The sequence below is a fragment of the Campylobacter concisus genome, assembly GCF_902460575.1.
In the GTDB taxonomy this organism is placed as follows: domain Bacteria; phylum Campylobacterota; class Campylobacteria; order Campylobacterales; family Campylobacteraceae; genus Campylobacter_A; species Campylobacter_A concisus_AW.
Map to the genome: position 1 here is coordinate 30,981 of NZ_CABPUY010000001.1, position 57,671 is coordinate 88,651.

General features: G+C 40.8%; 48 protein-coding genes and 1 tRNA gene (1 of these 49 only partly in view). 20 read left to right on the plus strand and 29 right to left on the minus strand.

What is annotated here, in order from left to right; genetic code table 11:
* The first annotated feature begins 97 nt into the window (after window positions 1-97).
* The 4 genes from sdhA (at window position 98) to F3G76_RS00165 (ending at window position 8,789) form a co-directional block, all read left to right on the plus strand.
* Window positions 98-1,936: an 8-methylmenaquinol:fumarate reductase flavoprotein subunit gene (gene sdhA / locus F3G76_RS00150; protein ID WP_149705578.1), complete on the plus strand. Its 1,839-nt coding sequence runs from the start codon at window positions 98-100 to the stop codon at window positions 1,934-1,936.
* Between the two features lie 9 nt (window positions 1,937-1,945).
* Entirely contained in the window at window positions 1,946-2,911 is a 966-nt protein-coding gene (gene sdhB / locus F3G76_RS00155) for an 8-methylmenaquinol:fumarate reductase iron-sulfur subunit (RefSeq protein ID WP_103574012.1), read from the plus strand.
* Window positions 2,912-2,913: 2 nt separating this feature from the next.
* Window positions 2,914-3,771 (plus strand): 8-methylmenaquinol:fumarate reductase membrane anchor subunit, encoded by an 858-nt coding sequence (sdhE, locus tag F3G76_RS00160; RefSeq protein ID WP_107930487.1) that lies wholly within the window; start codon window positions 2,914-2,916, stop codon window positions 3,769-3,771.
* 320 nt (window positions 3,772-4,091) lie between these two features.
* Window positions 4,092-8,789, plus strand: coding sequence for a hypothetical protein (locus tag F3G76_RS00165; protein WP_149705579.1), 4,698 nt, complete (start codon window positions 4,092-4,094; stop codon window positions 8,787-8,789).
* 100 nt (window positions 8,790-8,889) lie between these two features.
* Here F3G76_RS00165 and F3G76_RS00170 read toward each other — a convergent pair whose 3' ends face one another.
* From F3G76_RS00170 to murA, 15 genes are all read right to left on the minus strand, one after another.
* Window positions 8,890-9,504, minus strand: coding sequence for a thiamine phosphate synthase (locus F3G76_RS00170; protein WP_149705993.1), 615 nt, complete (start codon window positions 9,502-9,504; stop codon window positions 8,890-8,892).
* Window positions 9,497-10,651 (minus strand): 2-iminoacetate synthase ThiH, encoded by a 1,155-nt coding sequence (thiH, locus tag F3G76_RS00175; protein WP_149705580.1) that lies wholly within the window; start codon window positions 10,649-10,651, stop codon window positions 9,497-9,499. Before thiH ends, F3G76_RS00170 begins: the two co-directional genes overlap by 8 nt.
* The gene (locus tag F3G76_RS00180) at window positions 10,651-11,415 is read right to left on the minus strand and encodes a thiazole synthase (RefSeq protein ID WP_149705581.1); all 765 of its coding nucleotides are present in this window, start codon (window positions 11,413-11,415) and stop codon (window positions 10,651-10,653) included. Before F3G76_RS00180 ends, thiH begins: the two co-directional genes overlap by 1 nt.
* A complete protein-coding gene (gene thiF, locus F3G76_RS00185) occupies window positions 11,416-12,267 on the minus strand; it encodes a sulfur carrier protein ThiS adenylyltransferase ThiF (RefSeq protein ID WP_149705582.1) in 852 nt (283 codons plus the stop codon).
* A 7-nt stretch (window positions 12,268-12,274) separates the two neighbouring features.
* Window positions 12,275-12,478 (minus strand): sulfur carrier protein ThiS, encoded by a 204-nt coding sequence (thiS, locus tag F3G76_RS00190; RefSeq protein WP_149705583.1) that lies wholly within the window; start codon window positions 12,476-12,478, stop codon window positions 12,275-12,277.
* Window positions 12,478-13,656, minus strand: coding sequence for a pyridoxal phosphate-dependent aminotransferase (locus F3G76_RS00195; protein WP_149705584.1), 1,179 nt, complete (start codon window positions 13,654-13,656; stop codon window positions 12,478-12,480). The genes thiS and F3G76_RS00195 overlap by 1 nt, the downstream gene beginning before the upstream one ends.
* A gap of 11 nt (window positions 13,657-13,667) precedes the next feature.
* Complete coding sequence (gene speA, locus F3G76_RS00200) at window positions 13,668-15,503, minus strand: biosynthetic arginine decarboxylase (protein WP_002940876.1); 1,836 nt, start codon at window positions 15,501-15,503, stop codon at window positions 13,668-13,670.
* Window positions 15,500-16,726 (minus strand): histidine--tRNA ligase, encoded by a 1,227-nt coding sequence (hisS, locus tag F3G76_RS00205; RefSeq protein WP_149705585.1) that lies wholly within the window; start codon window positions 16,724-16,726, stop codon window positions 15,500-15,502. The genes speA and hisS overlap by 4 nt, the downstream gene beginning before the upstream one ends.
* A 29-nt stretch (window positions 16,727-16,755) precedes the next feature.
* Complete coding sequence (gene tmk / locus F3G76_RS00210) at window positions 16,756-17,343, minus strand: dTMP kinase (RefSeq protein ID WP_149705586.1); 588 nt, start codon at window positions 17,341-17,343, stop codon at window positions 16,756-16,758.
* 1 nt (window position 17,344) lies between these two features.
* Window positions 17,345-17,815 (minus strand): pantetheine-phosphate adenylyltransferase, encoded by a 471-nt coding sequence (coaD, locus tag F3G76_RS00215; RefSeq protein WP_012001782.1) that lies wholly within the window; start codon window positions 17,813-17,815, stop codon window positions 17,345-17,347.
* On the minus strand, window positions 17,812-18,363 hold the full coding sequence (locus F3G76_RS00220; RefSeq protein WP_149705587.1) for a UbiX family flavin prenyltransferase: 552 nt from the start codon (window positions 18,361-18,363) through the stop codon (window positions 17,812-17,814). Before F3G76_RS00220 ends, coaD begins: the two co-directional genes overlap by 4 nt.
* Window positions 18,360-19,166 carry a flagellar basal body P-ring formation chaperone FlgA gene (gene flgA, locus F3G76_RS00225; RefSeq protein ID WP_149705588.1) on the minus strand — a complete coding sequence of 269 codons (807 nt, stop codon included), beginning with the start codon at window positions 19,164-19,166 and terminating at the stop codon, window positions 18,360-18,362. Before flgA ends, F3G76_RS00220 begins: the two co-directional genes overlap by 4 nt.
* A 65-nt stretch (window positions 19,167-19,231) precedes the next feature.
* Window positions 19,232-19,306 (minus strand) — tRNA-Gly (locus F3G76_RS00230).
* A 50-nt stretch (window positions 19,307-19,356) separates the two neighbouring features.
* The gene (locus tag F3G76_RS00235) at window positions 19,357-20,517 is read right to left on the minus strand and encodes a molybdopterin molybdotransferase MoeA (protein WP_149705589.1); all 1,161 of its coding nucleotides are present in this window, start codon (window positions 20,515-20,517) and stop codon (window positions 19,357-19,359) included.
* Window positions 20,518-20,519: 2 nt separating this feature from the next.
* Window positions 20,520-21,785 (minus strand): UDP-N-acetylglucosamine 1-carboxyvinyltransferase, encoded by a 1,266-nt coding sequence (murA, locus tag F3G76_RS00240; protein ID WP_223227407.1) that lies wholly within the window; start codon window positions 21,783-21,785, stop codon window positions 20,520-20,522.
* Window positions 21,786-21,926: 141 nt separating this feature from the next.
* Between murA and F3G76_RS00245 the strand changes: the two genes are divergently transcribed.
* The 4 genes from F3G76_RS00245 to F3G76_RS00260 are packed head-to-tail and all read left to right on the plus strand — an operon-like array spanning window position 21,927 to window position 24,459.
* The gene (locus tag F3G76_RS00245) at window positions 21,927-22,607 is read left to right on the plus strand and encodes an NlpC/P60 family protein (RefSeq protein WP_002939441.1); all 681 of its coding nucleotides are present in this window, start codon (window positions 21,927-21,929) and stop codon (window positions 22,605-22,607) included.
* Entirely contained in the window at window positions 22,591-23,166 is a 576-nt protein-coding gene (locus tag F3G76_RS00250; protein ID WP_149705591.1) for a rhomboid family intramembrane serine protease, read from the plus strand. The genes F3G76_RS00245 and F3G76_RS00250 overlap by 17 nt, the downstream gene beginning before the upstream one ends.
* A complete protein-coding gene (locus tag F3G76_RS00255; protein WP_149705592.1) occupies window positions 23,153-23,965 on the plus strand; it encodes a ferritin-like domain-containing protein in 813 nt (270 codons plus the stop codon). Before F3G76_RS00250 ends, F3G76_RS00255 begins: the two co-directional genes overlap by 14 nt.
* Window positions 23,962-24,459, plus strand: a complete 498-nt coding sequence (locus F3G76_RS00260) for a SixA phosphatase family protein (protein WP_107930511.1) — start codon at window positions 23,962-23,964, stop codon at window positions 24,457-24,459. The genes F3G76_RS00255 and F3G76_RS00260 overlap by 4 nt, the downstream gene beginning before the upstream one ends.
* Window positions 24,460-24,937: 478 nt before the next feature.
* Here F3G76_RS00260 and F3G76_RS00265 read toward each other — a convergent pair whose 3' ends face one another.
* From F3G76_RS00265 to F3G76_RS00285, 5 genes are read right to left on the minus strand one after another with little or no spacing between them, the layout of a single operon-like run.
* A complete protein-coding gene (locus tag F3G76_RS00265) occupies window positions 24,938-25,426 on the minus strand; it encodes a flagellar protein (RefSeq protein WP_107930513.1) in 489 nt (162 codons plus the stop codon).
* 4 nt (window positions 25,427-25,430) lie between these two features.
* The gene (locus tag F3G76_RS00270; protein WP_149705593.1) at window positions 25,431-26,777 is read right to left on the minus strand and encodes a TolC family protein; all 1,347 of its coding nucleotides are present in this window, start codon (window positions 26,775-26,777) and stop codon (window positions 25,431-25,433) included.
* Window position 26,778: 1 nt separating this feature from the next.
* Window positions 26,779-28,707, minus strand: a complete 1,929-nt coding sequence (locus F3G76_RS00275; protein WP_149705594.1) for a MacB family efflux pump subunit — start codon at window positions 28,705-28,707, stop codon at window positions 26,779-26,781.
* Window positions 28,708-29,904 carry an efflux RND transporter periplasmic adaptor subunit gene (locus F3G76_RS00280; RefSeq protein ID WP_107944238.1) on the minus strand — a complete coding sequence of 399 codons (1,197 nt, stop codon included), beginning with the start codon at window positions 29,902-29,904 and terminating at the stop codon, window positions 28,708-28,710.
* A 53-nt stretch (window positions 29,905-29,957) separates the two neighbouring features.
* A complete protein-coding gene (locus F3G76_RS00285) occupies window positions 29,958-31,991 on the minus strand; it encodes an ATP-dependent helicase (RefSeq protein WP_149705595.1) in 2,034 nt (677 codons plus the stop codon).
* Window positions 31,992-32,056: 65 nt separating this feature from the next.
* Here F3G76_RS00285 and pbpC point away from each other — a divergent pair, with 65 nt between their 5' ends.
* The 5 genes from pbpC to F3G76_RS00310 all read left to right on the plus strand — a co-directional run bounded on the left by pbpC (window position 32,057) and on the right by F3G76_RS00310 (window position 43,860).
* On the plus strand, window positions 32,057-34,225 hold the full coding sequence (pbpC, locus tag F3G76_RS00290; RefSeq protein WP_149705596.1) for a penicillin-binding protein 1C: 2,169 nt from the start codon (window positions 32,057-32,059) through the stop codon (window positions 34,223-34,225).
* 1 nt (window position 34,226) lies between these two features.
* On the plus strand, window positions 34,227-39,350 hold the full coding sequence (locus tag F3G76_RS00295) for an alpha-2-macroglobulin family protein (RefSeq protein WP_149705597.1): 5,124 nt from the start codon (window positions 34,227-34,229) through the stop codon (window positions 39,348-39,350).
* 120 nt (window positions 39,351-39,470) lie between these two features.
* Window positions 39,471-42,230 carry a valine--tRNA ligase gene (locus F3G76_RS00300; RefSeq protein WP_149705598.1) on the plus strand — a complete coding sequence of 920 codons (2,760 nt, stop codon included), beginning with the start codon at window positions 39,471-39,473 and terminating at the stop codon, window positions 42,228-42,230.
* Window positions 42,230-43,186, plus strand: a complete 957-nt coding sequence (locus tag F3G76_RS00305; protein WP_149705599.1) for a methionine ABC transporter ATP-binding protein — start codon at window positions 42,230-42,232, stop codon at window positions 43,184-43,186. The genes F3G76_RS00300 and F3G76_RS00305 overlap by 1 nt, the downstream gene beginning before the upstream one ends.
* Window positions 43,186-43,860, plus strand: a complete 675-nt coding sequence (locus tag F3G76_RS00310; protein WP_149705600.1) for a methionine ABC transporter permease — start codon at window positions 43,186-43,188, stop codon at window positions 43,858-43,860. Before F3G76_RS00305 ends, F3G76_RS00310 begins: the two co-directional genes overlap by 1 nt.
* Here the strand turns inward: F3G76_RS00310 and F3G76_RS00315 are convergent.
* Complete coding sequence (locus F3G76_RS00315; protein WP_149705601.1) at window positions 43,849-44,808, minus strand: permease; 960 nt, start codon at window positions 44,806-44,808, stop codon at window positions 43,849-43,851. The two genes, F3G76_RS00310 and F3G76_RS00315, sit on opposite strands and share 12 nt — an antisense overlap.
* A gap of 102 nt (window positions 44,809-44,910) precedes the next feature.
* Between F3G76_RS00315 and F3G76_RS00320 the strand changes: the two genes are divergently transcribed.
* The 4 genes from F3G76_RS00320 to F3G76_RS00335 all read left to right on the plus strand — a co-directional run bounded on the left by F3G76_RS00320 (window position 44,911) and on the right by F3G76_RS00335 (window position 47,875).
* Window positions 44,911-45,246, plus strand: a complete 336-nt coding sequence (locus tag F3G76_RS00320) for an ArsR/SmtB family transcription factor (protein ID WP_103599125.1) — start codon at window positions 44,911-44,913, stop codon at window positions 45,244-45,246.
* Window positions 45,247-45,506: 260 nt separating this feature from the next.
* Window positions 45,507-46,289, plus strand: a complete 783-nt coding sequence (locus tag F3G76_RS00325; protein WP_149705602.1) for a MetQ/NlpA family ABC transporter substrate-binding protein — start codon at window positions 45,507-45,509, stop codon at window positions 46,287-46,289.
* A 76-nt stretch (window positions 46,290-46,365) separates the two neighbouring features.
* Entirely contained in the window at window positions 46,366-47,145 is a 780-nt protein-coding gene (locus tag F3G76_RS00330) for a MetQ/NlpA family ABC transporter substrate-binding protein (protein WP_149705603.1), read from the plus strand.
* 139 nt (window positions 47,146-47,284) lie between these two features.
* Window positions 47,285-47,875, plus strand: a complete 591-nt coding sequence (locus F3G76_RS00335; protein WP_149705604.1) for a DedA family protein — start codon at window positions 47,285-47,287, stop codon at window positions 47,873-47,875.
* Between the two features lie 70 nt (window positions 47,876-47,945).
* Here F3G76_RS00335 and murI read toward each other — a convergent pair whose 3' ends face one another.
* On the minus strand, window positions 47,946-48,734 hold the full coding sequence (gene murI, locus F3G76_RS00340; protein WP_149705605.1) for a glutamate racemase: 789 nt from the start codon (window positions 48,732-48,734) through the stop codon (window positions 47,946-47,948).
* A 92-nt stretch (window positions 48,735-48,826) separates the two neighbouring features.
* Here murI and F3G76_RS00345 point away from each other — a divergent pair, with 92 nt between their 5' ends.
* Complete coding sequence (locus F3G76_RS00345) at window positions 48,827-49,987, plus strand: FtsW/RodA/SpoVE family cell cycle protein (protein ID WP_009293817.1); 1,161 nt, start codon at window positions 48,827-48,829, stop codon at window positions 49,985-49,987.
* Entirely contained in the window at window positions 49,984-51,006 is a 1,023-nt protein-coding gene (gene murG / locus F3G76_RS00350) for an undecaprenyldiphospho-muramoylpentapeptide beta-N-acetylglucosaminyltransferase (RefSeq protein ID WP_149705606.1), read from the plus strand. Before F3G76_RS00345 ends, murG begins: the two co-directional genes overlap by 4 nt.
* Here murG and F3G76_RS00355 read toward each other — a convergent pair.
* The gene (locus tag F3G76_RS00355) at window positions 50,998-51,732 is read right to left on the minus strand and encodes an imidazole glycerol phosphate synthase (RefSeq protein ID WP_149705607.1); all 735 of its coding nucleotides are present in this window, start codon (window positions 51,730-51,732) and stop codon (window positions 50,998-51,000) included. The genes murG and F3G76_RS00355 overlap by 9 nt on opposite strands.
* A 115-nt stretch (window positions 51,733-51,847) precedes the next feature.
* Here F3G76_RS00355 and F3G76_RS00360 point away from each other — a divergent pair, with 115 nt between their 5' ends.
* A complete protein-coding gene (locus F3G76_RS00360; protein WP_149705608.1) occupies window positions 51,848-52,606 on the plus strand; it encodes a hypothetical protein in 759 nt (252 codons plus the stop codon).
* Here F3G76_RS00360 and F3G76_RS00365 read toward each other — a convergent pair whose 3' ends face one another.
* The 6 genes in view from F3G76_RS00365 to F3G76_RS00390 are tightly spaced (at most 33 nt apart) and all read right to left on the minus strand, a layout consistent with a single transcriptional unit that may run on beyond the window.
* Complete coding sequence (locus F3G76_RS00365; RefSeq protein WP_223227408.1) at window positions 52,607-53,857, minus strand: RNA polymerase factor sigma-54; 1,251 nt, start codon at window positions 53,855-53,857, stop codon at window positions 52,607-52,609.
* Window positions 53,858-53,860: 3 nt separating this feature from the next.
* Window positions 53,861-54,589, minus strand: coding sequence for an LPS export ABC transporter ATP-binding protein (lptB, locus tag F3G76_RS00370; RefSeq protein ID WP_149705610.1), 729 nt, complete (start codon window positions 54,587-54,589; stop codon window positions 53,861-53,863).
* Window positions 54,582-54,980 (minus strand): tRNA (adenosine(37)-N6)-threonylcarbamoyltransferase complex ATPase subunit type 1 TsaE, encoded by a 399-nt coding sequence (gene tsaE, locus F3G76_RS00375; protein WP_148823091.1) that lies wholly within the window; start codon window positions 54,978-54,980, stop codon window positions 54,582-54,584. The genes lptB and tsaE overlap by 8 nt, the downstream gene beginning before the upstream one ends.
* Complete coding sequence (locus F3G76_RS00380; RefSeq protein ID WP_103603933.1) at window positions 54,980-55,225, minus strand: RNA-binding S4 domain-containing protein; 246 nt, start codon at window positions 55,223-55,225, stop codon at window positions 54,980-54,982. Before F3G76_RS00380 ends, tsaE begins: the two co-directional genes overlap by 1 nt.
* Before the next feature lie 33 nt (window positions 55,226-55,258).
* Window positions 55,259-56,086, minus strand: coding sequence for an alpha/beta hydrolase (locus tag F3G76_RS00385; protein WP_148823090.1), 828 nt, complete (start codon window positions 56,084-56,086; stop codon window positions 55,259-55,261).
* Window positions 56,080-57,671 carry the 3' portion of a TonB-dependent receptor domain-containing protein gene (locus F3G76_RS00390; protein ID WP_188116261.1) on the minus strand. 514 nt of this gene lie beyond the right edge of the window, so only the last 1,592 of its 2,106 coding nucleotides appear in the window; its start codon lies beyond the right edge, outside the window; its stop codon occupies window positions 56,080-56,082. Before F3G76_RS00390 ends, F3G76_RS00385 begins: the two co-directional genes overlap by 7 nt.

A 57,671-nucleotide genomic window follows, 5' to 3' on the forward strand; every position in this document is an offset into this window, starting at 1 on the left:
TAATTTTTTTATTAATATAGTTGTTTTAAAAAATATTAAGAAATGAACTGGCGGTGCGTTTTAACGCTAATAAACTTATTAAAATAGGAAGTTATCAATGAGTGAAAAATTTACCAGAAGAGAATTTCTACAAAGCGCCTGTATCAGCGTAGGTGCGCTAGCTACAACAGCTGGTGCGACCAATGTTTTTGCTGGCGAGTTGCCAAAGGGCAATGAAAATGGCTTGCCATCTGTTGATGTGCTAATAATCGGCTCTGGCGGTGCTGGACTTCGTGCAGCAACAGCCGTTCGCAAGCAATATCCAAACTCAACCGTCGTTGTCGCTACAAAGATGATGCCATCACGTAATGCGACTTGTATGGCAGAGGGCGGCATAAACGGCGTTACTGACTTTAGTAACGGCGACAGCTTCAAGCTTCACGCCTATGACACCGTAAAAGGTGCGGCTTATCTTGCTGATCAAGATGCAGTTGTGAAATTTTGCGAGGCAGCAGGCGCAGTCATCCACGAGTTAGACTACAACGGCATGCTCTTTTCTCGTAAAGATAATGGCGATGTGGCATTTCGTTTCATGGGTGGCGCTAGTAAAAAACGCTGCAACTATGCAGCCGATAAAACCGGTCACGTTTTGATGCACACCTGTCTTGATGACGCTATCACAGCTGGCGTTAAATTTCTAATGGATCATGAGCTACTTGAGATCGGTCTTGAAGATGGTAAAGTAGAGGGCGTCGTGCTTCGCAACATCCAAGATGGTCAAATTTATCCAGTTCTTTGCAGGTCACTTGTCATCGCAACTGGCGGATACACTAGAATTTTCTATAACCGCACTTCAGTTCCATTTATAGCAACAGGCGATGGTATCGCTGCTGCGCTTAAAGTAGGTCTTGGTTTTGAAGACCCTGAGATGCTTCAGTTTCACCCAACCGGCGTTCAAAATGGTGGCACACTAATCACAGAAGCTGCTCGTGGTGAGGGTGGTTACTTGTTAAACAACAAGGGCGAGCGCTTTATGAAAAACTATCACGAAAAAATGGAACTAGCTCCTCGTGACGTCGTCGCTCGTGCTATCGAGACAGAAATTCGCGAAGGTAGAGGCTTTGGCGAGGGTATGAGCGCTTATGTACTTTGTGACGTTCGCCACCTTGGCAAAGATACTATTATGAAAAAGCTTCCAAAAATTCGCCACACAGCGATGCTTTTCCAAGACATCGACCTAGTCGAGCAACCAGTGCCTATCCGCCCAACAGCTCACTACTCAATGGGTGGCATAGAGGTAGCTAAATTCGATGATATGAGCACAAAAATCCCTGGAATTTACGTAGGTGGTGAGGCTTCATGCGTATCTATCCACGGCGCAAACCGCCTTGGTGGAAACAGCCTAACTGACGCAGTTGTAACTGGCGATCTAGCTGGCAAAGGTGCTGGTGCTTATGCTCAAAATGCAAAATTTGCAAGCGGCAAGAAGACTTCTGAGCTAGCAAAAATGTGGCAAGATAAATTTAAATCTATCGCAACAGGCGAGGGCGGCACAAACGATATGTACGCACTTCGTGAAGAGCTTGGCAAAAATAACTGGGATCTAATGGGTATCTTTAGAACTGGCGCAAAACTAGATCAGCTATCTAAAAATCTAGAAGCCATCCAAGCAAAATATGACACCATCAAAGTGCCAAATCAAAATCCAGTCATGAACACAGCATTTACCGACTACGTCGAGCTTGGCAACCTTATACTTCTTTCTCGTGCAGCATGTCTTGCAGCGCAAAATCGTCTTGAGAGCCGTGGCGCTCACACAAGAGAGGACTATCCAAAAAGAGATGATGTAAATTTCTTAAAACACAGCATAGTCACACTAAAAGACGGCAAGTTGGAGCTTGGCTACAAAGATGTTGTGACAGGCATATTTTCACTTGACGGCAAGAAGCCAGAGTAAGGAGCTAGGATGAAAATTATTATCGACCGTTTTGACGGAACTAAAAAATATGAATCAACTTATGAGCTAACAAATGAAGAGGTCAAAGGCAAAACTCTTTTAACAGTGCTTTTTGATATCAAACAAAAAAAGGATGCGACGCTAAATTTCACAGCATCTTGTCGCTCAGCGATATGCGGTGCGTGCGCTGTTAGAGTAAATGGTCACTCATATCTAGCTTGCGACACAAAGATGAATGAGCTTTTGGCTGAGTATGGCAACCCAGATACTATTAGAATTTCACCACTTGGAAATTTCAAGGTTATCTCAGACCTTATGGTGGATTGGGAGCCAAGTATAGAAAATTTACGCAAGATCAAACCAAGCATCACTGCTAAGCCAGAATTTAGCGCCGAAAAAGGCTGTAAGCAAAGCCAAAAAGAGTACGATAAAGTAGCACTTGAATGGGACTGCATACTTTGTGGTGCGTGTGCTAGCGAGTGTAATAAGCTTGAAGCAGATGCGAGTGATTATATGCAGCCGTTTGTATTTGTTCATGCTTATAGAGCCGCTTTTGACTCACGTAGCAAAGATCCTATGCCACACCTAAAACCAGCTATCGACAACGGACTTTGGATGTGTGTAAAGTGCCAAGAGTGTGCTGACCGCTGTCCAAAAGGCATAAGCGCATGCGGTGACATAACTGATCTTCGTATCATGGCTATACAAAAAGGCTTTAATGAGGGCATGGGACCAGATCACGCTGAGGCGTTCTTAACTGATCTAGTTGATGGCTCAGGCAGACTAAATGAGGTTAGACTTGCACTTCGTTCAGAAGGCGTTATCAAAAATATGGGCAAACTAGACATCGCTGCAAACTTAATGCTTGCTGGCAAGATGAATCCGCTTCATGTATTTGGCGAAGAAGACATAGAAGGTCATGACGATCTAGTAAAAATGATAAATGCGGCTCGCAAAGCTGCTAGTAAGGAGTAATTATGCAAAATGAATTCGCTTTTTTCCCAGGATGCGTACTCACTCAAGCAGCTAAAGAGGCTAAGATGTCGCTTGAGGCCATCGCTCCAGTACTTGGCTGGAAGCTTCACGAGATAAAGGGCTGGAGCTGCTGTGGTGCTCAACAAGCACAAGACGTAGATCCTATGGCTGCACTTGTAGCAAATGCTAGAAATATAGCGCTTGCAGAGCAGATGAATATGCCGATGCTTACGACATGCTCAACTTGTATGCTAACTCTAACAAGAGCAAAAAGCACGCTTGATAAGGGCGCAAAAGATCGTATAAATACATTTTTAGCTGAAGGCAATATGAAATATAACGGCTCAACCGAGATCACAAGCCTTCTTTGGGAGCTTTACCAAAATGTCGATACGCTAAAAGCAAAGGTTGTTAAGCCACTTAGCGGTCTAAAAGTAGCGCTATTTTACGGCTGCCACAGCCTAAGACCTGAAAAAGATCTACATAACAAAGAAAGCTCAGTAAATCCAAAGAGCTTTGAAACCGTTGTAAGCGCACTTGGTGCTACTATCGTGCCATTTGAGAAAAGACTTGACTGCTGCGGCTTCCACGCTAGCTATCCAGCTGGAAAATCAGTAAGAAAAATGTCAAGCCAGATCGTAAATAACGCTGATCAAAATGGTGCAGACGTAGTTGTAACTCCGTGCCCACTTTGCCAAATGCAACTTGACATCTATCAAGAGAGATATCAAGATGAGAACCACTCAGATGTTAGAAAACCTATCATCCACCTATCTCAGCTTGTAGGTCTTGCACTTGGTCTATCTGTTGAAGAACTAGGTCTTGATCTAAACATCATCGACGCTAGCAAGATAGCGTAAATTTTATCCCACGTCTTTTGGCGTGGGAGATTTCAAACATAAATTTTTCAAAATAAATAAAATTTGATAACAAAATAGTTTTAAAATTTACTTTGTGACATAGAAATTTACCTGCAGCTAAAATTTATTTAAATTTACTCTTTTATATAATCGTAAAAATAGCGCTCCATTAGATAATAGCAATAAATTTTTGATATAAAAAAGAGTGGCAAAATGACAATTTTTTATCTAAAATCACTTTATTTATTTTGTAATACTTTTGGCTATAATCACGTGAAAATTTAAATGGATGTATTAGTTTTAAATTTAAAGGAAGAAAGATGCAAAGCGTTGGTGTCGTCGCAAAGATAAGTGGAAAAGTTTTTGTAAAACGAAACGGAAAGTTGATCTTGCTAAAGCAGGGCGACGAGATATTTTTGGGCGATGAGATCATCACGCAAAGCAGCAACGACACTATCGTTATAAATTTTGACCACGCTGCACCTATCACGCTACTTGAACCACAAACTATCATCATCACAAAAGAGCTATCAAATGCAAAATTTGACACCCAAGGCAATGAAGCGCAGGTAGAAGAGGACAAGAGAAGGATTTTTGGCGAGAGCGAAGAGCCTAGTAACAAAAGCAGTGACGAAAGCGCTCAAGGCTCTAGCCACCACTCTCACGGCTCAAGTCATGGTAGCGACGCAGCAAGCATAAATGGATCAAATTTTGACACGCAAGGGCACATCTCAAACGTAGTTTGGTTTGACGGCGGTACGTTAGAGCTACCAGCTATCATCTCAAGCGAGCCAGCAATGCCGGTTAGCTCTATTAGCGGAGCAGCGCCAGTGGTGGCTTTGCAAAAAGAGAGCGCTCCAGCTATCCAAGCACCAAGTATCACACTTTTAAAAGACCTTGATGGCGATGGCTATATCAATATCGCAGAAGCAGGCGGCGATCCTAATCACACAAGCATGGCTGTTGCTTTTAACAACGACTTCAAGCCAGGCGACAAAGTGACGCTAGAAGTTGTAAATAACGGCGTAAAGACCACACTTTCTTACAAGGTAGATCCTGCAGGCACAAGCGTGATAAATGAAAACAATCCAAGCGAAATTTTGCCTATCGCGCCAAATGCAACAAATCCAGATCAAAAAGAATTTATCATCCCAAGCGTTGCTATAACGCCAAATGCCCCGTTTAATGTAAGCTCTAGCATCACACTAGCAAATGGCGCTAGCTCAGCTCCAGTAAAGGCAGCCGCAAGCGTTGATACCGTTACGCCAGCTCTTAGCTTTACAAAGGTGGTTTTAGGCAAAGACCTAAATGGCGATGGCGTGATAGACGCTAGCGAAAATGGCTTTAATCCAGCCAGCAGTACGCCAAGCGACGATGCAAAGATCGTTTTATCACCAAATATGAAAATAGGCGATAAGATAAAGCTCACTACCACTGATCCTGACGGCACTTTGCATGAAAAGACGCTTGTTAAAACATCTAGTGGCACACTTGTAGATAAAGATAGTGGCGAGAGCTATGCGCTTACGAGTGAGAGCGGCGGAAATGTCGGCTTTAACGTGGCAAGCGCTGTTAAAATTTCATCATCAACGCCAACAAATGTAAATATCCAAATGATAAGCAAGTCGGGCAACCCAGGTGCGACAGATACGATAACTATCGCAAATAATAACGATCCGATCGCCGTTTTTACCCTTGATGAGAACAAAGATGGCATTATAAATGCAGCCGAACTAGCTAAAAGTGGCGGCACGGCGTCGCTTATCGATATCTATGTGCCAAACAACGCCGCAGTTGGCGACAAGATCCGCATAAAGGTCGATGACCCAGCTAGCACACCAACAAGCGTTACAAAGACCTATACTATCGCACCTGACGGACTTACTGCCACGCTTGATGGCGGTAGCGAGACTATCTCTATCCAAAATGGCAAGATCACAGTCGCTGACCCTACAAGCTCAACTGATCCAAGCAGGAAAAAGCTAAGCACGACGATCATTGATGGCACAACTGGAGCTACAAAAGCTTTAAGTATGAGTGAAATTTCAAGCGATACGGTTGCGCCTATTAGGTCTCCGCACGTGCAGTTTGCAAAAGATAGCGATAAAGACGGCGTGCTAACTAGTAAAGAGAGCGGTTTTAGCCCTGATGGTGCGAAAACCTCTATAAAGATGAAAATTCCAAACGACGCAAGAGATGGCGATAAATTTGAGATAGATATCGCAGGAAGCGACGGCAAAACAGATAAGATAACCATTAAAATTTCTCAAAACGCATCCGGCGCATATAGTGCCACAAGAGATGATGGAGTAGCTATTAGTGTAAATAATGGCACCATAGAGACCACGACAAAACTTTATGGCGTTACGACAAATTTCACGACCACATTTACCGATAAAGCTGGTAACAAAGCAGACCCAGTCACAGACGAGATCACTGTAGATAACAGCATAAAGGTGCAGTTTGCAAGGGATAATGACGGCGACGGGCTAATTGATAGCATCACAACCCCTTCTGGCTCACCATCAACCCAAAGCGACCTTGATATCTACGTGCCTAGCAACGCAAAACCAGGAAGCAATGTAAGCGTTACTATCTCAACTCCGACCATACCAGCTGTAACTACAACTGTCAAATACACAATAAGCGACGATGGACTAACTGCCTTGCCAAATGACGGCTCAGCGCCACTTCCTATCGTGGATGGCAAATTTAGCATACCAAATGTCCCTATCTCGGTCGATCACTCTACGCCTGTTAGAGCCACTATCACGACACCAAACGAGGTCACTACAACAGATGGCGTTCGCGGTAGGCTCTTTGACTTTGGAATTTTAAGCTACATAGATGACGTCAAGCTTGCCACGCAGATAGATGGCGGAGCTATAAATATCGCTAAATACCTTAGGGTAGAGGACTACGAGAAGGTTATCCAGAAAAATAACTTTGATGATGAGACAAAAACCATAAAAGAGTACAACATCTCACTTACTAACGACGAACAGCCAAATATTGTATTTGGCGTGGACCGCGATCCTGGCACAATGCTTCGTTTGGCGCTTGAGGATGATCATGGTAATGCCAAAATTTTACCAAGTGGGCAAACATATATAGATCTAGTAGTCGGCGCAGATAAGCGTGTAAATATGGACTTTGAGGCCCTTGGTATAAAGCTAGATGAGAGATACTCAAACATAAGAGCGACCGTTTTAAAGAGCGATGGCACAAAAGATGATGACCTAATGGTTCATATAGACCTAGACGCCACCCCTGATGCGATCGGCACTCCAACGGCAACTTCGCATGTAACTAGCGTAGATATCTCAGGTAGTGTTGGCACCGATGCTAGCGGTAACAACACGCTAAATAAAAACACCATAAACAAAGTAGATCTTTACGATCTGCTAAATTCCGTCCATAAAAGCTCAGCTCTTGATGATACGCACAGCTACTCTGAAAATTTTGCCCTGCCAGCAAACAGCACTGGAGCAAATTTCATGATAAAAAATGCCGACACCGCAGGAAACGTCTCTGTTAGCACGGTAACTTTTATCGGCAACAGCGGCCTTGATGCTGATATGTGGTTTTATAACTATGTAGATCCGTCATGGACGGCTAGAGTTGGTGGCAACTCCGGTGTTTATACACAGCGAGGTGGAAAGTCTATCTATAAGGACTATATCAAAATTTACTATCCAAGCGCCTCTACTACATATGACGTTGTGCAGTTTGCCTCTGGGACGCACTACAAGACATTACGTGACCAAGGCAACATGCATGCAGAAGATCTAGCAAGAGTGGGTAGATATGGCAGTGATGCCTTATATGACGCATCTAACCCATACGCACCAAAGAAATTTAGAAACGGTGTAGATACGACTGCTGGTACAGGAGAAAATATAAGCTTTGCAAACGGCACATTAAAAGGAAAGCCTGGCAACTACACGCTTGGAGAGTCAAACCCTGTTGGCTCTGATCTTGTCATGAAAATGGATGGTTGGATATATGTAAATGCTCCTGGAACATACTCAGTAAGAGCAGCCGACCTACACAACTACGCAGAGCTTACCATAAATGGCAATACGCTAAAATTTGGAAGTGCAACAACATTTATACAACCATCCACAGAAGTATCATATGGCAAAAATGGTCAATGGTATAGCACTGATTATACTTTTAATAAGGCAGGTTTTTATAAATTTGATTTAGAGTATATGGACGGAACTGGCGAGATGAATTTATCTTTATACATAATGCCAAAAGCTAGTGCGCCAAATGGTCCTTATCCACTAGATGCTTTAGTGGGTTCAGAGCATAGCGGTACTCGCCTCTTTAGCAACAACTACGTTGAAGCGCTCATTCAAAATGATTTTATAAAAAAGATAGGCACTACAAATTCTTACGAGATAAACACTAGCAAATATAGCGAGGCAAATTTTGGCGACCCTGTATATCTAAAGCAAGAAGGTGACGTAAAGGGCGGTAACCTAGATGATGCTTTTGTTTATAGTAAGGGCAGGGCGATAGACGGCAAGGGCGGAGTAGATACGCTTATAGTGGTTGATGATGTGGATTTTTCAAATTTAGACAATGTTAAAAAGATAAATAACTTTGAAAAAGTACAACTTGGCAGTGCAGATCAGGCTGTTTCTATAAAATTTAGCCCAAATGGCATATTTGACATCGTAGATAGTAGAAATACAAGAGATGCGAGCAATAGCGCAGCCAGCGAGAGCGTAAATACCGTGCTAAAGGTTATAGGCGATAGTAAAGACCTGGTGCAGCTTACGCATGATTTTGTAAAAGCTACAAAAGCAGATATCACCACGCTAAATAATAAACATAGCGTTGTTGGCGACACTTATAACAAAGTAGATGTCACAAGCGATGGAGACGCGGTAAATCAAGTCTACAAAGCGACCTTTAATCGCCAAGAAACTATCAATGGAAGACTGATACCATCAACACACACTGTTTTTATCGAGATCCAAGACGGCGTGCAAGTTGATCTGTTGTAAAACTCATATTAGTTCTCGCAAGAGGAGCAAGAATAGTCTATAAATTTAATTTTATGTAGTTTTATATATAAAATAATATGTAAAATTTTATGCAACAAAGCTAAATTTGCTCGTTTTTGCTCTCTGCTATCTTTTTTATAAGCTCTATATCGCCGCTCATCGCTAGGCCCATAAAGCAAACGCCACTTGCACCAGCTTTTATGGCCTCTTTGTAGTTCCCACTATCTAGTCCGCCAAGTGCGTAAATTTCTCTATCAAAACTTTTTAGCTCGCTTATAAAATTTAGCCCTTTTGGCTCTAAGCCCGCCTTGCAAGAGGTGGCAAATATATGAGAAGCTACGAGTACGTCGGCGATTGTAGCTGAAATTTTAGCCTGCTCTAGGTCGTGAGCTGGGGCGTAAATTTTAGCTGTTTTTCTAAATTCATCTAAAAAAACGGCGTGATTTTTAAAAAAATCAAGCTGTGCCGAAGTGAGCCAAAAGTCGCTATTTAGCTTGCAAGCTACGTCAAAAAATTGATTAATGATAAATTTCTTGCGATAGTTTTCGCAAATTTGAGCCACAACCCTAGCAAGGTCGTAAAATTGAGCCTCGTCTAGCCCCTTTGCACGAAGTAAAATTTCATCCACGCCAGCCTTACAAAGTAGCTGAATCCTTTTTAAAAAGTCATCGCCCTCATAGCTTTCAAAGTCAGCCACGCAGAGAATTTTAAACATAGACATACTCGCTCATCAAGGGCTCTAAGCCGTTTGCTTTTATCATTGCTTTTATCTCATCCACGCTTCTGTCGTCGCTTATCTCAAATTGCTCGTCGCCCTTTTTCTCTTCGCCGTGAGCGCCGATGCTTACTTTTACGCCAGCGCTTATCTTATTTGTGGCGATTTTTACGGCGTTATCGCGAAATTTTGCTTTTTCTCTGGTTGAAATCGTTATGCTAGCTGTTGGCATGAAAATTCTATAAGCACAGATCACTTGTAAAAGCTCGCGCTCGCCCACGTCACGTGGGTTGATGCGGTCGTTGTTGATGATAGGGCGAAGTCTTGGGCATGAAAATGCGATCTCGGCGTGCGGATATTTTTTTTGAACTAGGCTCGCGTGCAGTGCGGTCGCAAAGGCATCAAGTCTAAAGTCATCTATGCCAAGAAGTGCCGCAAAGCCAACCCCTCTCATGCCCCCAAGAAGCGCTCGCTCCTGCGCATTTAGGCGGTATGGGAATATCCTTTTGTTGCCTCCAAGGTGGATTTTTTCGTATTTTGTGGGATTATAGGTCTCTTGAAAGACGGTCACGTAGTCTGCGCCACTTTTGTGAAGCAGGGCGTAGCCGTCTGAATTTAATGGGTAAATTTCAACCCCAACGACTTTAAAAAATTTCTTTGCTAAAGCGCAGGCGTTTGCGATGTAGGCCACACTTGAGTTGGTCTCGCTCTCGCCAGTTAGTATTAAAATTTCTTCCAAGCCGCTCTTTGAAATTTCTCTTAACTCTCTTGTGATCTCCTCGTCACTTAGCTTTGCCCTTTTTATATTGTTTTTAGCGTTAAAACCGCAATAAACGCAGAGGTTATCGCAGTAGTTTGCTATGTAAAGCGGGGTAAAAAGCGTGATGTTTGAGCCAAAATTTGCCCTTGTTTTTGCTTGAGCGAGTTTGGCTATTGGCTCTAAAAATGGCGCTGCAGCAGGCGAGAGTAGAGCTTTTAAATTTTCAAGCGAGCAGTGCTTTGCATTAAGAGCTGCTTTTACGTCAGCCTCGGTGTAAATTTCAGGCTTGTAATTCGCGCGCTCTTTTAAAATCTCATCCATGATGTCGCTGCCAATGTCCTGCATGTGAGGTAGCAGCTGCATGTGGTCGGTTCTTGTAAATTTCATCAGTCTAAAAATCCAGTGAGCGGTGATGAGGCATTTGCGCTTTTGCTCTTTGCGCCAAGGCCTGCTAGATAGGCGTTGCGGCCAGCGATGATAGCCTCTTTGAAGGCTCTTGCCATGAGTGGGATATTTTTAGATGAGGCAATAGCTGTATTTGCCATGATAGCAGCCGCTCCCATCTCCATCGCTTCGCACGCTTGTGATGGCCTGCCGATGCCAGCATCAACTATGATCTGCGTATCAAGCTCGTTTATCAAAATTTCAATAATATCTTTAAAAACTAGCCCTTGGTTTGAGCCAATGGGCGCAGCTAGAGGCATTATACAGCTTGCTCCTGCGCTTAGCATCGCTCTTGCGGCGTTTAGATCAGGAAACATATATGGCATCGGCACAAAGCCGTCATTTGCCAAGGCTTCGCACGCTTTTATCGTCTCAGCGTTGTCTGGAAAGAGAAATTTAGAGTCAGTTATGATCTCTATCTTAACAAGCTCGCCGCACCCAAGCTCACGTGCGAGCTGAGCGATACGAACGGCCTCTTTGGCGTTTCTAGCGCCACTTGTGTTTGGCAAGAGAGTCACGCCTTTTGGGATAAAGTCAAGTATATTTCGCTCTTTGCTCTCGTTTATGCGCCTAAGAGCAAGGGTTAAAATTTCTGCGCCAGCCTCGTTTATGGCTGAGTCGATGAGCTCGTGTGAGTACTTGCCAGAACCAAGGATAAAGCGGCTTTGAAACTCCTTGCCGCCAAGGATCAAGCTATCACTTTGCACTTACGCCTCCAAGCCCATAAGTAGCCTAATAGCTAAATTTGCCTCATGATTTGCGCAGATCGCAACGCGCGGTGCCATGAGCCCTTGACCGATCTTCGCCTCGTTTGTGAGGTCGCCACAAAGATAGACATTTTTGGCAAATTTTATGGTTTTTATGAGATTTGAGCTAAAGTATCCTGCCATGCCAGAAGCGCCGATGATCTTTTTCTCTTTTAAGCTTGCTCCAGCTTCATTTAGTATCATCGCCTTGCCAGCGACGTTATCAAAGGCTTCGCATAAAATTTCGCACTCGCCAAAGACGCTAGCCACGTTTTTTTCATCTAAAAATATATCGTGAGCCTCGACCTCGACAAAGGGATTGACGTCATTTATCAGCTCTTTAAGTGCCTGCGTCTTTTTCAAGCCGATGTGGCGGACGAAATACTGCTGGCGGTTTAGATTGCTTGGCTCAACGACGTCAAAGTCGGCAAGCACTAGCTTTTTTATGCCAACTCTTGCAAGGCTTAGCGCGATATTTGAGCCAAGTCCGCCAAGTCCAGCCACGCCGATTACTGCTTTACTTAGGGCTAAATTTAGCTCAGGGCTGTTTCGTGAGGCGATCATAGAGCGTAAAACTTCACGCTCAGGCATCACGCCACGCCTTATAAATACGACATTTGAGCCATCTTTTAGCTCGCTATCTTCTTTTATAGCAAAGCCATCAACGATAAAAATGTCCGGCTTTGTCGCGTTAAATTTCTCTAAAAATTTATAAATTTCACTCTCTTTATCGCCAAGTGCAAGCTCTTTTAGCTCGCTAAGGCTTTTTACTGGCACTTTAAATTTTGTGCCATTTAGTATTATCTCTATCATTTTCTCCTCATCCACCGCCAACTAAAGTGACGATCTCATAGGCTTTGGCCTCGCTCATAAAGCTATCACGCCAAAGCTTTTTTGGCAAAATTTCTCCGTCTCGCTCAAGGGCTATAAATTTAAGCTCATAGCCATTTTGAGCTAAAAAATCATAAATGCTCATATCGTTTTCAAGCTCGAAAATTTTGCCATTTAGTATAAATTTGATCATTAAATTTTGTAGCTTTTTACAAAATTTGCGATCCTATCGATCGCTTTTTTTATGCTCTCGATGTCTGTCGCAAAAGAAATTCTAAAATATCCCTCCATACCAAAGCCCACACCTGGCACGGTTGCTACATTTGCCTCTTCAAGCATCTTTTTGCAAAATCTAAGTGAGTCGCCATCTACCTCTTTGCATTTTACAAATAGATAAAACGCGCCATCAGGCTTAACTACGCTTAGCCCAGGGATAGCATTTATCATCTCAACTGCCACGTCGCGTCTTTTTTCATACTCTTTTCTCATGTTTTCGATGTCTTCGTCGGTTTCTCCAAGAAGCGATGGGATAGCACCTATTTGCACGATCGAGCTAATGTTGCTTGTGCTTTGGCTTTGAAGCTTTTTGATGCCAGCAATTAGCCAGTCCATCGAGCTTGCTATGTAGCCAAATCTCCAGCCAGGCATCGCGCCACACTTGCTTAGGCCATTTATCGTGACCGTTCTTTTAAAAAGATCCTCGCTTACGGAGGCTACTGCGTGAAATTCTTTGCCGTAGATCACCTTTTCATAAATTTCATCGCTTGTGATGATGATGTCAGTGCCCTTTAAAACCTCGCCAAATGCCGCGATCTCCTCTTTTGTATATACGGCTCCAGTTGGATTTGTTGGGTGATTTAGTGAAAAGACTTTTGTTTTTGGTGTGATCGCTTTTTTTAGCTGATCGGCTGTGACTTTGAAATTTGTGCTTTCGTCTGCTTCGATAAAGACAGGCACGCCGCCACAAAATTTAACGATCTCAGGGTAGCTCACCCAGTATGGAGAGGGGATGATGACTTCATCACCTGGGTTTATAAGCGCTTGAAATACATTAAAAAGTGAGTGTTTTGCGCCGATGTTTGTGACGATTTGATTTGCTTTGTAGTCAAGTCCGTTATCTCTTTTTAGCTTTACTCTAATGGCGTCTATAACCTCAGGCAGGCCCGGCACTGGCGTGTATTTGCCGCTTTTGCTATCGTTATCAAGTGCGTTTTTTACAGCATCTCTTATCTTTTTTGGAGTCATAAAGTCAGGCTCACCAGCTGAAAGTGAGATCACATCGATGCCAGCAGCCTTCATCTCTTTGGCCTTTGTGCTGATCGCGATTGTGATTGATTCGCTTAATGTTTGCATTCTGTTTGCTAGTTGCATTTTCGTCCTTTTTAGTTGATTGTCTTTAAGTAGCTATTATCATTTAAAAATAGATAAAGTTCGCCCAAAATTTGCTTCTTTTGTGTTTCGTTTATCAGAGTTGATTTCTCTAAGCGTTCATTTAGAGTGTCTTGGATCTCGTAGATATCGTAGTCCATGTCCTCCATGATATCAAGGATCGACTGGCTCTCTAGTAAATTTGTAACCTTGTAGCCATCGCTTGTTATCTCCACGGTAGCTTCTGTCGGATGAGTGAAGAGATTGTGCTTCATGCCGATCACCTCTTGATATGCGCCAACTAGGAAAAATCCCAAGAAATAATCCTCCTTCTCCACATCCACGTCGTGCAAAAGTAGCGGATTTTTCTCATCATCATAGCTTATCTCGCCGTCACTATCGCAGGTGATATCCCAGATCGAAGCTGGCAGGGTAGGGCGCTCATCGAGCCTGTCAAGCGGCATGATAGGGAAATTTTGCTTTAGTCCCCAAAAGTCTGGCAAGCTTTGAAAGATCGAGAAATTTAGCAGGTATCTCTCTTGAACCTCTTTTTGAATTTTAGTTAGATCGCTTGAGTTGCTCTTGTTGCCAAGCATTACGACAGCCTTTTTGCTAATGAGCCTTAAAAGCACCTCTGCGTTTGATCTATCTTGCAAATCGACATAGCCTAGGTCAAAAAGCGTGAGGATGCTCTCGGTGTGGTGGATAGCGTCGTGCAGGTACTCTAGGGCGTTTGAAGGCTTGATTGACTTGTAAAGATCAACTAGCTCGGTTATTAAATTTGGATTGTTTTTCTTTAAATTTAGCTTCTCTTCGGTGTATTCTTGAGAAAATAGCTCAAGCACAGGAGCGACCAAAAGTGCGTGAGAAGCGGCGATGTAGCGACCTGACTCTATGAAAATATCTGGCTCGATCTCCTTTTTTTGCTCGCTTATGGTTTTAAGCATATAAACAACGTCGTTTGCGTACTCGTTTAGCGTATAGTTTCTGCTGCTCTCTTCTTTAAACTGCGAGTACTCGATCGCAAGGCCTCCACCTAAATTTATCGCTTTTAAATTTGAGGCGCCCATTTTTCTAAGCTCAGCGTAGATGTTGCCAGCCTCGATAAGTGCTTTTTTGAGCGGATGGATCTCGCTTATTTGAGAGCCGATGTGAAAGTGTATCATCGTGAAGTTTTCAAGTAAATTTGCCTTTTTTAGCATCTTTACGGCTTCTATTAGCTCGGTTGATGTTAGTCCAAATTTAGAGTGTATGCCTCCACTTTTCGCCCAAAGTCCTGAGCCTGTCGAGTGCAGTCTTACCCTAAGTCCGATCTTTGGTTTTGGTTTAAAGCGCTCTTTTGCGATGGCGATTATCGCTTCAAGCTCGTTTAAGCCCTCGATTGTTAGCGTGATATTATGCCCCATTTCAGCAGCGATAAAGCCTATGTTTATCATCTCTTTATCTTTAAAGCCATTTACCGTTATAGGCGCTTTGTCGTTGTTATAAGCCATAGTTAGAAGTAGCTCAGCCTTGCTACCAGCCTCAAGGCCGTAGTTATAGGGCTTGCCAAGGCGAACTAGGTTTTTTACAAAGCCTGGATATTGATTGACCTTAAGTGGGAAAACAGCGTTAAAGCTGCCTTTGTAGGCAAACTCTTTCTTTGCCTTTGCAAAGCTCGCGTGGATCTGCTCGATCTGCTTTTGGATAAGGTGCGGAAAGCGAAGCAGTAGCGGTCCTCTGTAGCCATCATCTCTTATCTCTTTTACGATGTCGATGATCGCTGGCTTGCTAGCTTCGTTTATGCAGACTTTGCCATCTTCTATCACAAAATTTGAATTGCCCCAAATGCTAAGTCCAAAATCATTCATCCCAGCTCCTTTTCAAGCTCATCTAAATTTATCGTTTTTTCATCTTTGGTTTCTAAATTTTTATACCAAATTTTATTCTCTTTCATCTCGTTTTCGCCTACGCAAAGGAAAATTTTTGCATTTTTGTTGTCGGCATTTTGCAGATGTTTTTGAAGTTTTTTGGCTTCGTATGAAATTTCGACCTGATATTTTTTGCGAAGTTTTGAGCCAAGATTATAGATAAAATCAACATTCGTCGCATCAAGCGCGCAAAGATAAACTCCGTTTCGCTCATCATCAGCTTCGCCTAAAATTTCCATTATCCTCTCAACGCCCATCGCAAAGCCAACGCCGTAACTTGCTCTACCGCCAAGATATTCAACGAGCCTATCATATCTGCCGCCACCTGCGACCGCACTTTGTGAGCCGATCTCGTTGCTGATAAACTCAAACGCCGTCTTGCAGTAATAATCTAGCCCACGAACGAGCTTAGTGTCTATCTCAAATTTAACGCCATTTGCCGTTAAAATTTCTTGCAGTTTTGCAAAATCAGCCTGCGCCTCATCGCTTAGGCTATCAGTGATAACTGGGGCGTTTTTATAAATTTCTTGGCAACTTTCTATCTTGCAGTCAAGCACACGGATAGGGTTTAAAAGCTTGCGTCTTTTGCAGTCTTCGCAAATTTTATCGTCATTTTCATCTAGAAATTTAACAAGCTTTGCTTTGTAAGACTTCATCGAGCTCTCGTCGCCAAGGGAGTTTATTTTTAGGGTTGTTTTGATATTTAGTCTGTTAAAAATTTCGCTCACCATCAAGATAATGCTCGCATCCTCATATACGCTACCCTCGCCAAAGCACTCACAGCCAAACTGGTGAAATTCTCTTAAACGGCCTTTTTGTGGGCGCTCGTAGCGAAACATCGAGCCATGATAAAAGCAGCGTTTTGTCACATTTGCCCTGTCAAGTTTTGCCTCGATAAAGGCTCTAACGACGCCAGCTGTGCCCTCAGGACGCAAGCAAACGTCGTTTCCGCCTTTGTCTTCAAACTGATACATCTCTTTGCCCACGATGTCGCTACTCTCGCCGACACTTCTTTTAAAAAGCGCCGTCTCCTCGAGGTGCGGGGTCAAAATTTGCTCATATCCGTAGTTTTTTGCGACTTCCTCGCAGGTTTTTATTATCTGTGCGTAAAGTTTTGCGCGAGCTGGAAGCATATCTTTCATGCCACGAAGTGCCGTTATCATCGCATTATCCTTTTTATTTTTTTGTGATTTTACTTAAAATTTATAAAATTTTCTATCTCTTTTGAAATTAGCTCTATGCTTTTAGATGCGTCTATAAAAAGCGTTTCAAAGTCATTTTTGATAAGAATTTGCTTCATCAGACTTTGCACTTTTAAAAGATACTCTAGCCCACGAGCCTCGATCTTATCGCTTGTGCCTCTATTCTTTAGGCGCGAGCTTATAAGCTCACGGCTTGCTTCAAAAAAGACTATCTTATCTGCAAATTTATCATTTAGTGCAAATTTATTAAGCTCTAAAAGCACGCTTTCATCTAAGTTTTCATCATTTGCTAAAGCGTAGGCGATGCCCGAGATAAAGCCTCTGTCGCTTAAAATGAGCTTACCCAAATTTGGCTTTACTAGCTTTTCAAAATGCTCAGCCCTATCAGCTAAAAAGAGTAAAATTTCAGCCCTTTTGCCTATTTTTATGCTTGAGCTTAGTAAAATTTCACGTAAATTTTCACCAAGCTGCGTGCCGCCTGGCTCTTTTGTGACGATGGCATCACTAAATTTAGAAGCTAAAATTTCTATCTGCGTGCTCTTGCCAACGCCGTCAATGCCTTCAAACAAAACATACATTTTACGCCTTTAAATTTTTAAGAATTTTTGCTGGCACTAGGTTGCTCACGTCGCCGTCGTGGCGCAAGACTGAGCGGACGATCGAGCTTGAGATGAAGGCGTTATTTAAGCTTGGCATAAGATAAACCGTCTCAAATTCGTCCCAAAGTGCAGCGTTCGCGTAGCCTATTTGTAGCTCATACTCGAAGTCACTAACCGCGCGAAGCCCCCTGATGACGGTGTTTATGCCGTGCGATTTAGCAAAATCAACAAGTAAGTTATCAAAGCCAAGAACGCTTACGTTTTTTAGCTCGCAAACTGCCTCTTTTGCCATCTCTATGCGCTTTTCATGTGCGAACATCGGCTGTTTGCTATCACTTTTTGCAACTGCGACGATTACCTTGTCAAAAATTTTTGTAGCTCTTATGATGACGTCTAAATGGCCGTTTGTTATGGGGTCAAATGTCCCTGGATAGATGCAAGATTTTTTCAAATTTGCCACCTTTTGTAAAGATTATTTTGGATTTTTAAGGCATCAAGCCACTTGCCGATAATGAAATTTTCCATATCATAAAGGCTCTTTATGCCTGCGTAGTAGCCTAAAACTGGCGGAGCGATGGTAGCTCCAAGAGATGAGAGTAGCTGCATCTGAGAGAGTGCGATCGCAGAAAATGGCATCTCTCTAACGCCCAAAACTAGAGTTTGTCTCTCTTTTAGCGCGACGCTTGCGGCCCTTGTGATGAGCGTGTCACTTATGCCGTTTGCAACTTTTGCTAGGGTGTTGGTAGAGCAGGGCGCTATGATCATCGCCTCTGTGCCAAACGATCCAGAAGCAGGTCCTGCGCCAAGGTCTTGATCATCATAAATTTTCACGCCAAGATCATCTAAATTTAGCCTCAAATTTTCTTCAGCCTCCAAGACTTTCAGGGCGTTTTTGCTAACTATGACATGTGCCTCACAACTATCTTTGGCGGCATTTATTAGCTTTATAAAAAGCCCAGCTCCGCTTGCTCCAGTGGCTGCAAAAACTACTTTTTTCATCTTATAACTGCCTCATCTTTACCTGAAACCGTGGCTTGTAAAATTTTATTTTCTTTTGTTCTTATCTTTATCATATCGCCTAAATTTCCATCTTCAAGCGCCTTTACTTCAGCGATTATCTTGACGCCACCCTCGCTTAAGACTGCATTTAGCATTTGACCTTTTTTGACTAAGCTTATGGCGTTAAACTGGCGTTTGGTTAAAATTTCTCCGCTTCTTATCTGCACTTTTGTAACAAGTGTTGAGGCACTAAGTCCAAAAAGCGCGTCACGCGGCCATTTACTAAACTCTATCATCGTTGGTTGGTAGTCAAGCAAGCTTAATATGTGGTTTGTATTCATTGAATTTATAGCGATAAAAACTGGCATTTTGGCGTTAAAGCTAAATTTAAAGTAAAGGCTTTTTAGGCTTAGATCAACATCCTCAAAGGAGGCTCTAAAAACGCCTTTTTGGCTATTTTGATCGTTTAAGAAGATATTTTTAAAGACTAAGTCTTTAAAATTTGCAGGGAGTTTGTTTTGCGGGCTGATGCTAAGATCGCTCACGCTGATACCTGGGTACTCGTTGCTGATCTCTCTTAGAAAGTGCATCTGAATTTCATCCATGATAGAGCAGTTTTTCACAAAAGCCACACTACCGCCGCTTTTGTCATTATATGTTTTAAAATTTGCTGTTAGAATTTCATAGAGTTTTTTGCTATCTATCTTGGCAGCTCTTTTGCCCTCTAAGTTTAAAATTTCATTGTCTTCGCCTTCAAAGCTAAAAGTACTGAGTGAAATTTGATCATTTACGACACAATACATCGGATAGATGCTGACTTCATTTGCAAAAAGTTTTGTGGAAAATAAAAAAATGAGTATAAAAAAGATGGAGCGGGAAACGAGATTCGAACTCGCGACCCCAACCTTGGCAAGGTTGTGCTCTACCCCTGAGCTATTCCCGCAACCAAAATGAAGTCCACATTTTATCAGATTGTTTTTCATTTGTCAAGGATTATGGAAGTTTTATGAGTGAAATTTCACTATTTTGTAAAATTTCACCTTGATCAGGGCTAGTTATCAACACAAAATCACTCTTTAATATATGATTTATCATGCCTGAGCCATATTTTCCGCCGTCAGTTGCTATAAATTTACCATCAATTACATTGCCAAAAACAGCATTTGCTCTGCCCGATTTTACCTTTAAATTTTCACTATTTATAGCTTTTTGCGTCACAAAACATTCGCTTTTTAGAAGTGGCAAAACAAGCATCATCGTGCAAAGATAAGCAGCCATAGGGTTGCCAGGCAAGATAAAAACAAGCTTGCCATCTTTTTCGTAAGCCTTGCAAGGTCTGCCAGGTCTTATGTCAAGGTGTGAGAAAATTTCATCGTATCCAAGCTCGCTTAAGGCTATCTTCATAAAGTCAGCCTCACCAGCGCTCGCTCCACCAGAGCAGATAACGATGTCGTAGTTTGCAGCGTTTAAAAATGCCTGCTTTACGGCGCTAAGCTCATCTTTTATGATGCCAAGATATGAGCTTTTTTGACCGATTGAGCTAAGAAGTGCAGCGATGCCAAGTGCGTTTGCGTTGTAAATTTCATCCTCACTTGCTCTTTGCCAAGGCTCTATGATCTCATTTCCGCTTGAGTAAATTCCAACACTAGGTTGCTTTTTAACTTCTATAAAGCTTATACCCTGAGCTGCAAGCATCATCACGCTTCTTGTGTTTAAAATTTCGCCACTTTTTAGTAAAATCTCACCAACCTTTGTCTCTTCGCCTTTAAAGCGGTAAGCCTCGCCTTTTTTAAGCTTAGCTGGTGCTTTTACAAACTCGCCCTCAACTACGCAATCTTCAAACCTCATGACCGTGTCAGAGTCCTTTGGCATCTTAGCACCTGTCATTATCTTCACGCACTCGTTTTTTCCGATACTTAGCTGCTCTTTATCGCCTGCAAAGGCACTTGCTATGATCTTATAAGGCTCATCTTTTTCATCAAATTTAACCGCAAAACCATCAAGCGCTGAGTTATCAAAGCAGGGCAGGTCTTTGACGGCTATCACGTCATTTGCTAAGGTTTTACCAAGAGCCTCGCTAAGAGGTAAAATTTCACTCTCATTTTTTGGTCTAAATTTAGCCCTTAAAGCCTCAAGTGCGTCATTTACTAACATTTTTACTCCTCAAGCCTAACGATTTTTGCACCAAGGCTTTTAAATTTCTCCTCAAGCCTCTCGTAGCCTCTATCAAGGTGGTAAATTCTATGCACTAAGCTCTCGCCATTTGCGATAAAAGCGGCTAGTATCAGCGCTGAGCTCGCTCTAAGATCTGTCGCCATGACATCAGCTGCATTTAAATTTGCAGGGGCATAAACGCTTGCGATGTGACCGTTTAGGCGGATGTCAGCGCCCATTCTAGCTAGCTCACTAACGTGCATAAATCGGTTTTCAAAAAGCCTCTCATCTATCGTGCTAACGCCATTTGCTGCAAGACAAAGCGCCATAAACTGAGCCTGCATATCGGTTGGAAAGCCAGGATACTCAGTCGTTCTTATCTCGACTGGCTTTATCTCATTTGTCGGCAAAATCGTGATCTTATCTCCATCCACATCGATACCAAAGCCCATCTCTTCAAATTTATTTAAAATGGCCGTCATGTGCGCTGCATTTGCCTTTGTGACCGAAATTTTGCTATTTGTGATAGCTCCAGCGCAAAGGTATGTGCCAGCTTCGATCCTATCAGGGATAACCTCGATATCACAAATTTCAAGCAGTTTTTGACCGCTGCCAGTGATCTTTAGCTCGCTCGTGCCTATGCCTTCGATCTTGACGCCACTTTTTGCCAAAATTTCACAAATTTGCACCACTTCAGGCTCAAGTGCGACGTTAAAAAGCTCTGTCGTGCCGTGCGCTAGGGCTGCTGCCATGATGATGTTTTCGCTGCCAGTTACGGTGATCTTATCAAAAACTATCTTTGCGCCTTTTAGGCCATTTGGCGCGGTTGCGACGACGTAGCCTTGCTTTATCTCGATATTTGCGCCCATTTTCTCAAGTGCGCTTAGGTGCAGATCTATTGGCCTTTGCCCGATCGCACAGCCTCCAGGAAGGCTCACCTCGCAATGTCCAAAGCGCGCTAAAAGCGGACCAAGCGTCAAGATAGAAGCGCGCATCTTTCTAACGATATCGTAGTTTGCCGTGGTCGAATTTACACTGCTTGTGTCGATGCATAGTGAGTTTTCATCTTTAAATTCACACTTTGCGCCAAGATTAACCAATAACTGGCAAAGCGTCTTTATGTCAGCGACATTGGGGATATTTGTTAAATTTATCTTATTTTTAGCAAGTAGGGTTAGGGCGATGATAGGTAGGGCGGCATTTTTAGCTCCGCTGATCTTTACTTCGCCGCTTAATTTGGCATTGCCTTCTATTTTTAGATAGTGCATCATTATTTTTTGCCTTAAGAAAATATATTTTTTGCCGATTATATTGTTTTTAAACTTAGAGTAAAGAAAACAGGGCGCTATTTTCGCTTTATTTACATTTAAGAGTTAAAATTACGAAAATTAATTATTTTGGATAAAAATATGTTAAGTTTAATAAACAAAAGAATATTTTTTGCACTCTGTATCGCACTTTTTACAGGTTGTTCTTTCACCTCAAATGAGCCTAAAATCCCACAAAATGACTACAATCAAACCGCCTCTACAAACGAAGATTTTAGCAGACAAACTTCAAGTGAGCTTTTAGACGAAGATGACGGCAGAGCAGATAAAGAATTTGGTTCATTTTTTAAAAAATACTTAAACACTAGAGCAGGGGGCGACTGCTCAGGCTTTGTCTCTATCGTAAATGCAAAATATAAAAATATGTATTTTGATGAAAAAACCATCAATAACTATTACAGCAAGGGTGGCAGAAAGTCAAAAGCCATCTACAACTTCTATGAAAGCCAAAATTTGATCACTCATAAAAATCCAAAAAAAGGCGATCTTATCTTCTTTTCAAACACCCTTGGCAAAGGCATACAAAAAAATAAAGACAAGAAAAATGTTACTCACGTCGGCATCGTAACAGCTATACTCCCAGATGAAACAGTCAAATTTATCCACAACTCTGGCGGCAGGATAATCCACAGCTATATGAATTTAAAACAAAAAAACACGCACCTAAAGGGCGACAAAGAGATAAATAGCTACGTTGTAAGGTGCTCAAACGCTAGCTGCCTAGCGGCAAACAGATTTGCTGGATATGGCAAAGCTAAGTAGCCCAGCTACATTTGCGCTTATCCTTTTAAATTTAGCTGCATTTTTCAGTCTCACCTTTCTGCACTCGCGTGAGCTATGGCTCGCGCTTGGCTTAAACATCTATTTTTTAGAAAAACTCTATATATTTCAGCCCCTCACATCTATCTTTATACACGCAGGTGCAGGTCACTTGCTTATGAATATGCTCTTTTTATACCAAGTTGGCACGATGAGTGAGCTATATCTTGGCACGAAGAAATTTATCATTTTTTATATTGTTGGCGGCGTTTTGACGCAAATTTTAAGCTTTATTTATATATATTTTGCATTTGAAAATAAGAAATTTGCAAATTTAGTCGGTGCAAGCGGCGCTTTGTGTATGCTCTTTGGCATGCTGGCGACCTCGGTGCTTTACTCCGATAAAAAGGCGTGGTTTGGCTACTTTGCCATCGTTGTTGCCATGAGCTTTTTGCCACTATTTATGGGCATAAATGTCGCATGGTACGCGCACTTTATAGGCTGGGCTGTCGGCTGTTTGTATGCTAAATTTTACTTAAAGAGAGCAGATGAGATTTTATGATGAGATCTGGGACATTTTAAACGAAGGCGACGTGGAGCTTAAATTTTTAAAATTTGAGCTATTTTACGAGAAATTTAGATCAAATTTAGATATTTGCTTTGATGAAATTTCTGCGCCAAATGAGCTAACTACCCCGTGCTACGCTAAATTTTGCGATGTTGTTAGCATGAAAGAGCTAAACAAAAAGGTAAAGCCAAAAGATAAAAACCTAAATTTCATCCACTCAGTCGCTCACATCGAATTTAGCGCTATCGACATCGCGCTTGATGCTTGTTATAGATTTAGAGGGCTGCCAAGGGAGTTTTACGAGGACTGGCTGGAGGTGGCTGAGGATGAGATCAGGCACTTTTGCATGATAGAAAATTTACTCACAAAGCAGGGTGGCAGATACGGCGAGCTAAGCGTGCATGACGGCCTTTTTATCGCACTTCAAAAGACCTCAGATAGGCTCACTAGCCGCATGGCGCTACTGCCAAGATATATGGAGGCAAACGGGCTTGACGCAAACGCTCACATCATCAAAAGGCTAGAAGCTGAGGGCGGGCAAGAAGAGCTCATTGAGTGCCTAAAAGTCATCTTAAAAGAGGAAGTCTCTCACGTTTATAAAGGCGATAAATGGTTTAAATTTGCCTGCAAAAAAGAGGGCGTCGATGAGAAAAGCTACTTTGATATCATCTTAAATTTATATCCAAATTCATTTAAAAGCATTAGAGAGATCAACGAAAAAGACCGCTTAAAGGCTGGTTTTAGCGAGGAAGAGCTTAATTGGATAAAGAATTTCTCAAAGGAGAGATCATGAGCAAAATTTACTTTATAAGGCACGCAAAAGCAGTTGATGAGAACAAAGACGGCGCAAAAGACGCTTCAAGAGAGCTTAGCCCAAAAGGCAAAGAGGATGCTAAATTTATGGCTAGCAGGCTAAAAATGTATGATGTGATGCCAGGAGCTATCTTTTCAAGTAGCGCTAAAAGAAGCGAGCAAACAGCAAAAATCATCGCTAAAACTTTAAAATTTAAAGAAAAATCCATAGAGATAAAAGACGAGCTTTATGACATAAGTTTTGAAGATCTTTTGGAGTTTGTAAGAAATTTAGACAAAAATTTAGATGAAATTTTCATCATCACGCACAATCCCAGCATAACAGAAATTTGCGAGTATCTAAGTGACTCATCGATCGATAATATCCCAACTTCTGGAATTTTTTGTATAGAGTTTGAGTGTAAATTTAAAGAGCTAAAAGAGGGCAGTACAAAAGCTCTGTTTTTTGACCACCCAAAGAAACATCAGAGATAAGTTTTAGAAAAAATCGCAAATTTATCTATTGTGATCTGATTAGTTTTTAAAATTTAACCATTTTAAAATCAACCATAATTGCAATGTCAAAATATGACAAAAGGTAAAATGCAAGATATTTTATATATTTTGTATTGAAAACTGTAATTTTCAAATTGATATTTTAAAATTTTGATTCTGCTCTTTTCAAAGTTTTAAATGGCTAGATTTGGCTGGGTTTTGCATTTTATCTTTTGTGTGATCTAAATTTATCCATTAAATTTAGCGTAAAAAAATTTGTAATAAAATGAGTTAAATTTTACACTTTTCAAAAATTGTGAAATTTACATTTATCTTATACGTAACTTAAAATTTGATCTACCCTATTTTGAAAATGTGAGCAAAAGCTATATTTGGAGTTTGTTGTTCTTGCTTTTAAACGCAGAGCACTAACCTTGCAAAAACTGCGATAAATGTACATAAAGCGCTCGCTCAAGAATTAAATTTTATCGTCAAAAAGCGTGTGGATATCTAGTGTGAAGTTTTTGGGCATAAAGATCGGTGAGTCTAAAATTTTAAGCACGCCGTCATCAAATGAGAGAAATTCCACTACTCTTTTGCGCCTATTATCAGTTTTTATGCTCATATCGGCTAGGCGAAGTATCTTTACGATCTGCATTTTATCTGCCATCCATTCACAAAAAGCAAAAAATTTAGAGTCCTTTGAAAACAAAAAGCAAGCAGTCGCTCTCTCGCTAAGTAAAATTTGATGGGTGCTGCCATCTTTAACTAAATTTTGATTCACTGATGATATTTTTGTGTGGTTTGAAAGCTCATTTTTTAAATTTGGATAGTGCTCGCTATTTATAAAAAGTCGTAGCTCGCCAATGGTTGGAGCGCCCATGGCGACCTCGCAGCCTTCAAATTTGGCGCTAAATTTGCCATCCTTGCTGCATGCGTTTGCCTCGTAGTCCCAAGCTGAGCTCATAAATTTACCTATTAAATTTACCAGCCATCGCTTTATAGATATTTAGCTCATCTTGTAAAAGTGTGTATTTTGCTTTTAAAAGCCCTATTTTAGCCTCTAGCTCGCTATTTTTAGCCTCTAAAAACTGCTTTAGCTCAACCTTGCCGTAAGAGTATTTTAGCTCGTAAATTTTTGAAATTTCCTCGTAGTTTTTTATCTGCTCTTGGTAGTTTGTAAGTAGCGCTTCGTCGGATAAATAGCCTTTGTAAAATGCGTCTATCTCGTTTAATGCGCTATTTAGAGTGCTTATGTAGTTTAGCTTTGCAAGCTCGAAATTTGCCTCGCTAACCTTTAAATTTGACTTTAGCTTGTAGTAGTTTAAAAATGGTAAATTTAGAGCGATGTTGCCATTTAGAAATTTTAGACTAAAGGCTTCCTCTTTTTTGTCGGTGCTGCTTTTGAGGCTAGCTCCTAGCGTGATGCTTGGATAAAACTCTTTTTGGCTCGCTTTGTAGTTTAAGATGCCCTCTTCTATGCGGTAAATGGCCGCTCTTAGATCAGGTCGGTTTGCTATGGTGCTTGTTGGCACATCCAGATCAACACCCACTCTTTTAACTGGACTTAACGTGAGAGCTTCAAATTTAAGCTCAAATTCTGGCCTCTCATTTAGCAAAATCCTAAGCGTTTTTTTAACATTCACAAGCTCTTTTTTGGCACTTTCTATCTTATTTTGAGCGTTTAAAAGCTGTGAGTTTATCTGTTTTGGGCTTAACGCTTCCTCTTTGCCAAGCTCAAATTTCAGCCCAACTATCTTATTTAGCTCATTATAAATTTCTAAAATTTGCTCATAAGTTTTTATGCTCTCGTTTAGATATAAAATTTGAAAATAAGCGTCTGCCACGGAGTTTATGACGCTTAGTTTGCTAGCTTCCAGATCAAATTTGCTAGCATCTGCCTCAAACATTGCCGCGTCTTTGCTATTTGCTAGCTTTTGCCAAAGGTCAAGCTCGTAGCTAAGCCCTATGCTTGAGCCAAAACTTCTACTAGAAGCGCCACCCTCTTTTATATTTTTGCTACTTGATGCCTCGATGCCAGCGTTAAAGCTTGGAATTAAATTTGCCTGCAAAACGCCAGCTTGAGCGAGCGCTTTATTTACATTTATCGCTGCTTTTGCTAAGTCGGCGTTGTTTTTTAGAGCCATATCCACAAGCTCATCAAGGTAGCTTTGATGATACTGCTTCCACCAAGAGGTGTTTAAATTTAGGTCGCTACTGGCGTTATCTTCAAGTAAAATTTGCTTGTAGTTTTCATCTATATTTTTAACAGCGCAGCCGCTTAAAACGAGCACCAATGCTAGGCTTAGAAATTTCATATTACTCCCTTGAAAGCGCATCTATTGGATTTAGTTTTGAGGCATTTTTGGCAGGCATGTAGCCAAAGATGATGCCAATCGCCATTGATGTGACAAGTGCAAGCACGATCGAGCCGTTTGAAAAGATCATGCTAAAGCCGTTTAAGAAGTTGTTAAAGATGTAGCCGATAGCGTAGGATAGGACTATGCCTATGGCTCCGCCTATTAGGCAAAGTAGCACCGCCTCTATCAAAAACTGCTGTAAGATGTTGCTCTGTCTGGCTCCAATCGCCATTTTTATGCCTATCTCTTTGGTGCGTTCGGTGACCGAGACTAGCATGATGTTCATGACGCCTATGCCGCCAACTACGAGCGAGACTACGGCGATACTTGAGATGAGAAGGCGCATGGTCGAGATGGTCTCTTCGATCGTTTGCTTGATGCTGTCTGAGTTTCTTGTAAAAAAGTCCTTTTTGCCGTGCTTGATCTCTAAAAGCTCGGTTAGTGTTTTTTCGGCGATTTGCGCATTGACGCCCTCATTTACTTTGGCGGTGACCGAGCTTATAAATTTATCTCCAGTGACCTTGTTTAGCACGGTCGTGTATGGAGCGTAAATTTTAAGCGTGCTTGAATCGCCCATCTTAAAATCATCCTTTTGCAAAACGCCGATAATGCGAAGTGGCTTTTTATTAAAAAGTATGATCTTGCCGATAGGATCTTCGTTTTTAAAGATGCTATTTTTGGTGTTTTGATCGATTAGTGCGACTGAATCTGAGTTTAAAACCTCGTCATCATCGTAAATTCTGCCCTCTTCTAGCTTTAGCCCATTTACGTCAAAGCTCCCTACTCCACCGCCTTTTAAGCTCGCACTTAGCGAGATATTTTCATAAGTTAGCACGCCTGAGGTGCTTGTATTTGGCGTGACTGAGTCTAAAAAGGACTGCTTAGCAAGCATGTTTGCATCGCTTATGGAGAGCGTTTTTACCTTGCCTGAGAGCATATCGCCAAAGCCTTTACCAGGCATGATATCGATCGTGTTTGTGCCGATCTTTCTGATACCAGCTAAAATTTGCTCCTGCGAGCCTTTGCCAAGGGCTACGACGCTAATTACCGCTGTAATGCCAATTATAATGCCAAGCATCGTTAAAAGCGATCTTAGTTTGTGCGCTAGCATCGCATTTACCGACATTTTAAAGCTCTCTATGAGCTGGTCTTTATAGTAGGTAAATTTGCTCTTTTCTGGCTGAGTTTGCTTTTTGGCCTCAAAAATTTCACTATTTTTTACATTATCACTTACGATGTTACCATCTTTTATCTCGATCACTCTACTCGCATACTCTGCGATCTTTGGGTCGTGCGTGACGATGATAATGGTGTGGCCTTTTTTGTAAAGATCAACTAAAATTTCCATCACCCTTAACCCACTTTTGCTATCAAGCGCGCCAGTTGGCTCATCAGCCAAGATGATCTCGCCGCCATTCATAAGCGCCCTTGCTATGGAGACCCTTTGCTGTTGTCCGCCTGAGAGTTTATTTGGTAAATTTTTCGCTTTTTCGCTAAGTCCAAGCGAGCCAAGAAGCTCATTAGCTCTTTTCTCTCGCTCGCTCTTGTTTGCACCTGCGTAGATGCTTGGCAGCGCCACATTTTCAAGAGCATTCATCGTGCTAAGCAGGTTATATCTTTGAAAGATAAAGCCAAATTTATCTCGTCTAAGTTTAGCAAGTGCGTCGCTATCAAATTTTGATATGTCTTTGCCATCAAGCAGATACTGCCCACCACTTGGGCTATCAAGGCAGCCAAGGATGTTCATCAGGGTTGATTTGCCAGAGCCAGACTGACCGATGATGGCTATAAACTCACCCTTTTTTATCTCTAAATTTATGCCATGCAGGATCTCTATCTCATTGTCGCCTAGCTTAAAGCTTTTAGTGATGTTTTTTAGGCTTATCACTTAAAACTTCTTATGTTCTTTTGCGATCATCTTAGCGATCTCGCTTGATGAGCCTTGAGATGTGATGATCTCATCGCCTTCGTTTATACCGCTGATGATCTGTGTATCGAGATTGTCTTTTATGCCAGTTTTGACCGCTGTTTTTACTGGCTTGCCATCTTTTAGCAGATAGACAAAAGTGCCGTTTTCATCTTTTTTGATGCCGATGCTTGGTACGATGATGGCGTCCTCGACGTTTGCTATTAAAAGCTCATTTTGTGTGGTCATGCCTATTCTTAAAATACCATCTTTATTATCAACGATGCTTTGCGCGTAGTAATAAACCGCCGAGCTGCTGCTTGAGCTACTTGAGTATGAAGACTTACTGCTGCTACTTGAGCCGTAGCTACCATCACTTAGTGTGGTAAGCCCCGGGTCGATCGAGCTAACAGTCGTTTGAAATTTCTTCGTTGGCTCAGAGAGGATCGAGTACTCAACAGGCGTGCCGACTTTGATCTTGGTGATGTCGCCTTCTGCTATTTGCATCTTCATCTTTACATGGCTAAGATTAGCGATATTTACGATAGTTGGCGTAGTTTGGTTGGCATTTACAGTCTGACCCTCCTCAACTTGCACGCTTACAACAGTGCCGTCTCTTGGAGCGGTGATCTTTGTGTAGCCTAAATTTATCTTAGCGGTGCTTAGCTCGATATTTGTCTGCTTGATCTGCGCTTCAAGCTCTTTTATCTTTGCGCTATTTGCACTATATGTGTTTTTTGCGCTTTCAAATTCTTGCTTTGAGGTGGCGTTTTTAGAAAAGAGCGCATTTTCTCTATCAAACTGCGTTTTAGCGATATTTAGAGCCACTTTTGCACTTTCAAGCTGGGCTTTGTAGATAGCAAGCTGAGCCTCTTTATTGTCTATGCTATTTTGCTGGGTCGAGCTATCGATACTTGCGATCATATCGCCCTTTTTTACCTGATCTCCAAGCTTAACATATAGCTTTTTTATCTGACCGCTCACCTGAGCTCCCACGTCGATTAGCTCGGTAGCGAAAATTTCTCCAGTTGCATCGACTTTCTTGCTAAATGAGCCCTTCTTTGCCTTTTTGGTGATAAACTCCACCTCTTCTTCTTTTACCTTGAAAAATTTATCATAGACGAAGTATCCGCCAACGCCTAAAATAAGCAGGATTATTAAAATTTTAGATTTTTTCATCGCTTCTCTTTGTAAAAAATTGGTAAATTCTACTTCACAAGAGTAAATACTCTTTAAGCCTCCTCTTTTGCCATGCCAGCCTCTATCAAAAACCTACTTGGCTGATAATTCACCTTTTTTATCTTGTCGTATTTTGCATAACTTAGATATAGCTCGTCTTTTGCCCTTGTTACTGCGACATAAAAGAGCCGCCTCTCCTCTTCTAGGCTGCCGCCCATGCTCATTAGCTTTAAATTTGGAAAGCGGTTTTGCGCGAGATCGACGATAAAAACTTGGTCAAATTCAAGCCCCTTGCTCGCATGCACGCTAAGCAAGCTAACGCCCTGCCCTTCGCTCATCTCGTTGCTTCCAAGGGCTAAGAAGTTATAAAATTTACTGATATCTTGATATTTTTTAGCTAGCTCGCTTAGCACCACGCTCTTTGCCATTATGCGCTCTTTGACCTCTTCTTTGAGCGCTAGATCGACGTTGCCGTTTTTTAGAGTTGCCCTTTTTGTGCTGATGTTTTCGACGATTAACGAGTAAATTTTGCTAGTTTTTATCTCATTTATCATCGTGGCTGGCTTTGAGATATTTCTCATGCCTCGTAAAAAGTTGTAAATTTCATATAAAAACTGCGCCCCACTCTCACTTAGCTTTTGTAGTTTTAGCACAGGGTGGCCTAGAAATTTATCGCTAAAGCCAAGCTTAGAAAACCTTGAAACTTCGGCAAATTCATCAAGGTCGTCAAAAAGGCCAAGCTGGTAGTTTCGCCTTTTATTTGATGAGATATTTACGCTCTCATCTGGCTCAAGGATCCCTTTTATCAAATTTCCATGCCCAAGCTTAAGAAGTGCGTCAAAAATTTCTTTGCTAACTGCGCTGCCAACGCCTTTTGCGTATTCGCAGATGTGGATAAATGCCATTATATCTTTTGGATTGACATAAATTCCCATGATGTCGATGAGCGCCTTGATCTCGCGGCTCTCAAAAAAGCTCACCCCGCCCTTTCGCTTTGAGCCGATGCCTCGCTCTTTTAGTGCGACCTCGATGCCGTCTGCTGATGAGTTATTTCTAAAAATTATGGCGATATTTTCTCTATTAAATGGCGAGAGCGAGATGATATCAGCGATATTTTGATACTGATCAAAAAGCTCGTTATAGACAAGCAGCCTTGGAGGCTTGAAATTCCCCTCGCGGCTAACTGTGAGGTGCTTTTCATAAAGCCTTGGATTGTTGTTTATCACCTTATTTGCAAGGGCAAGTATGCTTGAGCTTGAACGGTAATTTACATTTAAAGCGTAGATATTTGCGTTTGGGAAGCGATCTTTAAATGAGCCTATGATCTCGATATTTGCGCCGTTAAATGCGTAGATGCTCTGGTCAAAATCGCCAACGCAAAAGAGGCTCTTTGTCTTAAATGCGTCTATGAGACTGCCTTGAAGTGTGTTTGTATCTTGATACTCATCGATCAAAATTTCATCATAAGCTAAATTTGCCCCATTTTTTAGCTCATCACGCATTTTTATGAGAAGGTCGTTAAAATCAGCGTAAGAAAATTTAGCCTTTTCAGCCTCAAACTCCTCTAAAACATCTTCATAAATTTCAGCATAAACGCCCTGCTCTTCACTCTTATCGCTTATCCATTTGCCAAAAGTGGTGCCTTGTTCGCTGTTTTGAAAGAGCGAGTAAAGGTCGTATAGATAGGCTCCGCCGTAAGGCTTGACGTCGCTTAAATGGTAAAATTTACGTCTCTCAACAAGACTTTTTAAAAGCGTCTTTAGCTCGCTTGGCTGCTTTAGCGTGACGCCTTTATCAAGGCTTTTTAAAAGCGAAAATGAGACCGAGTGGAAGGTGCCTGCGGTGATTTTGGAGGTGATTTGTTTGTCAAAATACCTATTTAAGCGCTCTATCATTTCGCTGGCTGCTTTGTTGGTAAATGTTAGAAGCAAAATTTTCTCTGGCTTTACGCCTAAATTTAAAAGATGTGCTATGCGAGCGACAATTGTGCTAGTCTTGCCAGTGCCAGCTGAAGCGATGATGAGATTGTGTCCAAATGGCGCAGTTGCGGCGGTGTACTGTTCTTTGTTTAACCTAGATAAGGGCATTGTTTCCTCTTTTTTAAAAAGGACTAATTATAGCTACTTAAACTTTAACAGCTATAATCACGCCGATGAAAAAGTTTAAATTTCTAAAATTCCTTGCCCTATTTTTGGCTTTAATGGTCGCTATTTTTTTGATACTGGATCAAATTTATCCACTAAATTTAGACGCACTAAAAAAAGATGAAGCCAAAATTTTGCTTGATAAAAATGGAAACATTATAAATATGAAGCTTAGCAGCGACGGAATTTGGAGATTTCACGAGCAAAGCTTCCCAAACTCGCTAAAACAATGCGTCGTGCTCTTTGAAGATAGATACTTTTACTACCATTTTGGCGTAAATTTTGCCTCCATTTTTAGAGCCTTTTTTCACAACCTAAGAAGCGACAACCGCATAGGGGCCAGCACTATCACGATGCAAGTAGCTAGGATGCTGGAGCCTGGAGATCGAAGCTATAAAAATAAGATAAGAGAAATTTTTAGAGCATTTCAGCTTGAACTTCACTTTAGTAAGGATGAAATTTTAAATTTATACCTAAATTTAGCCCCGTATGGTGGCAATATCGAGGGTGCAAAGGCGGCAAGCTTCTTTTACTTTGGCAAGGAACTAAACGAGCTTAGCTACGCTCAGGCCGCACTTTTAAGCACAATACCCAAAAATCCTAATAAAAATAGGCTTGACCGCGTCTCAAACATAAATGCGCTAAAAAACAGGGTCATAAAGATGCTTTATAAGGCAAAGTTGATCGATCTAAGTGCGTTTAAAAGAGCGCAAGCTGAGCCATTTAAAAATGTAAGGATAAGAGCCGTAGTAAATGCAAATGATTATGCAAATGTCGCTTTTAAAAACCAAATTTCAAAGGCGAGTTTGGATCTAAATTTACAAAAAGATATGCTTAAAATTTTAAAAGATGTGATGTTTTCGCTAAAGGCTAAAAACGCAAATAACGCCGCAGCCGTGGTCATCGACAATAAAAAAATGAGCGTTGTTGCATTTATAGGCTCTCACGATGAGCGCGCACGCGACGGCAAAAACTCAGCCCTAAATATGAAGAGAAACACCGGCAGCACGCTAAAGCCTTTTATCTACTCTCTTGCGCTTGATAGCGGCCTTATCACGCCAAATTCGCAGCTAATCGATACGCAAATTTATGTAAATGAATATGTACCAAAGAACTTTAGTAACGACTTTTTGGGGCTTGTAAGCGCTAAAGACGCCCTAAATTTTAGCCTAAATATCCCAGTTATAAATTTAGACTTAAAGCTAAAAGACAACTCGCTTTATGAGCTGCTTGAAAAGGTAAATTTAGTTGATGAAAACAAGGAGTTTTACGGCTCTTCGATAGTTTTAGGCAGTGCTGAGATGAGCCTGCTTGATCTTGCACATCTTTATACGATATACGCAAATAATGGCATTTATAGGCCGCTTGAGTTTGCTGGGAAAAACTATAAAAATGAAGATAAAAACATAACCCTTATCTCGCCTCAAAGCGCCTATCTAACCGCCAAAATGATGAGCGAGGCCTCAAGATCATATCTAAAAAATGCTTGGCAATACGCGCAAAATACGCCAAAAATCGCCTTTAAAACAGGCACAAGTGCAAACTCACGCGATCTTTACGCCATAGGAGTTGATGAGGACTATACAATAGCCGTCTGGGTGGGCAACTTTAACGCTGAAAAAACTGACAAACTAACTGGGCTAAATGACGTCTCAAAGATCGTTTTTGATATGTTTAAACTTATCGCTCAAAAAAGAAATTTAAGCTTTATGAGCGAGCCAGAGGGCATTGAAAAAGTGCCAACCTGCCTTGATGCTTTTAGCTATGAAACGTGCAAAAAAACTGCGCTTGATGATAGGATAGTTGGAGTTAAACTACAAGATAAATGCGAGAGTTTAAGAGGCGAGGAGCTTGAGTTTTTGATAAAAAATAGCTTTTTAAACAAAGACGAAATTAAAAATAGCCCTTGCGCTGAAGTTTTTAAAGATAAAAAGCCAGTTTTTGCCTATCCATATAACGGCGAAGAGATCGTGACAGATGAAAATGTAACACAAATTATGCTAAAATGCTACGCGTTTTTAGGTGATGAAATTTACCTAAAAGTGGATGATTTGAACTTTTCTAAGATAGAAAATGCAAGTGAAAAAAGGCTAGATCTAACTCTTGACGAGCACACTTTAAAATGCCTTGATCAAAACTCAAATCAAAGTGAAATAACAATAAAACTAAGGAGATAAAATGCAGCAAAAAGCGCTACTTCTAGCACTTTTAGGAGCAGTAAATTTATATGCTTTAAGTCTAAATGGCAATGTCGAGGTGAAGTCGCCTTTAAGCGTGGAATTTGGGCTTGAAGATGATGTTAGCAAAAATCTCATAGGCACGCTAAGCGAGAAAAAGCTTATCTCGTGCGAGCCAGCACTAAGTGGCACGGTGAAATTTAACGCTCAAAGCCTTACGCTTTTTACAAAAGATATGCACGCAGGTGCTGAATACAGCTGTAAGTTAGAAAATGGTAGCAGCGCTAGCTTTGAGACGAAAGAATTTGCGCTTGAGAAGATAGAAAAGCTCTCTGATAGCAAATTTATCCTTAAATTTAATGACGAAGTTAGTGATGAGCTTGTAAAAAAAATAGCCGTAAAAGGTGCAAGCTTTAATGCCTTGCAGCTCTCTCAAAACAGCTTTGAGCTTGATCTTGATAAAAATATAAGCGAGCCTACTTTTGAGTTTGGAGAAAATTTTGAGAGTAAATTTGGCGCTAAACTTGCAGGCGATGGCGTGGTGAAATTTAGTGAGCAGGCAAGCAATGAGAGTGCAAGCATAAACACTGAGGCAAAAAGCTTTGAGATAGCTAAAATTTATCCGACAAGCCTTGATAACGGCATCTTGGCATTTAGAATTTATCTAAAAGAGTGGCTAAGCGATGATAATAATCTAAAGAAATTTATAAAGATAAAAGGCGTAAAAAGCTTTAGCATAAGCGACGTGGCATATAAAAATGACGAAGAAAATGGCGCGCCAAATTCTGAGCTTGAGGGGTATGATTATTACATCGATATCACAAGCGATGAGTTTAAACCGCAAAATAGCTACGAGATCACAATAAAACCGGGCTTTGGAGACGATAGAAATGTCGTAAGAGAGGCCAAAACCTACGAGGTGGTCGCTAGCAACTTCACTCCATTTGCAAATTTCACAAACGAAGAGCCATATATCTCAAGCGTAGGCGAGATCGGCATCAGAAGTGCAAATTTACCTGAGCTAAATGTAAGCGTTGAAAAGTTAAGCGATCAAAATTTTAGATACTTTTTAAATTTCAACGACAATAGCGAAGATCTAAGCAACTTTAGCTCAAAAGTAGCAAGCAAAAGCTACAAGCTAGAGGGTGCGTTAAACGAAATTTCGCTAAATAAGATCAAGCTTGACTTTGCAGGAGCAGGAGATGGCGTCTATAAGATAAGCTTAAACTACGGCAAAGACAAGAGCGTCTCAAAGGTCGTCTATCTAAGCGATATCGCCATAAATGCAAAGCTTGGCAAGGATGAAATTTTCGTCTTTGCAAACCGCCTTGGCGAAAATACAATGCTACCAAACGCAAATGTAAAAATTTATGGCAAAAGAAACGAAGAGATCGCAGTTGGCGCTACAAATGATGTTGGCGTCTTTAAATTTAACAAAAAAGATATCTACAAAGAGATCTCATCGATCGTCGTCTCACTTGGCAAGGAGCAAAATTTCCTCATTATAAAAGATGGCGAAGCGCTAAATGAGGCAAAGCTCATCAGTCAAAATCCAAGCGAGAGCATCGATGCTTACACGCATTTTGCCTCAAATATCATAAGACCAAACGAGAGCTTAAAAGGAGCAATTTATCTAAGAGATAGGGACTTTAACCCGCTTAAAAATATGCCAGTTAAGATCAAATTTATCGATCCACAAGGCAAAAGTAGCGCCCAGATCACGCAAAATACAAATGATGTTGGCATGATAAATTTCGAAAAAGAAATTTTAAGCGATCTAAGCGGTAGATTTAACATGCAGATAATCTACGCTAGCAAAGTGGTAGCGAGTGTGCCATTTTACGTCGAGAGCTTCGTGCCAAACAAGATAAAAAATGACATAGCCATAGACGCGGATAAATTCTTTGCAAACGAGCTAGTAAAGGTAAATTTGACAAGCAGCTATCTCTTTGGCGGAGCAGCTAGCGACCTAGCTGGCAGTATGCAGGTTAGCTTCTTTGATGATGAGTATAAAAATAGCGAATTTAAAGAGTATAAATTTAAAAATGACACCCTAAAAGCAGCTGCTTATCCAAGCATAGAAAATGATCTAACTCTTTCAAAAGATGGCAAATCAAGCCAGATGATAGATCTTAGTTTTAACACCAAAAACGCACCTTCAATAATAAAAGGCGTCATAAATTTCAATGTAAATGATGATGGCAAAAACGTAAGTGACGCAAAAAGCTTTACGCTCTATCCTTATAAAGATATGGTTGGTATCGCTGCTAGCACGGCATTTGCTGATCCAAACGAAGATGTAAAGATAAGAACAGTCGTCGTTGATATGCCAAGCCAAAAGGCAGTGAAGTCAAATTTGAAATTTGATATAAAACGTGTCACATGGCAGTATCAAAGGGACGCAAATGGCTATATAAAATGGATCCAAACGCTTGAAGACGTGGATAGTTTTTATAAAAATAGTGGCGAGTTTAGCTATAAATTTACGCAAAGTGGCTCATACGTCATCACTGCTGCAAATTTAGTAAGTGGCGCGAGCACGAGCCTAGACATCGATGTGAGCGGCTACAACTACTCAACTCTAGCGCCTACAAAAGAGCTTAGCAAGTCTCAGATAAAGCTAAACAAAAGCGTCTATAAAAAAGGCGACGAACTAAGCGCAGACATAAGCTCAGCGATAAAAGAAGGCATCGCGCTTATCACGCTTGAGGACGCAGGGGTTAAAGCCTATAAAGTCGTCAAGATCAAAAACAACTCAGCAAACGTTAAATTTAAGCTAGACTTTGACTTTAATGGCCTTTACGTGAGTGCAAATATCTACCGCATGACTGACGCTGGGCTAACTCCGTTTAGAACCTACGGCAAGGTCTATGCAAACGGCGATAAATCTTCAAGAAAGATAGAGCTTAGCTTAGAAGCGCCAAAAAGCGCAAAGAGCGATGAAAATATCAAAATTTCACTAAAAACAAAGCCAAAAGCTTATCTGAATTTATTTATCACAGATGTTGGCGTGCTTGATATCACATCGCAAAAACCAGCCGATCCGCTTAAGTTTTTTGACAAAATTTTACCTGATGGTGTCTTTGACTACGACATTTATAATATGCTTACAAACTACAAGGTCGAGGGCAAAACGCTAAGCTTTGGCGGTGATGCCGCGGCGATGGCTGTGGCGGCAAAAATGGCAAAGCATGCAAGCCCAGTTGATAGCAAAAATGTAAAAACTTATGCAAATTTAGTGAGCCTTCAAGCAGACGACAAAGGCGAAATTTCATACGAGTTTAAAACGCCAAATGGCTTTAACGGCGCCATTAGAGTAGATGCTGTGGCAAATGACGCAACTGCAATGAACGCCGTAAATAGCGAGATAAAAGTAAAAGATGATGTGATCATTAAGCCAAGTGCTTTGATATATCTTTTAAAAGGCGATGAATTAAGCGCAAACTTAAGGCTTATAAATACGACAAATGCCGACAAAAACCTTACTATAAATGTAGCATCAAGTAAAAATTTAAACATCAAAACGCAAGAAAAAGCCAACCTTAAGCCGCTTGAAAATAAGGCATTTGTGCTTAAAATTTCAGCCCTTGAAACAGGTGCTGGCGAATACAATGTCACAATAAGTGACAAAAATGGCTCAAAAACGCTTCAAAATTTACTTGACGTCGTTAGCCCTTATACGATCAGCACCTACGCAAAGAGCAGCGTCTTTGACAAAGAGAGTAAAATTTCACTCCCAAAAGGCTATCACGATGTAAGCGTTGATGCATCAAGCTCGGTCTCAAGCGTGCTTTTAGCAGCTTCAAAGAATTTAGTAGAATATCCTTACGGATGTGCGGAGCAAAGGAGCTCAAGACTGCTTGCGCTTTTAAATTTAAAACCAAAAGATGAGCTTGAAAAAGGGGATCAAAAGAGATTTATCGCAAGCGGCATAGATGAGCTAGTCAAGATGCAAAAGCCAGACGGCAGTTTTGGCTACTGGAGCGATCTAGGCGAGACAAATGCATTTGCAAGCATCTTTGCAACAGACGTACTTCTTGACCTTAGTGAGGCAGGATATGAGGTAAGCAAAGGCGTCAAACAAAATGCTCTAAATTCGCTCTTAAAATATGCAAACAACGACCTTGAAGCACTTTACGCACTTTATGTAAGCTCACGTGCAAGTATGGCTGACAGATCAATCTTAAATAAAATTTATGACGACAAAGCCTACAACAAAACAGCACTAAGTAAATACCTAATGGCAGCAGCTCTAAAACTAAACGGACTAAATGACGAGGCAAAGGTCGCACTAAAAGATATCAAAAATGCTAAAACAAGCGAAGAAAATGCCTCTGATTTTAGCTCAAAAGTAAGAGATAACGCCTTTATCTTATACTTGCACGCAAAATACTTTGAGAAAAACGACTACTCAGACGACCTTGCAAATTTCTTGATAGTAAATTTAAATGAGCTAAGCTCAACGCAGGAGCGTGCATTTACGCTAAGAGCGCTAAACGCCTACTTTGGCAAAGATAGTGGCGAGAAAAATAATAAATTTAAGCTTAGCTACAACGGCGAAAGTAAAGAATTTGACGGTCTTTTAAGCACGTCATTTACTACAAAAAATGGCGAATTTAGCATCACTCCACTAGGCTCAAATAAGCTTTATGCGACTATCTTAAGCTACGCTTACTTACCGCTTGAGATCAAACATAAGATCGAGCCAAAAGAGCTTGACATCTACCGCGTTTTTGTCGATGAAAAAGGCAAAGAGCTGGGTCTTGACAGCCTAAAAGTAAATGACGTCATCTACTCAAAAGTAGTGATAAACTCAAAAACAATGGTTAAAAATGGCGTTATAAACGAGATTGTAAGTAGCTGCTTTGAGCCGATAAATGAAAATTTAAGCAACTTTAGCAAGAACTTAAAAAACAGCTTGCAAGTTGAGTATAAAAGCGTAAAAGATGACCGCGTGCTAAGCTTTTACACGCTAAGTGGTGACGAAAAAGACGCCGTGCTTTACACGCCTTATCGCGTAAGACTTGGTGGCAAATGCTCGCTTGGTGCAGTCACAACTGAAAATATGTATAACGAAAGACAAAACGACTACGACCTAGCCCAGCGAAGCTTTACTGTCAAATAGCCATTTAAACTCCGGGGCGTTTAACCGCCCCAAGCCCATATTTCCCCACTTTTGCAAAGATTTTTTTAAACAAATTTTAGATAACATTAAGCATTTTTTAAACGAAAGAGGATACAAACAGTGGCAGAATTTTACAATGCAAAAGAGATAGAAGATAAATTTTATAAAATTTGGGAAGAACGTGGATACTTCGAAATAGACGCAAACAAAGATATCCAAAAAGATGGACGTAAATTTTGCATTATGATGCCACCTCCAAACGTGACTGGCTCGCTTCACATCGGACACGCCCTAACCTTCACACTTCAAGATATCATGACTCGCTACAAGAGGATGGACGGCTACAAGACACTTTGGCAGCCAGGCCTCGACCACGCTGGTATCGCTACTCAAAACGTCGTTGAAAAACAGCTTTTGGCTCAAGGGATCAAAAAAGAAGAGCTTGGCCGTGAGAAATTTGTAGAAAAAGTGTGGGAGTGGAAGGAAAAAAGTGGCGGCATGATAGTCCATCAGATGCGAAAACTTGGCATCACTCCGGCTTGGTCACGTCAGAGATTTACTATGGATGAGGGCTTAAGAAAAGCTGTGAAAAAAGCCTTTGTAAATTTATACGACAAAGGGCTAATAGTCCAGAAAAACTACATGATAAACTGGTGTACGCATGATGGCGCACTCTCTGACATCGAGGTCGAACATAAAGAAAACAAAGGTAAGCTTTATCATTTGAGATACTACTTTGCAGATGGACAAAATTTAGAAAACTATCAAGCAGAAGTATCACATGATGAATTTGCTGGTTGCGATGCGAGTTCGAATGAAGCGCACTCTTCGTGCATTGCAGTGAAGAACGAGCAGCAGTCTCCAGCAAAGGCACATGCGAGACAAGGCGCTTATGTCGTAGTTGCTACTACCAGACCTGAAACATACTTCGGCGATACGGCGGTAATGGTAAATCCAAACGACGAGCGCTATAAAAACTTAATCGGCAAAAAAGTGGTGCTACCTATCATAAATAGAGAGATCGAGATCATCGCAGACGAGCACGTTGATATGGAGTTTGGAACAGGTCTTGTTAAGGTCACACCTGCGCACGATCAAAACGACTACGAAGTCGGCAAAAAACACAACCTTGAGTTTATTACCGTGTTTGACGAAAAGGGCATTTTAAACGACAAGTGCGATAAATTTGCAGGACTTGAGAGGCTTGAGGCTAGAGATATCGTAGTAGCCGAGCTTGAAAAACTTGGCAATGTTGAAAAGATAGAAGACTACGAAAACCAAGTGGGATACTGCTACCGCTGCAAAAACGTCGTCGAGCCATACATCTCAAAGCAGTGGTTTGTAAAAAAAGAGATCGCAGATGAAGCGATACAAAAGGTCTCAGAGGGCCTTGCTAAATTTTACCCGCCGCACTGGATAAACAGCTTTAACGCGTGGATGAGAGAGCTAAGAGACTGGTGTATCTCACGTCAGCTTTGGTGGGGACATCAAATTCCAGTATTTTACTGCGATGATTGCGGTTATATGTGGGCTGACGAGGGAGAGCCATGCGAGTGCAAAAAGTGCAAAAGTAAAAACATCCACCAAGACCCAGACGTGCTAGATACGTGGTTTAGCTCTGGTCTTTGGCCATTTAGCACGCTTGGCTGGGGCAATGAAAATGAGCTAAAAAATGAAAAATGGTTTGAAGGCGACTTGGCTGAGTTTTATCCAAACAACCTACTAATCACTGGCTTTGATATATTATTTTTCTGGGTTGCTAGGATGATGTTTCAGGGTGAAAATGCTCTTGGCAAGCTGCCATTTGACGACATCTACCTGCACGCACTTGTAAAAGATGAGTTTGGCAGAAAGATGAGCAAAAGTCTTGGCAACGTCATCGACCCGCTTGATAGCATAAATGAGTATAGTGCTGATATCTTGCGCTTTACGCTAACACTTTTAGCCGTTCAAGGACGCGACATCAAGCTAAGTGACGCTAAGATGAAGCAGGTAAGAAATTTCACCAACAAGCTTTATAACGCGAGCAAATATCTCATGCTAAATGAGAGTAAATTTGCAAATTTAGAGGATATCAAGCTTCAAACAAAGCTTGGAATTTATATGAATAGCCGCTTTAACGAGTGCGTGAGAGAGGTGCGCGAAAACATCGACGCCTACCGCTTTAATGACGCTGCAAACACACTTTATAAATTCCTTTGGGACGAGTTTTGCGACTGGGGCATCGAGCTTAGCAAGGCTGACAAAGCGAGCGTAAAAGAGCTTGGAAGCATATTTAAAGAGGCGATGAAGCTACTAAATCCTTTCATGCCATTTCTCTCAGAGTATCTATTTCAAGAGCTTAGCGGCACACAGCTTGAAAATGCAAAATCGATAATGGTAATGAGCTATCCAGAGATAAAAGAGCGAAATTTAGAGGTTGAGAAGAAATTTGAGCTAGTTATCGAAGCGATCGTGGCTATACGCCGTGCAAAAGCGACCATAGATCTTGGCAACTCAAAGATCGCAAAAGCCTTTGTTAAATTTAACGAAAAAATCGATCTTGACGAAGTAAAAGAGTATATCAAGCTGCTTGCAAAATGCGAAGAGATCGGCTTTGTAGATGAGAAAATCGAAAATTCAATAAGAGACGTGAGCGAAAATTTAGAGGCATTTGTCCCACTTGAAGGGCTTGATATGAGCGGTATCATCACAAGGCTAAGGTCTCAAAAGACAAAGCTTGAAAAAGAGATAGCCAAACTCTCAGGCATGCTAAATAACCAAAATTTCGTGGCAAACGCACCAAAAGAGGTCATAGAGACAAACAAAGAGGCTTTGCAGAGCGCTGAGGCTAAATTTAAAAAAGTATGCGAAGAGCTAGAAGCTCTTGGAGAAAAATAGTGATAAAAATAGAGAAATTAAGCAAATTTTATGGTGATACGCAGATCCTTTTTGATGTAAATTTAGAGGTTAAAAAGGGTGAAATTTTTGCTATCGTGGGACACAGCGGTGCTGGTAAATCAACGCTTTTAAGGTGCATAAATGGGCTTGAGAGCTATCAAGGTGGCAGCCTAAAAGTCTTTGATCAAGAGATAAAAAATTTAGATGAAATGCAACAAAGACATTTAAGACGAGATGTTGGGATGATATTTCAGCATTTTGCCTTGATGGCTAGAAAAAACGTCTTTGAAAACGTCGCTACTCCGCTTAAATTTTGGGGTTACAAAAGCGATGAAACTGAAAAAAGAGTGAGAGAGCTTTTAAATTTAGTCGGTCTTGAAAGCAAGGCAAAAAGCTATCCAAGCGAGCTAAGTGGCGGTCAAAAACAGCGTGTTGCTATCGCTAGAGCACTTGCTTTAAATCCTAAAATTTTACTAAGCGACGAGGCAACTTCGGCTCTTGATCCAAACACGACAAATCAAATTTTAGAGCTGCTTGAAAAGATAAACAAAGAGCTAGAGATCAGCGTCGTCATCGTCACGCACGAGATGGAGGTGGTAAAATCGATCGCAAAACGCGCGATCTTGCTAGAAGGCGGCAAGATCATAGGCTCTGGAAGTATCGAAGAGCTATTTTTAAAGCCAGATGAGAAGATGAAAGAGTTTTTGGGCGAAGTTGAAATTTTGCCAAGCACTGGCACAAATATCAGGCTATTTTTCCCAAAAGAAGTGGCTCAAAACAGCGTGATCACACACATGGCAAGAAGCCTAAATATCGACTTTAACATAGTCTGGGGCAAGCTTGAAAAGCTAAATGACAACGTCCTTGGCTCGCTTGTCATAAACATAGACGAAAAAGATAAAGAAAACGTGCTTAACTATATCAAGCAAAGTGGCGTTTTGTGGGAGGTTGCTTGATGTTTGGTATTGATTTTTCTAAATTTCCAGATGTTTTTTCTAGGATACTTTTGCCAGCTATCGGCGAGACGCTGTATATGAGCATAGTCTCTACCCTGCTCGCCTTTGTCATAGGCCTCATACCTGCGGTTTTGCTCATCCTTTCAGACAAAGACGGACTAAAGCCAAACAAGCAGCTTTATTTTGTACTTGATATCGTTATAAACGTGCTTAGAAGCTTTCCGTTTATCATTTTGATCATCGTGCTCTTTCCGGTCACAAAAATGATCGTAGGCACAAGTATCGGCACCACAGCTGCGATCGTTCCGCTAACTATTGGCGCGGCTCCGTTTGTGGCAAGGCTCATTGAAAATGCCCTAAAAGAGGTTGATAAAGGCATCATCGAAGCTGCTCAAAGCTTTGGTAGCTCGAAATTTCAGATCATCTTTCGCGTGATGTTTGTAGAAGCACTTCCTGGTATCATCTCGGCATTTACGCTAACGCTTATCGTAAATATCGGCTTTTCAGCGATGGCTGGCGCAGTTGGCGGTGGCGGACTAGGATCTGTTGCTATAAACTACGGATACCAAAGATTTCGCCCAGATATCATGCTCTATACCGTGGTTATTCTTATCATTATGGTTCAAATTTTCCAAGTTTTAGGCAACTATCTCTATAAAATTTCAAAAAAATGATTTTAAAAACATTGCAAATGCTAATGCTACACATAAGATAAAAGCGATAAAAATTGCCATAAATTTTGGCTTAAAAAACCTATTAAGAAGTATGATTTCCGGCAGGCTAACCCCTGCCGCCGTTATTACAAACGCTCCAAATGCGGTCGCACTAGCACCCGAGGCAAGAAGTGCTAAGCCAATTGGCACTAGCGATTCTACTCTAACATAGAGTAAAATTCCAAATAATGCCGAAATAAGTATCGAGGCGATGTCACTAGAACCAAGGTAGTTTGAGATAAGCTTTTGCGGAACAAATCCGTGTATAGCGGCACCGATAAACATCGCAAGCAGTATGTAATAAAATAGTTTTTTATACTCTTTTACCGAGTTTAAAAGCGCCATTTTGTAAATATTTTTACTATTTTTTATATCCTTGCAAGAGCAAACTTGTGTCTGATTAACGGGTGTAAAAACAAAGCCTTTAGTTGGATTGTATGGGCTAAATTTTGGTTTTAAAAAATCATCTTTTAAAAATAGATTTTGATCTGCTTTTGATAACAAAAGACCAAAAGCAAGCGATGAGATAAAAATGACCGTAAAATAAATAATGCTAAATTTAAACCCAAAACTCATAAAAAGAAGCGTTAAAATTACAGGATTAACAAGCGGAGAGCTTAACAAAAATACGCTACTAACGCCAAGTGATACGCCGCTTTTTAAAAACCCATTTAAAAGCGGTATAGTAGAGCATGAACAAAACGGCGTAATAGCGCCAACCAAAAACGCCTTGATAAAGCTTGAAATTTTTGTGCTTATAAGGTGCTTTTTGAGTTTTTGACTAAATTTTTCAGATACGATAAATACCAAAAAAGAGACACAAAAAAATAGTAGTGAAATCTCTGTAAAATAAAGTATGAAAAATTTGATAAACTCAAATATATTGTGTTGATTAAAAAGATCGAGCATTTTTTTACCTTTAAATTTTTTATATGATTATATACTAATATAGGAATATAGTCAAGTATAAATTTAGCTCTTTTAAGTTAAAATCATAAAAAAGGTATAAAAATGCAATATGTTGATATTCTTGCGCTAAAAAGCGAATTTATGAGAGTTTTGGCCCATCCTGTTAGGATCGGGATAGTTGAGGTTTTAGGTGATAAAAAGATGAGCGTAGGTGAAATTTGCGAGCTTTTAAATAAAGAACAAGCAACGGTTTCAAAGCATCTTGGGGTATTAAAAAATGGGGGAATTTTAAAAAGCGAGAAGTCCGGACTTAATGTTTTTTACTCGGTTGATATTTGCTGTTTGCCAAATTTTTTGGAATGTTTAAAAAATATTTTAGAGGAAAAAGCAGCCAAAAACTCAAAAAATGCAAGAGGTGTCATAAAAAGTCTAAGATAAATTTCTAAAATTTATTTTTTTTTAAAGTTTATTTATTTAGAATGCGCGAAATTAATTTAACCGAAAGGATCTAAAATGAAATCAGATATGTGCCAGATGTGCCGCCTACTAAAAAACGCGTCGTCGAAAGACTAATCTCTAAGCACAGAATTTCTTTTTAAGTGCTTAGAACTAGCTTAAGCGCTTAAAAAGAAATTTAACCTTCTAGTTTAAATTTATCCTTTTTTGGTGCTTGGCAAATTTTAAAAAAAGGATAATAAATGAAAAAACTACTTCTTACCTCTTTAGTTGCCCTAGGCCTTAGCGTTAGCGCAAATGCTGCTGACAAGTCAAAAACAATAATCGTCGGTGCTACACCTATCCCACATGCTGAAATTTTAGAGGTTGTAAAGCCTATTTTGGCAAAAGATGGCTACGCACTTGAGATCAAAGAATTTAACGACTACACCACGCCAAACCTTGCGACAGAGGACGGCGACCTTGACGCAAACTTCTTTCAGCACATCCCATATCTTGAAGAATTTAACAAAAACAAAGGCACTCACCTTGTAAAAACAGTTGGCGTGCATCTCGAGCCAATGGGCGTTTATTCTAAAAAGATCAAAGATATCAAAGAACTAAAAGATGGCGCAGTGGTCTCTATCCCAAATGATCCAACAAACGAGAGCCGCGCACTTGACATTGTAGCTAGCGCTGGACTTATCAAACTAAATGACAACCCGCTAAAAACTCCGCTTGATATAGTTGATAACCCTAAAAAGCTTAAATTTGAAGAGATCGAGGCTGCTCAAGTGCCAAGAACGCTTGATGACGTTACTATCGCAGTTATCAACACAAACTACGCGCTAAATGCAAATTTAAATCCAACAAAAGACGCGCTTGTGATCGAGGGTAAAGATAGCCCATACGTAAATTACGTAGTTGTTAAAGCTGGCAACGAGAACAGCCCTAAAACTAAAGCCCTTGATAAAGCTATCAACTCACAAGAAGTTAAGAAATTTATCGAGACAAAGTATAACGGCGCTATCATCCCAGCGTTTTAATTAAATTTATAAAAAGCGACGTAAAAGCTTTTACCTTTTTAGCGTCGCTTTAAATCAAATCAAAAAAGGAAAAACAATGAAATTTATCAAACTTTTAACCGCATCTTTAGTTGCTCTAAGCCTTCACGCAGCCGACAAAGACCACACTATCACTGTTGGCGTCTCACCTGTGCCACACGCTGAAATTTTAGAATTTGTAAAACCAAAGCTAAAAGATAAGGGCTATGACCTTGTTATCTCTGAAATTTCAGATTATTCGATACCAAATGTCGCCACAGAAGATGGCAGCTTAGACGCAAATTTCTTTCAACATTTGCCATATCTTGAGGAGCAAAACAAGGCTAGAGGCCTGCATCTTGTAAGCGTTGCGAGCGTGCATGTTGAGCCACTTGGCTTTTACTCTAAAAAGATAAAAGATATCAAAGATCTAAAAGATGGCTCAAAAGTGGCGATCGCTTACGATCCGTCAAATGGTAACAGAGCGCTTAGAATTTTAGAAAAAGCTGGTCTTATAGAGATCGATAAAAACGTAAAAGTTGCAACTGTAAATGACATAACTAAAAATCCTAAGAATTTACAATTTGTCGAGCTAGAAGGTGCTCAGATCCCAAGGACGCTTGATGATGTCGATATCGCTGCTATTAGCACAAATTTTGTCCTTGATCTTGGCATGAGCGTGGCAAAAGACGCACTTTTACTTGAAGACGCCAACAGCCCTTATGCAAACATCATCGTCACAAGAGCTGGCAACGAGAACAACCCTAAGATCAAAGCTTTAGTTGATGCGGTTCTTAGCCCTGATACTAAAAATTTCATCATCACTCGCTACAAAGGCGAAGTTATACCTGCATTTTAAAACGGGGCGAGCTTTCGCCCTACTTCCTTATAAATTTTTACTACCCCATTTAATTTAAATTTTATCACTCCATGTTAGTTACTATTAGTAAATAAAGCTTTGCTACAATGGCTCGCTTTATTAAATTTTCGGAGTAAAAATGCTACATGACATTATTGATTTTATCGTCTCAAGCGTGAGTAGTTGGGGATATGCTGGTATATTTGTGATGATGTTTTTAGAGAGCTCGTTTTTTCCATTTCCAAGCGAAGTGGCGATGATACCAGCTGGATATCTAGCTCACAAAGGCGAGATGAGCTTAGCGCTTGCTTTTATCTCGGGCACGCTTGGTAGCTTGCTTGGAGCCATTTTTAACTACTATCTTTGCTACTTTTTTGGACGTGAGATCATCTTAAAATACGGCAAATTTGTGGGCATCACTCATGAAAAGATGGATAAATTTGAGGCATTTTTTAATAAACACGGCGAAATTTCAACCTTCAACTCACGCCTTATCCCTGGAATTCGTCAGTATATCAGCCTGCCAGCTGGGCTAGCTAAGATGAATATTTTTAGATTTTGCCTATTTACCACACTTGGCGCTGGGATTTGGTGTGCGGTTTTGCTTGGAGTTGGCTATTTTCTAGGCTCAAATCCAGACAAACAGACGCTTCTAACGATCACGATCGCTCTTTTAACTGTGGTTGCGGTAATAAGTGTTATCTATATAGTAAAGCAAAGAAAGAGGTAAATACATATAAAAATACATAAAATTTAGTGTATTTTGCTAAATTTGGCTCAAATTTTTAGCTAAATTTAACTTAGCTGATCGCTCTCATTTTTTCTAATCTAGCTAAATTTCTTGAAATTTTCTCTAGCTCACTTTGCTCGTACACCTCGTTACCTGAGTAGAAAAATTTTATATTTGGAGTTAAATTTACATTTGAAATTTGAAGTTTAAGCTCGCTTATGAGGCGCTTTACCGTCCCTTCGTTTCCGTCTATTATGCTTATATTTTGAGGTAAAATTTCTCTTAAGCTATCTTTAAAATAGTTAAAATGTGTGCAGCCAAGCACCAAAAAGTCAAATTTACTTAGATCAAATTTACCTAGCTCTTCTTTTAGATATGACTTCACGTTTTCGCTCTCAAACTCAGCCTTTTCAGCGAAATTTACAAGGCGAGGCAGAGCTAGCAGCTCGGTTTTATCTTTTGCATTTAAATTTATGATTAGCTCTTTTAGTTTTGCGCCATTTACGGTGACTTGAGTAGCTATGACAAGCGTTTTTAGGGCGTCATCGTGACTTAGATCGTGAGCCTTTTTTACAGCTGGCTCCATGCCGATGATCGGCACGCTTAAATTTGCTCTAAGCTCTTTTATCGCCACGCTTGTAGCTGTGTTACAAGCTACCACGACAGCTTCTGCGCCATTTTTAACAAGAAATTTCACCGCGTCAAAGCTAAATTTTAAAATTTCATCCCTGCTCTTTTGTCCGTATGGGACATTTTTTACGTCTGCGTAATATAAAAATTCATGCTCACTAAGCCTACTTAAAGCTTCGTTTAAGACGCTAAGTCCGCCAAGTCCCGAGTCAAATATACCTATCTTCATTCCCATCCTTAAAGCCTGCAATTATAGCAAATAATATCTTTGTAAGCCGTTTTTTATTATACTTTGGCTCATTTTAAAGTTGGAGCTAAATTTTGGCAGTTGATAAGGTTATTTTCTATCTTTGCGCGACTTTGATCGCCATAAGTATCATTTTCTCACTATCTTTGCCAGTTTTTACAGTTTTATTTTTTAACTACGACGAATTTCACTTTTTCATCCGCCAGTTTGCAGTCGGCTGTATAGGAATTTTTCTCATGTGGTGGCTCTCAAGGCTCAATCCCGACAAAGCGCTCGTTTGGATAGGCTTTGGACTGCTTATCTCGTGTGGCATCGCTATGGGGCTCATGCACGCCTTGCCAGCTTCGATGGTGACTGACTCTGGAGGCGCTAGACGCTGGATTAGGCTGCCTGGCTTTTCGCTTGCGCCAGTTGAGTTTTTCAAAGTCGGTTTTGTCTATTTTTTGGCGTGGAGCTTTACTAGAAAATTTAGCGATGGCAAGAGAACTTTGATGGCTGAGCTAAAGATACTTTTGCCTTATATCATTCTTTTTGGTATCGCTATCTTTCTTATCGCCGTTATGCAAAACGACCTTGGTCAGGTTGTAGTTTTGGCACTTACTTTTGTGACGATGGCGCTTTTTGCAGGGGCTAGCGTTAGGCTCTTTGGTATCGGTATATTAGGCGCTGCCTTTGTCATGACGGTGGCGATAGTTAGCTCAGAACACAGAATTTTGCGTATAAAGTCATGGTGGGGCACGATACAAAACATGGTTCTCTCTTTCTTGCCAGATAGCGTGGCAAACGTGCTTAGAGTGGCAGACGCACCAGAGCCTTATCAAATTTCTCACTCACTAAATGCAATTAAACACGGCGAGTTTTTTGGCGAGGGGCTTGGAGCTGGGATATTTAAGCTTGGTTTTTTAAGCGAGGTGCATACGGACTTTGTGCTAGCTGGCATAGCTGAAGAGGTCGGCGTTTTTGGCATTTTGTGCATCACAGCGATCTTTATCACTCTACTTTATAGGATATTTAGAATTTCAGCTAGGAGCGAAAACAAGGTCTATCACCTATTCTCACTTGGTATTGGGCTTATCTTGTCGTTTTCATTTTTGATGAATAGCTACGGCATCACATCGATCACTCCGATAAAAGGTATCGCTGTGCCATTTTTGAGCTATGGCGGTAGCTCCGTGCTTGCTATATGCATCGGCATCGGCATGGTCTTGATGGTTAGTAAAAAGGCGAAACTATGATAGTTATTTGTGGTGGTGGCACTGGCGGACATTTGGCGATCGCTAGAAGCTTTTGCGAGGAGCTAAATAGACGAGGCATAAAGCCTATCTTCATCGGTTCAACTAGCGGTCAGGATAAATTTTGGTTTGAAAATGATGATAAATTTGCAAAGAAATTCTTTTTACCAAGCAGTGGCGTCGTAAATAAAAGAGGCTTAGCAAAGCTAAAATCACTAACAAATATCATAAGCCTAGCTTTAAAATGCAGGCAAATTTTTAAAGAAAATGGCGTTAAAGCGGTCATCAGCGTGGGCGGCTACTCAGCAGCGCCAGCAGCCATAGCAGCCATCATCTCAAAAACACCACTTTTCATCCACGAGCAAAATGCCGTAACCGGCAAGCTAAATAAAATTTTAAAGCCATACGCAAAGGGATTTTTTAGCTCTTATGATGAGCTCTCACCCTGCCCTTACCCTGTGGCAAATAAATTTTTTGAAAGCCAAAGAATAAGAGGTGAGCTAAAAACTATACTATTTTTAGGTGGCTCACAAGGGGCAAAAGCGATAAATGAGCTAGCTCTAAATTTAGCCCCATATCTTAAAGAAAAAGGGATAAAGATCATTCATCAATGCGGCAAAAACGCCCTTGATGAGCTTAAAAAGCGATATGATGAGCTTGGATTTAGCGAGGCAAATTTAGAAATTTTTGACTTTAGCAAAGAGATAGAAAAGAAGATGAGCGAGGCTGATCTTGCCATATCAAGAGCTGGAGCTAGCTCACTTTGGGAGCTTTGCGCAAATGCCCTGCCTTCTATCTTTGTGCCATTTCCTTATGCTGCTGGCAACCACCAGTTTTATAACGCTAAATTTCTAAAAGATAAAGGCATAGCTGAAATTTGCCTGCAAAATGGCGAAAATTTAGACAAAGATGAGGTTATAAAAATGATCGAGAGCTTTGATCTAAACAAAAGTAGCAAAGCACTAAAAGAGATCCTTTTGCCAAATGGGGCAAAAGAGATAATGGATAAAATTTTAAGCTAGATCCTCGCCTATGGCGTAGGCTTTTAGCTCTCGTAGCTCGTAAATAAGGTAGTGGTAGATAAGCTCGTTTGTCTTTAGGCTCTTGCCTGAAAGCACTGGCTTTATCATCTCGATGATCCTATCTGTGATACCTGCGATCTCAACCAAAAGTAGCTCATCACCCCTTTGTTTTGCCACTCTTATGCAGTTATAAAAAAATGTGTAGATAGTTTTAAAATTTTCCAAAACAACGTTTGAGACGATCTGAGAGTCGAGATGTAAAATTTTATTCATCCTATTTTGTAGTTCCATAAGCTCTGCAAGTAGTCCTCTTATCATCGCTGTATCACCACTTCTTGAGAAGATACTCTTCTTCTTTTTTTTGTTTTGTATCTGATACTCAGCGACTAAGACCTGCATAATGTTTGAGATGTTTATCAGGCTCTCTTGTAAATTTTGATTAGTCTTTAGGCTCACTCCGGCTTTTTCTATCTTGTAGTATAGGCTTTTGTTTGTCTGCTCGAGGTATGAGCTAATGTTTTCGTAGTAATCTTCAGTATTAAAGACGTTTTTAAAAAAACTGCCCTCATCTGTTGTGCTGTAAAGTCTTTTTTTGATCTCTTCGACATTTTTATTAAAAGTAAGCGCATCGATCTTTGTCTCAGGCTCGACAACGCCGTTGTTTTCGATAACTTCCAAGTTTTTCTTAAGCGTATTTATCAGCTTATCAATCTCATTAAAATCCATTTTGCCTCTTTGAAATTTTTGGCTATTTTACTATAAAAAACTGAAGTTTTCGCTTGCAATTCTTAAAAAGATATTTATACTTCTTTTAATAAAATATCTCAAAAAAGGAGCAAAAATGAATGGTGAAGTTTTTAACTCTTGCATTATCGTAGCCTCAATAAAACAAGCTCTAAGGTCAAATTTAGAGCTAAACTACAAAAGCGAAAAATATATAAAAAGCCTAGTTTTTGACTTTATCTTAGGTGATGAGCCAGAAAAAAAAGAGCAAGCTAGCATAAATGAGTGGTTTAAGCACGCCTTAAAGCTTGGGCTAAGCGACGTGAGATATGCCACAAATTTGAGCGTCACATCAGAGGAGCGCTCGCTGCAAGGCTTTTCAAACGTAAGCTACAAGTCTATTCTTTGCATTTATAAAGATAAAATGAGCTATCTCGTGCCTCACTGGAGCTTTGAAGAAGACAAAAAGGGCTGGGATATAGTCTATAAAGAATTTAGTCTAAATGGCATGCCGGAGATTCAAAAATTTAGTGATAACACTTTGGAATTTAAGGATCTTCTCACAAAAATCGCTAAATTTGCAGATGAGATAGAGTGTGAGAATTTTGGCGATTGCTTTAGAAAGGGGCTAAAAGCGCTAAACGAGCCAGAAAAGATAGAGCAAAATATCCTAAATGCGCCACTTATGCCAAAGCTAAATTTGGCTCTTTTTAATGCGGCAAGTGCAGCTGATGTCTTTGGTGGTATGGGCTCATGGAACGACGACGCAGCAGGCTGGGCGAAGCATAAAAAACGAGGCAAAGAATATGATGAGCTTAGTGCAGAGCTTTTTACACAGATGCATAAAGCCACTCTTTTTGCCATAAATGAATGGTAGCTAGCCGTTTATATGATATATCTTTTTTCGCTGGCTTGAGCTACCGATGTTTAGAATTTTGCGGTACTTTGTGATGGTTCGGCGAACGATTTGGATGTTAAATTTAGCTTGGATGAGCTCTTGGATCTTTAGATCAGAAAGAGGCTTTTTGTGATCTTCATTTTTGATAAGCTCTAGTAAAAATTCCTTTATCGCGGCGTTTGAAGTCTCTTCGTCAAAGCCAGTTGCAAAGAAATTTTTAAGTGCGACCGTGCCTCTTGGAGAGCTTAGATATTTGTTTGCGATCGCTCTTGAGATGGTTGAAGGGTTGCGCCCTAGCTCGTCTGCTAGGTCTTTTAGTTTCATAGGCTTTATGTCGCCACCCAAAAAGTAGTCGTACTGATACTCAACTATCATGAGCCCTATCTTATAAAGTGTCGCCTTTCTCATCTCAAGGGCGTCTATGAGCTCGCTAGCCTCTTTTATGCGCGAGCTTACAAAGGCCTCTTTCTCGTCTAGTCCCTCGGTGTCGATAGAAATTTCAGGATAATAGTCGTCATTTATCTGCACACTTATGCCACTACTTGTGCTTAGCACGAAGATGTCAGGCACCGCCTCTTTTTCATCTTCAAGATACTCAATGGCTGGGGGATTTTTAAATTTCTTTATTATTTTTAGCGCGTCGTCATAGAATTTAAGCTTTCTAAGCTTCTCTATATTTTCAAAATTTAAGATGATCTTTCTTGCGCACTCTATGATCTCTTCACTTGCCTCTGCCTCGCTTAGCTGAAATAAAAAGCTCTCTTTCACATCCTTTGCACCCACACCACATGGCTCAAGGTAGGCAAATCTAGCCCTAACTCGCTCTACTTCGCTCTCGCAAAAGCCAGTAAAAATTTCATCATCATAAGAAAAATATCCCTCATCATCTAAACACTCGATGATCTTATATGCTATATCTTGGGACTTTTGCGTGGGAAAAAGTGGTGGATTTATCTGGCTAACGAGCTTTTCATAAAGGCTTTCTTTATATATGCTTAAAGCCTCGATGCTCTCGCTAACCGAGTTTTTGCTAACCTGCTCGAAAAAATTTCGCTTTTTTTCGCTTTTTTCTAAATTTTTATGCTCGATCGTGGCAAATGGGTTTTCTTTTATAAAAGGCTCAAGCGTCTCTTTTAGCTCATCAAGCCCGCTTTGAAGGATAGGAAGCCAGCTTCTTAGCGTTTGGTTTAGTTTGATCTTTGGCGCTAAAGTTTGCTTTTGCCTTAGCATCATCTACTCAAGTAGCTTAAATTCTTCGCCAAGATAGTGCGTTCTAACAAGCTTGTTGTTTGCCACTTCGCTCGCACTGCCACTTGCTAGCAGCGAGCCATCTTTTATGACGTAGGCTCTGTCACAAATGGCTAGCGTCTCACGGACATTGTGGTCAGTTATCAAAACGCCGATGCCTAGCTTTTTAAGGTCTCTAACGATGCTTTGGATGTCGCTAACTGCGATAGGATCGACGCCTGCAAATGGCTCATCAAGCAGCAAAAATTTTGGCTTTATGATGAGACTTCTAGCGATCTCACAGCGTCTGCGCTCGCCGCCACTTAGGCTAACGCCATTTCTTAGGCGGATAGGCTCGATATTTAGCATATTTAGCATCTCATTTACTCTTTTAGAGATCTCTTCTTTGCTTTGATTTAAAATTTCAGCCCCAAGGAGCAAATTTTCTTCAACGCTTAGCTCTTTAAATATGCTTGACTCTTGCGGCAAATAGCCAATACCAAGGTGCGCTCTTTTGTGAAGCGGGACGTTTGTGATCTTTTCGTCGTTTAAAAAGACATCTCCGCTAGTTGGCGAGATGAGCCCGCAGATCATATAAAAAGTGGTCGTCTTTCCCGCACCATTTGGCCCAAGAAGCCCCACGACTTCGCCGCTATTTACCTCTAAAGATATACCTTTTATGATCTCACTTTTTTTAATCGTCTTTTTTAGATCTTTTACTTCTAGTTTATGCACTTATAACCTCGTATTTTCTGCCATTTTTGCTAGGAGAAATTTTTACTAACGTATAGCTCTCGCCGTTTTTCTTTAGAGCTTTTTCTAAATTTTCATCGCCCCACTCTACTAGATGAAGCCCCTCTTCAAATAAATTTTCAAAAAGGCCATTTTTTGCCATCCCGTCAAATCCGATCTGATAGATGTCGTAGTGGTAGATATCTTTACCATAAATTTGCATCAAAGAAAATGTGGGCGACGTCACGCTATCTTCTATGCCATGCGCCTTAATGATCGCCTTTACAAGAGTCGTTTTGCCACTTGCTAGATCGCCACTTAGTAGCACCACGCCACTTTTTGGCAGCAGCCGCACAAGCTCATCAAGCTCATTTTCTAAAAGCTCAAAAACCATCAAAGCTCTTTTACATATTCGCTCTGGGCGCTTTTTGGTATGCTTTTTGTAGTTGGGATCGCTAGCACCTCATATCTCGCCTCACGAGCTAGAAATTTGATAGTGATCACGTCGCCGATCTTGACATCTTTTGCCGCTTTTGCCTGCATGCCGTTTATGCTCACAACGCCGCTTTTGCACATATCTTCGCTAACGGCACGCCTTTTGGTGATATTTACTACGTTTAAAAATTTATCTACTCTCATGCGGCGGATTTTAACAAAAATAGCCTTAAATTTTTAATCCTTTAGATATTTTAAAAGCTCTTTTAAATTTAGAGGTATGACGCTGCCGTGCGTCTCATTTTTAAAAAGCTCAAAGTGAGAATTTACGCCACTTTGCTTTAAAATCAAAGCCAAATCGCTCGCCTTTAAAATGCCAGCTTTCTCTGTCTTGCCCTTTCTCTTTTCAAGCTCGCCAACGCTAAGAAAGACAAATTTAGCTTTTAGTTTCTCTTTAAATTTACCCTCGCTCACATTTTGCTTTAAAATTTCAGACTCGCCCCACCAAAGAGATGGCGAAGCGATAAAGAAATTTGAAAAGATGCCATCATTTTTTAGCAAGGCGTAAAGCGTAAAAAGCCCGCCAAAAGAGTGTCCATAAAGGCTCTTTTGGCTGCCCTGCACGTTAAATTTCTCATCAACTAACGGCACTAAATTTCTTGTTAAAAAGTGGTAAAACGCATCTGCGCCACCACCTTTGCTAAACTCCTCGCCCTCTGCCTTTGGCGTGAGATCTCTTGTGCGTTTTTCTACTTCGTAGCTTTTGTTGCTGTCATATCCTATGCCTATTATTAGTGGGGCAGCCTTGCCATCAAATTCATTTAAAAGCATGTTAAACTGGGTATTTGCATCAAGCAAGAAAAGCACATTTTTAAACTCATTTTGCCCCTTTAGCTTAGCTGTGAAAATTTTATAAATTTCATCATTTGCGCTCATTTTAAAGGTTGAAATTTCAAATTTACTAGCAGCTTTTTGGCTAAGTGGCTCAGGCGTTTGGCTAGGTCCTGCGTGCAAAATTTGCGTCACACCAAGCGTAAAAAGCAAAATTTTAAACGCTCTTACCATTTTGCAGCGACCTTAAACCAAAATCTCCTGCCCTCTTGCGGATACCAGTAGTAGTTGCCGTCGTCTGCTAACGCCTCATCGTATCTTACTTTATCAAAGATATTGTAGGCATTTAGGCTAAGCGTTAGGTGCTTGTTTGCGTCCCAGCTGACGCCTGTATCGAAGGTGAGTAGGTCTTTTGTGTTCTCTCTTACTCTGTTGCCAGCACCGAAATTTACGCTTGTTAGCTTGCTCTCGTAGTTTGCGCCAAAAAATGTCTTGACGCTTTTTACAGGCTTATATGTAAGCGTAGCGTGAAGTGTGTGCTCTGGCGTTGCTGTTAGGCTTTTGCCATCAAGTCTAGCTAGGTCTGTCTCGCTAAATTTCATAGGGCCTCTTGGCGTGTTTATCGTTGGGTTGCCGGTTTTTATCTTTGACTTATTATAGGTGTAGTTTGAGCTTAAATTTAGGTTTGAAAGGATGTCATAGTCGCCACTTAGCTCTACGCCCCAAACGGTTGCACCCTCAATGTTAAAGTAAGTTCCCCAGCCAGGGCAACCCACACTTGGGATTTTTGCGCTTGGCGGGCAAGGACCAAAGGCTGGAATTTTATTTACATTACTGCCGTCGGTGTCTAGGATTTTATCTTTAAATTCATTTCTAAAAAGCGTCACCGAGCCTCTAAGATCAGCTTGATTGTCATAATATGCCCCAACTTCATAAGTCGTGCTCTTTTCTGGTTTTAGATCTTTATTACCAAAATCAACTATCCTCCAGCCACCTTGGATAGTGCCTACTTCTGGAGAAATTTGATTGACATCTGGGGTTTTATAGCCAGTTGCTACGCCACCTTTTAAGCTTAGCGTATCTGTGGCGTTATAGACTAGGTAAGCTCTTGGCGAGAGGTGGTTGCCAAAAAATTCATTGTGCGTGAGCCTTGAGCCAAGCGTTAAAAATAGCTTCTCATCTAAAATTTGCCACTCATCCTCGATAAATCCCGCATGCTCGCTCATCGAGTAGGTCTTTGGATCTTTTAAGCCGTTTCTTGAAGCGTTTGAGACGATGAAGGTCGTGCCGACATTTTGCTTGCTAAAGTCATAGCCAAAAGTTAGAGTGTGTGCGCCAAAAAAGGTTGTAAATTTAGAGTTGAAGTTGTGATTTTTAGCTTTTGCAGGTATGAGGCTGTCAAAAAGGCTCGTTCTTTGCGTCTGGTCATAAATGTAGCTGATATCGGCATTTAGGCTATCAAATTCTCCAAGGTAGCCCACTCCATAGCTCTTTTTCTCATAGTCATAGGCGTTTAAAACCTTATTTGTCTTTATAGTGGCTGTTTTGCCGACGGTGCGCGAGTAGTCGTGTTTTTCACTTGAGCCAAGGATGAAAAATTTATTGTGCTCATCTGGAGTGATCCAAAGCTTTGCGCTTAAATTTCTCTTATCACTCTTTTGATAACCGCCTTTGTAGTTGTCTTCATCTCTTAGCTTTTTGTATCCCCAAAGCTGAAGTGCGAAAAGGTCCTTATAAAGAGGCAAATTTAGATAAAAGTCGCCCTGCCTGCCATCACCTATGCCTTTGTGAGTGTTTATCATCGTTGAGATGCCGACGT

What these genes read in the sequence shown, in the direction of transcription:
- pbpC (WP_149705596.1), top strand. Translation starts at nt 32,057, where the DNA reads ATGAAAAAGTTTAAATTTCTAAAATTCCTTGCCCTATTTTTGGCTTTA.
- F3G76_RS00385 (WP_148823090.1), bottom strand. Translation starts at nt 56,086, where the DNA reads ATGGTAAGAGCGTTTAAAATTTTGCTTTTTACGCTTGGTGTGACGCAA.
- murI (WP_149705605.1), bottom strand. Translation starts at nt 48,734, where the DNA reads ATGAAGATAGGTATATTTGACTCGGGACTTGGCGGACTTAGCGTCTTA.
- thiS (WP_149705583.1), bottom strand. Translation starts at nt 12,478, where the DNA reads ATGATCAAATTTATACTAAATGGCAAAATTTTCGAGCTTGAAAACGAT.
- F3G76_RS00165 (WP_149705579.1), top strand. Translation starts at nt 4,092, where the DNA reads ATGCAAAGCGTTGGTGTCGTCGCAAAGATAAGTGGAAAAGTTTTTGTA.
- sdhE (WP_107930487.1), top strand. Translation starts at nt 2,914, where the DNA reads ATGCAAAATGAATTCGCTTTTTTCCCAGGATGCGTACTCACTCAAGCA.
- thiF (WP_149705582.1), bottom strand. Translation starts at nt 12,267, where the DNA reads ATGATAGAGATAATACTAAATGGCACAAAATTTAAAGTGCCAGTAAAA.
- F3G76_RS00195 (WP_149705584.1), bottom strand. Translation starts at nt 13,656, where the DNA reads ATGCAACTAGCAAACAGAATGCAAACATTAAGCGAATCAATCACAATC.
- F3G76_RS00330 (WP_149705603.1), top strand. Translation starts at nt 46,366, where the DNA reads ATGAAATTTATCAAACTTTTAACCGCATCTTTAGTTGCTCTAAGCCTT.
- F3G76_RS00250 (WP_149705591.1), top strand. Translation starts at nt 22,591, where the DNA reads ATGGCAAAGCTAAGTAGCCCAGCTACATTTGCGCTTATCCTTTTAAAT.
- F3G76_RS00285 (WP_149705595.1), bottom strand. Translation starts at nt 31,991, where the DNA reads ATGCCCTTATCTAGGTTAAACAAAGAACAGTACACCGCCGCAACTGCG.
- F3G76_RS00295 (WP_149705597.1), top strand. Translation starts at nt 34,227, where the DNA reads ATGCAGCAAAAAGCGCTACTTCTAGCACTTTTAGGAGCAGTAAATTTA.
- F3G76_RS00360 (WP_149705608.1), top strand. Translation starts at nt 51,848, where the DNA reads ATGAATGGTGAAGTTTTTAACTCTTGCATTATCGTAGCCTCAATAAAA.
- F3G76_RS00245 (WP_002939441.1), top strand. Translation starts at nt 21,927, where the DNA reads ATGTTAAGTTTAATAAACAAAAGAATATTTTTTGCACTCTGTATCGCA.
- F3G76_RS00270 (WP_149705593.1), bottom strand. Translation starts at nt 26,777, where the DNA reads ATGAAATTTCTAAGCCTAGCATTGGTGCTCGTTTTAAGCGGCTGCGCT.
- F3G76_RS00255 (WP_149705592.1), top strand. Translation starts at nt 23,153, where the DNA reads ATGAGATTTTATGATGAGATCTGGGACATTTTAAACGAAGGCGACGTG.
- F3G76_RS00280 (WP_107944238.1), bottom strand. Translation starts at nt 29,904, where the DNA reads ATGAAAAAATCTAAAATTTTAATAATCCTGCTTATTTTAGGCGTTGGC.
- murA (WP_223227407.1), bottom strand. Translation starts at nt 21,785, where the DNA reads ATGCACTATCTAAAAATAGAAGGCAATGCCAAATTAAGCGGCGAAGTA.
- F3G76_RS00325 (WP_149705602.1), top strand. Translation starts at nt 45,507, where the DNA reads ATGAAAAAACTACTTCTTACCTCTTTAGTTGCCCTAGGCCTTAGCGTT.
- F3G76_RS00380 (WP_103603933.1), bottom strand. Translation starts at nt 55,225, where the DNA reads ATGAGAGTAGATAAATTTTTAAACGTAGTAAATATCACCAAAAGGCGT.
- F3G76_RS00220 (WP_149705587.1), bottom strand. Translation starts at nt 18,363, where the DNA reads ATGAAAAAAGTAGTTTTTGCAGCCACTGGAGCAAGCGGAGCTGGGCTT.
- F3G76_RS00260 (WP_107930511.1), top strand. Translation starts at nt 23,962, where the DNA reads ATGAGCAAAATTTACTTTATAAGGCACGCAAAAGCAGTTGATGAGAAC.
- F3G76_RS00310 (WP_149705600.1), top strand. Translation starts at nt 43,186, where the DNA reads ATGTTTGGTATTGATTTTTCTAAATTTCCAGATGTTTTTTCTAGGATA.
- tmk (WP_149705586.1), bottom strand. Translation starts at nt 17,343, where the DNA reads ATGTATGTTTTGTTTGAAGGCATTGACGGCGTTGGCAAGAGCACGCAG.
- hisS (WP_149705585.1), bottom strand. Translation starts at nt 16,726, where the DNA reads ATGATAACGGCACTTCGTGGCATGAAAGATATGCTTCCAGCTCGCGCA.
- sdhB (WP_103574012.1), top strand. Translation starts at nt 1,946, where the DNA reads ATGAAAATTATTATCGACCGTTTTGACGGAACTAAAAAATATGAATCA.
- F3G76_RS00320 (WP_103599125.1), top strand. Translation starts at nt 44,911, where the DNA reads ATGCAATATGTTGATATTCTTGCGCTAAAAAGCGAATTTATGAGAGTT.
- F3G76_RS00235 (WP_149705589.1), bottom strand. Translation starts at nt 20,517, where the DNA reads ATGTTAGTAAATGACGCACTTGAGGCTTTAAGGGCTAAATTTAGACCA.
- F3G76_RS00355 (WP_149705607.1), bottom strand. Translation starts at nt 51,732, where the DNA reads ATGGATTTTAATGAGATTGATAAGCTGATAAATACGCTTAAGAAAAAC.
- F3G76_RS00170 (WP_149705993.1), bottom strand. Translation starts at nt 9,504, where the DNA reads ATGTTTAAAATTCTCTGCGTGGCTGACTTTGAAAGCTATGAGGGCGAT.
- tsaE (WP_148823091.1), bottom strand. Translation starts at nt 54,980, where the DNA reads ATGGTTTTTGAGCTTTTAGAAAATGAGCTTGATGAGCTTGTGCGGCTG.
- F3G76_RS00365 (WP_223227408.1), bottom strand. Translation starts at nt 53,857, where the DNA reads ATGCTAAGGCAAAAGCAAACTTTAGCGCCAAAGATCAAACTAAACCAA.
- murG (WP_149705606.1), top strand. Translation starts at nt 49,984, where the DNA reads ATGATAGTTATTTGTGGTGGTGGCACTGGCGGACATTTGGCGATCGCT.
- F3G76_RS00335 (WP_149705604.1), top strand. Translation starts at nt 47,285, where the DNA reads ATGCTACATGACATTATTGATTTTATCGTCTCAAGCGTGAGTAGTTGG.
- sdhA (WP_149705578.1), top strand. Translation starts at nt 98, where the DNA reads ATGAGTGAAAAATTTACCAGAAGAGAATTTCTACAAAGCGCCTGTATC.
- thiH (WP_149705580.1), bottom strand. Translation starts at nt 10,651, where the DNA reads ATGAAATTTACAAGAACCGACCACATGCAGCTGCTACCTCACATGCAG.
- F3G76_RS00315 (WP_149705601.1), bottom strand. Translation starts at nt 44,808, where the DNA reads ATGCTCGATCTTTTTAATCAACACAATATATTTGAGTTTATCAAATTT.
- F3G76_RS00265 (WP_107930513.1), bottom strand. Translation starts at nt 25,426, where the DNA reads ATGAGCTCAGCTTGGGACTACGAGGCAAACGCATGCAGCAAGGATGGC.
- flgA (WP_149705588.1), bottom strand. Translation starts at nt 19,166, where the DNA reads ATGTATTGTGTCGTAAATGATCAAATTTCACTCAGTACTTTTAGCTTT.
- speA (WP_002940876.1), bottom strand. Translation starts at nt 15,503, where the DNA reads ATGAATGATTTTGGACTTAGCATTTGGGGCAATTCAAATTTTGTGATA.